Here is a 57,671-nt window from a genome sequence, read left to right as displayed (position 1 = left end):
TAACGGAAAGAGATATTGCAGAAGTAGTCTCCTTATGGACCAATATTCCTGTGCAACAAATGGAACAAAAAGAATCGGATCGTTTAATGAATTTGGAAAATATACTGCATAAAAGAGTTATTGGACAAGAGCAAGCTGTCGGATCAGTTTCTAGAGCGATTAGACGGTCTAGAAGCGGGCTGAAAGATCCTAACCGCCCTATTGGTTCATTTATGTTCTTAGGTCCTACAGGTGTAGGGAAAACAGAACTAGCTAAAGCACTTGCTTCAGCCATGTTTGGTAGTGAAGAAGCATTAGTACGAGTAGACATGTCTGAGTTCATGGAAAAATATAGTACCAGTCGTTTGATTGGTTCGCCTCCTGGTTATGTTGGGTATGATGAAGGTGGCCAATTAACTGAAAAAATCCGTCAAAAACCATACTCTGTTATTCTTTTTGATGAAGTTGAAAAAGCACATCCAGATGTATTTAATATCTTACTACAAGTTCTTGATGATGGTCATTTAACTGATGCCAAAGGAAGAAAAGTGGACTTCAAAAATACAGTCATGATTATGACTTCTAACTTAGGTGCAACAGCTCTAAGAGATGAAAAATCTGTAGGATTTGGTACAGCAAACAATAAAAAAGATCATAAAGCAATGGAAAAACGAATAATGGAAGAATTGAAAAAAACGTTTAAACCAGAATTTATAAATCGTATTGATGACTCTATTGTTTTCCATTCTTTAGAAAAAGAAGAATTGACTCAAATCGTAAAACTAATGGCTCAAACTATTGTTAAACGTCTAAAAGAAATGGACATTGAAGTAAAAATTACTCAAGCAGCAATTGATGTAATTGCAAAAGCAGGTTATGATCCTGAATATGGAGCACGTCCGATTCGTCGTGCACTTCAAAAGGAAGTAGAAGATCGATTGAGTGAAGAGTTGCTAAGTGGTCGAGTTAAAATCGGCGATCAAGTAACAATCGGTGCTTCAAAAGGAACGATTCGTATTACTGTAAAAGATTCAATAAAAAGAAACAACAAAACAGTAACTTCAAGTGAAAATAGTTAAGTTGTTTTTTTAAAGTAAAGTTAGAGAAACGTCTGCTATCGTATAAGATGGTAGACGTTTTTATTCGTATTTTATATTTCTTTCTGCTATGATAAATTTAAAGAAATAACGAAAGGAAAGTGACTAAATATGAAAAATTCGACAAAAGCATTATTGATAGGATTCGGAACACTTTTTACAGTTGGGGCTATTGTTGTTTCTTCTTCAAATATGGCAATGGAAAAAATTGAGTCTAAAATGAATCGTAAAAGAGCTAGATATTTCGTAAAAGATAAATTAAAAGGCAACGAAAATGCTATGAGCGTAATTGATGATTTATCTGATATGGAAGTTGCTAATTTATTGGGTGTGGTAGATAAAGTGTCTGATTTAAGAGGCAGTATGAGCTCTTATGGAGAACACCTAAAAGATACTACACACGACTTTAAAGAAACACTTATGGATAAAAAATCAGATTTACAACATGAGTTTAAACACCAAAAAAAAGGGCTAAAACATAAATTTAAAAAATAATACTATTGTTATAAAAAAAATAATCTACCGCTAACTTTTTTCATTAGCAGTAGATTATTTTTTTTAGATTGTTAATAAATAACAAAGCAGCAAATCATCTCTGTTTTTTAATGAAAGACCAGACTCTTCATAGAAACGATCTAGTCGATATTGTAAAGTATTGCGATGGATGTAAAGATATTTAGCTGCTAAGCTGATATTTCCTTGGTTTAGCCATATAGCGGTAATGAGTTCTTTTATTTCGGAATGAGAAATGAGTTCTTCTTTTAATTGTTGTATAATCGGACTTTTAAATAGAGCTTCAGAAGCATAATAACTTAGTGCTATATCAGGTAATGAAAATACTTGCTTGCTTTTATCCAGCTGATTGAAAAAAATAGTTTGCTCTTCGTTAAAAATATCCTTGATTTCTAATGAAATAGACCAGTATTGACCAATATAACCTTTTGTTTTTATCGAAAAATCATCATCTAAAGTTTGTAAAATACCTATCGTCTCATCTTGGTTTAGTGAATAACCTGAATAGTGCTGAATCAAAAGACCATAATGGTCATTGATAAAAAAGGCAGCTTCTACATTTTCAAAAAAACTTTTAAATGCATTTAGCCATAATTTCTTATTAAAATTAGTATCCTTTTTTTTTATATTAAATTGGATAATTCGATGATTTCCAGATTCAGCAGGTAGAATAGAATTATTTTCTATTAAAAAATCATACCATTTTGACTGAGGATTTTCTGGATTTTTTATGTCTGTTTCTTTATTTAAAATAAGGTGAAGCAGCTTTGATTCTGAAGAGGTCAATTGTTTTTTATCAAAATGGATCCATTGATTTTGATAAGGGAAGGTCAAGTAATTCTGATCATTATTCGAATCATCTGTCAAAAAAGCAGATGGGTAAATAGACTTAAGTTGATTAAAATTCATAAAAGCACTCCTTTGAATGAAAACAGTTACAAATGTTCTATACGTTCATTCTATCATTTTTTTAATAAATTTGTAGATGAATTATGCTATGATAAAGAAAAGAATAAACGAGGGAACAAGAAATGTTAACTGCAGAAGAAAAAACGTACTTTATGCAAGAAGCGATCAAAGAAGCTCAAAAAGCAAAAGAGAAATTAGAAGTTCCTATTGGTGCAATAGTTGTGTTGGATGGAAAAATCATTGGCAGAGGTCATAATATAAGAGAAGAATCGAACGATGCAACAACTCATGCAGAAATTTTGGCCATTAAAGAAGCTAATCGCCACTTAGGAAATTGGCGTTTAGAAGAGGCTCAATTATTTGTGACACTAGAACCTTGTCCTATGTGTAGTGGTGCAATGATCTTATCACGCATCAAAGAACTCTATTATGGAGCTAGTGATCCTAAAGGCGGTACTGCTGGAACATTGATGAATTTATTAGATGATAAGCGTTTTAATCACCAAGTACAAATTGAGAAAGGTCTTTTAGAGGAAGAATGCAGTGAATTATTAAGCGATTTTTTTAGAGAATTAAGAAGACGAAAAAAAGAAGAAAAAGCACAAAGAAAAGCAAATAAACTACAACAAGACGACAGCCAATTATAAAAAAATAATGATGAGGCTAAGACAAAAATCCCAGCCACTTCTTTATATACGACTGTTTATTCTAAAACATGCTCCAAAAAAGCAGACCGACGTCCACTTCGCGAACAATGCTCGATGGTCGATGACCATACTGCGCTTATTCGTTCCAGTGATTCGGGTCTAAACGCTTATTGTCCCACTCTCATATTCTGTAAAGGTCTAATGTGAAAAAACTAAATTAACTTTTCTATTCTTATTTTGGAAGGTGGTTTTGGTTAATACAGATTATATCAACTTGAAAATAATATAAATATCGGGTTATGATAGAAGAGTTCTAAAAAAGGAGGTATTCTTTTGTTTAATAAGAAAAGAAAAAAATTAGTGATGTATATGTTTTTAGGAATTATGTTGATATTCTTAACTGGGTGTAAAGGTTCAAAAGACATACAAGGTAAATGGTATGCAGAAAATTCCGATGGGAAACAAATGATTATAAATGTAATGGATGAATCTATCACCTTTAGTTCTGAGGGAACTGATGATTGGACTGTATCTTATAAGCAAACGGGTACTGGGTTTAAAAACAATATTAGTTATAAGAAAATAGAATTCGATGATAAAATTTACTCGTTTGTTTTCCCAGACAAGAAAGATATAGACAATGCCATTATTTTGATTCCTTATGATGAAGATGAAGCAACAGAGGGAACTATTTACTGGGTTCTATCTAAAAATGATTTTCCAGATTATAACAAATATAAGTAGTTAGCATAATCCAAAAAGACTATTAGACTGAAAGGACCTTACCTGCATTAAGGAGAAAATAAACTTATTAAATGGACCTATCACGATTAGAAAACGTACTTTTGAATAAATAAAGTTAAATTCTCTAATTTTTGAAAAGTTGAACTTATACATTTATAAAACAAGAAAGGTAACACGTAGTATCTATACTAAAAAACTTCAATGACACAAACGTCGTTGAAGTTTTTTAGTGTTTTTTTAAGATGGAACAGTTAGTGGTGTTTCATCATTTCTTGATCTTTATCAATCACTGCTTGTGCTGCTTTTGTAATTGAAGAGATAAAACCAGCATCTTCCAGAGCTAGGATTCCTTCAACAGTTGTTCCACCTGGAGAAGAGACTTGATCAATCAAATTCCATGGCGTTTCTTCACTGTCCAAGACTAATTTTCCGCTTCCAAGAACAGCTTGAGCAGCAATTTTTGTAGCTACTTCTTTAGACATACCATTTCTAACAGCAGCTCTGGCTAATGAATCGATAAATAAAAAGACAAAAGCAGGTGAACTGCCGGCAATTGCTGTGAAAGTACTAAAATCTTTTTCAGGTAATTCAACAACTTCACCAATAGCTTTAAACATATTGAAGATAAATTCTTTTTGTTGAGAAGTAGTGTAGTCATTTCCACATATGGCAGTCATTCCTTCTCCGATTTGTGAATTTAGATTAGGCATTACTCGAATAATAGCTGTTTCATTGCCGTCATTTAATAGTTCTGATAGTTTTTGAAGGGATGTTCCAGCAGCAATAGATACAACTAAAGGTTGATGAGCAGCAATTTCATCTTTAATTTCTGCCAAAATAGTTGGGAAAACATTTGGTTTAGCTGCAAGTACTAAAACATCGACTTTTCCAGCTAATTCTTTATTAGAAGAACAAGCTTGAGTACCAGTTTCTGAAGTGAAAAGGGCTAATGTTTCTTTGGTTGTATTGTGAACGTAAATATCTTGATGAGAGGTATGCCCATTTTGGATCATACCTTTTATAATGGCACTAGCCATATTTCCAATTCCAATGAATCCTACTTTCATGATGAACACTCCCAGTTTTTCTTTTTATATGTTTATTTTACCATAACTTACAAGACAAAATTAAAAAGCATTAGTTATAACTAAGATGAACATAGAGAAAATAGCTTCTTAATAAAACTTATTGTGGGAAGTTCTATAAGAAAAAATGCTTGTGATAAAACGTAACCATTACGATTTAATCGGTGCTTTAATAATTTACCATGCTTAATTTTAGAAGTCAATCAAATATTATAACTAAATCGATAGTAAAAATAAAGGTTGCATCGATAAATATAATCCTGTATTATACAAAACGTAACCATTACGATTTGTGGCGTAATAATTAAATTCATTGAATACATACGAGTTTAAGTAACAGTGCACTATTTTTTTTACAGGAGGATTATTGATGATGAAAACAAGTAAATTATTAACTATAGGGTTATCTATAATAGGAGTAGGAGTATTCATGAGTGGATGTGGAGCAGCAGAGCAAGCTGATACATCATCAGATAATAGTCATACAGAAGAGACAATAAAAGTAGTAACGACGTTTTATCCTATGTATGATTTCACAAAAAATGTGGCACAAGATTTGGCTGAAGTATCTTTACTTTTACCTGCTGGAACTGAAGTGCATGATTTTGAACCTAGTGCTAAAGATGTTGCCGAGATCCAAGAAGCAGATGTGTTTATTTATAACAGTGAAGAGATGGAAACATGGGTTCCTTCCGTATTAGATACTATTGATTCAACCGAAGTTCTCGTTATTGATGCTAGTGAAGGCATTACCCTTATTGAGAATGAAGCAGTTGAAGAACACAATGATTCAGATCATGAGCACGCAGAGCATACCCATGATCATGATGAAGAAGGGCAAGAAGAGCACAGTCATGCAATTGATCCACATATTTGGCTAGATCCTGTCCTTGCTCAAGAAGAAGTGAACACCATAAAAGAAGGCCTAATTGAAGCTGATCCTGAAAATGAAGAAGGTTACGAAGTTAATGCTGATGCCTATAATCAAAAGTTGGAAGCATTAGATCAAGAATACAGAGGAGCTTTTCAAGAGGCAGAGAACCGAACGTTCGTCACACAACATGCAGCTTTTGCTTACTTAGCTCAACAATATGATTTGAATCAAGTATCAATAGCAGGCTTGTCATCCGAAGAAGAGCCTAGTCCGGCTAAATTAGCTGAATTATCCGAATTAGTCGATCAAGAAGGGATGGAGTATATCTACTTTGAAGATAATAGTTCTTCTAAAATCGCCGAAACGTTGGCAAGTGAAGTTGGTGTTGAGTTAGCTCTATTAAGCCCTTTAGAAGGAGTCAGCCAAGCAGATCAAGATGCTGGAGTAGATTATATCGAAGTTATGAAAAATAATTTAGAATCATTAAAGAAAAGTATCCGTTAAGATCACCATGGAAACTATAAAGCAAAACATCAATTTATTAGCTATCTTTTATCGAATAAAGTAAGATAAAGACACGTCTTACACCATTGAAAGAACAAAATAAATGGTGGCAGGGAGGATAGCTAAATGTTTGATAAGATAAAAAATCCGATTCTTTTTCAAGGAGATTTAACTAAAAACAATTATTTTGAAGGATGGTACTACAAGCACGTTTCATTTGATGAAAAGACCAGCATTAGTTTAATTCCTGGTGTGAATTTGTTTAAAGGAGACGAACATAGTTTTATCCAATACATTTATGTAACGCTAAATGAGCAAAACGAAAAAACGACAAACACAGGGTATATTCGTTATCGTTTAGATGAGTTTAGTTACCAAAATAATCCGTTTTTAGTTCAAATTGGACAAACTATTTTTACGGAATCGTTTGTTTCTATCCATCTGAAAGATGAGCAGTTTACGGTTCAAGGAAAATTAGGGTTAGGTACTTTTCAAAATATAAAAACTTCCATTCTGTCTCCTTCAATTATGGGAGGATTTGCATATATTCCTAAGGTGGAATGTTACCATGGTGTCATTAGTATGAATCATCGCTTACAAGGAACTTTAACGATCAATAATGAAGAAGTTGAATTCACGAATGGCAAAGGTTATATTGAAAAAGATTGGGGCACTTCTTTTCCAAAAGAATACATTTGGATCCACTCTAATCATTTTAAAAATGAAAGTACAAGTCTCTTTTTTTCAATTGCACATATCCCGTTTTACCTGACCACTTTTAAAGGCTTTATTTGCAATATAATAGTGAACGATAAAGAGTATCGTTTTGCGACTTATAATGGGAGTACGGCCAAGATAGTGAGTCAAACGAAAGATACAGCACTGATCGTACTTGAAAATAAAGAAGCAGAATTGACTATTCAGGGAATGATTACAAGTTCTGGTAAACTCATCGCTCCTAAAAATGGGAGTATGAATAAGGCGATCAAAGAAGGGTTATCAGGAGAAATCAGTATTCTTTTAAAAGACAAGAAACAAAATACAATATATCAAGATGAAAGTAAGCTGGCAGGTATTGAAATAGTAGAAGCTTAGGTTAATGAGGTGAGGAAATGGAAAATCTTGAACAGAACATAATTTATGGCTCTTTTGATTATGATTTAGGCAGCCTTTATTTAGCAGCAACCGAGAATGGTCTCTGTTTTGTAGGCTCTCTAAACGAGTCACTGAGAGAACTTGAGGATGGTGTAACAAAATTATTTCCAAAAGCAACTTTAGTAGAAAATACGGTTGGATTACAGCTCTACCATCAACAATTTTTAGACTATTTTAACGGTTCTAGAACTACGTTTATGCTGCCTTTAGATGTGAACGGGACGTTATTTCAACAAAAGGTTTGGAAAGCTTTGACCACTATTCCTTATGGACAAACAAAATCGTATGGTGAAATTGCAGCTGAAATCGGTCAGTCTGGAGCTTTTCGAGCAGTGGGCACAGCAATTGGAAAAAATCCGTTATTGATTGTCGTACCTTGCCACCGGGTCATCCATAAAAATGGGAAGTTAGCAGGTTATCGAGGAAAGTTAGACATGAAAGAAACACTATTAAGTTTAGAGAAAAGACAAGGGAAAGTATGCTAAGAAAGAAAATGAAATAGGATAGATATAAATAGATCATGCCTTGATCCAGGCATGATCTATTTATATTTCTTTTAATAATAATTAAAATGATGGACGAAATGTAGGATTGCGTTTATACTATATATAGTCTCAGAATTATTTTTATAGCTATATATAGTGTTTTAAAGGAATGGATAGGGTGGCGATAGGAAATGATAATGGATAATGATATTTTTTGTGAATCTTCGAACAAACTTAAGCTGAAAGTAATGAAAAGAGATGGACGAGAAGTTGAATTTAGAGAAGAAAAAATCTTTGAAGCTTTATTGAAAGCCCATCATTCATTAACAAAAGAAACGGATGAAAAAAGTATTCAGGAACTAAAAGAGATCGTTGAAGTAGTAAAAAAAGAAATAGCACAACGATTCGTCAACAATATTAAAATTTATGAAATTCAGAGTATTGTTGAACATATTTTAATAGATGCCCATAAACATGAATTAGCAGAAGCCTATTTAGTTTATAGAACCCGACGCGATCTGGAAAGAAGCCAATCAACGGATATAAACTATGCTATCCATGATCTTTTGCGTAAAGAACAGACCGTGGTAAATGAAAATGCGAATAAGGATAGCAATGTATTCAATACTCAAAGAGATTTAACTGCAGGAGTAGTTGCGAAATCTATGGGACTTAAATTGTTGCCGAAGCATGTTGCTAATGCGCACCAAAAAGGAGATATCCATTATCATGACCTGGACTATCAACCTTACGCTCCAATGACAAATTGTTGTTTGATCGATTTTCAAAGTATGTTTAGGGAAGGCTTTAAAATAGGGAATGCAGAGGTAGAAAGTCCGCGTTCCATTCAAACAGCTGCTGCTCAAATGGCACAAATTATTGCCAATGTGGCTTCTAGTCAGTATGGAGGATGCAGCGCAGATCGAATTGATGAAGTATTAGCTCCTTATAGTCGTTTAAACTATCAAAAACATTTGCAGACTGCAAGAGAATGGGTCACAGGAGAAGAAAAGCAAAAGCAATATGCCCGTGAAAAAACAAAAAAAGACATTTATGATGCTATGCAGAGCTTGGAATACGAGATCAATACCCTTTATTCTTCTCAAGGACAAACGCCTTTTACAACGTTAGGATTTGGATTGGGAACGGATTGGTTTGAACAAGAAATTCAGCGTTCCATCTTATTAGTTCGCATCAATGGATTGGGAAAAGAAAAGAGAACAGCCATTTTTCCAAAACTTGTCTTCACTCTTAAACGAGGCGTTAATTTGGATCCCGAAGATCAAAATTATGATATAAAAAAATTAGCCCTTACTTGTTCAACCAAAAGAATGTATCCTGATGTCTTAATGTACGATAAAGTCGTTGCGTTAACGGGAAGTTTTAAAGCGCCAATGGGGTGTCGTTCATTTTTACAAGGATGGAAAGATGAACATGGTCAAGAAGTAAACTCAGGAAGAATGAATTTAGGTGTGGTCACACTTAATTTGCCTCGTGTGGCTATCGAATCTAAAGGAAACCAATCAATGTTTTGGGAGCTATTTGAAGAACGATTAAAGGTTTGTCACGATGCTTTAGTTTATCGTGTTCAAAGGACAAAAGATGCATTACCTGAAAATGCTCCTATTTTATACGAATATGGCGCTTTTGGGAAACGATTGAAAAAAGGAGACAGTGTAAATGATCTCTTTAAAAATAAACGTGCGACAGTATCTTTAGGTTATATTGGACTATACGAAGCTGCAACAGTCTTTTTTGGGCCAGAGTGGGAAAAAAATGAAACTGCCAAGGCCTTTACAGTGGATATTTTGAGAAAAATGAAACAGCACACAGATCAATGGGGAGAAAAGTATGGCTATCATTTTAGTGTGTATTCAACACCCAGTGAAAGTCTAACGGACCGGTTTTGTCGCTTAGATACAAAGAAATTTGGCGTACTGACAGATATTACTGATAAAGAGTATTACACAAACAGTTTCCATTACGATGTACGAAAAAAACCAACACCGTTTGAGAAGATTGAATTTGAGAAAGATTATCCTGAATACACATCTGGCGGTTTCATCCATTATTGTGAGTACCCGAATATGCAACAAAATCCAAAAGCGTTAGAAGCTGTGTGGGATTTCTCTTATGATCGTATTGGATATCTTGGGACCAATACGCCTATTGATCATTGTTACAAATGTGGATTTGAAGGAGATTTTGATCCGACTGAGCGAGGATTTAAATGTCCACAATGCGGAAATACCGATCCCGACAGCTGTGATGTCGTAAAAAGAACGTGCGGTTATCTCGGTAATCCTCAAGCTAGACCGATGGTAAACGGAAGACACAAAGAGATTTCAGCTCGGGTCAAACATATGCCAGTTAACGGGGAGGAAATACTACATGAGGAATCCTAAACCGAAAGAATGGCTGGCTAAAGATTACAGTCAATGCCGGATAGCGGATTATAAACCGTTTAATTTTGTTGATGGAGAAGGTGTCAGATGCAGTCTCTATATGAGCGGATGTCTGTTTGCCTGCAAAGGCTGTTACAATAAGATCGCACAAAATTTTGCTTATGGAGTGGAGTATACTACAGAACTAGAAGACACGATCATTGCTGATCTAAAGCATTCTTATGTTCAAGGCTTAACTCTTTTAGGAGGAGAACCTTTTCTCAATACACAAGTTGCAATTCCTTTAGCTAAACGCATTCGTTCGGAATATCGTGAGACAAAAGATATTTGGTCTTGGACTGGCTATACATGGGAAGAATTGATGCAAGAATCGGAGGATAAACTGGAATTGCTGTCACTAATCGATGTCGTTGTGGATGGACGATTTGAATTAGCTAAAAAAGATTTGACGCTTCAGTTTAGAGGGAGTTCAAATCAACGTATTATTGATGTTCAAGCGTCATTGAGACATGAAAAAGTTGTATTATGGCAAAATCAATTTAATTAGAAGCAAAGTAGGAAAGCCTTACTTTTTAGACGTAAGTAGTATGAAGAGAATAAAATATGCTACACTACAGATAAATAAAGGAGCGGATATTATGGATGGAAAGTCAAGAGCAGCGATTAAAATTGATGCATTAGTAGATATTGTTTTAAAAAAAGATCAACGTACAGGTAAATTAACAAGAGGTCACGTAAAGCGTATTTTAACCAACAGCAGTCAACATCCACATGGGATCAAAGTTATGTTAAAAGAAGGAGACCAAGTTGGTCGTGTCCAAAAGATCTTAACAGATGACGATAAATAAGTTACCTAACTGATAATAACAAAAGAGATCTAAACTGGTTTTTACATCAGCTCGATCTCTTTTTGCGTTTTTAGTTAATAAGCGATTAAATTTAATTTTGGATGCGTTTAAGATGTCGTTGCAAGCGGGAGCTGATCAAAAAAGCGAAAACAGCTTTAACGACATCACCTGGAACAAATAATAAGAAACCCGTTTTGAAGATGAGACTGTTACTCATAGTCAAATCAAGATAGCCTCTTAGGATGAAAATCATATAAGGCAAACCAATGATGTAAAAAATACTGGATCCAATAAGAATGGCCCCTAAAGCAGATTTAAATGTGAAAGATCTGCTTTCTAAGAACCATGCCATTACATAAGCTCCTAGAATGAAACCAAGTACAAAACCAAAACTTGGACTTAAAAAAGATTGAAATCCTTTAAAGATAAGGATGAGCAATAAGTGCAGGCTTTGTGCAAGAAAAGCAGCATTTTTTTGCAAGATAAGGCCAGTTAGTAAAACAAACAACGTTTGCAAGGTGAAAGGGACTGGACCAAGAGGAATACTGATAAAACTGCTAATATAAGACAAAGCTGCCATTAAACTACAGAGTGTTATTTCTCGCGTGGTTAAGGTTGACATAATAAGCTCCTTTGAAATTCATTCATCAATCGAATGGCTTTTTCATAATGATCTCTCCGTAAGACAACGTTCGTTGTTGGCCATCAGCCAGTTGCACAACAAGACCTCCTTGAGGATCAATATCTATGGGAATAGCTTCGAATTCTTGCTTACGTTCTTTAAAAGTAATTTTTCTACCAATCACAAAACAACGTTTTTTATATTCTTCTAAAAAAGTACGTTCCTCAATTGTTTGGTAAATCATGTAAAATTGATTCATGATTTCAGCTATTAGAAGATTACGATCACTAATTTCCTTTTCTGTATCAGTAGTAAGAGAGCCTGCGATAGTGCTGATTTCAGTTGGAAAACCTGTTAAAGGCTCTTTAACATTTAAGCCTACTCCGACAATCAGAGTCTCTATTTTCCCGCTTTCAAAGTCTGATACAGCTTCAGTTAAAATACCGCATATTTTTGTATCGTTGAGATAAATATCATTTACCCATTTGATACTAGGTCGTTTAGTAGTTAATTTTTCAATAGCCAAACAAACGGCTACAGCAGTAGCTGTAGTGACTAAAGTAGCATCCGCCATAGATAAGTTGGGCTTTAAAAAGAAACTCATGTAAATGCCTGTTTGACTAGGAGAATAAAAAGACTTGCCTAATCGTCCTCGTCCTTTAGTTTGTTCTTCAGCTAGGACAACGCCTTGATTTTGTGAACTTTTCATTGCAAAAGATCGAGCTTCATTATTTGTAGAGTCAATGGTTTTAAATGTATGGATAGGAAGAGTTTTTAGATCTGTATGTAGGAATGATCTAATGCCTTCAATCGAAATGACATCTGACTTTTCAGAAAGTCGGTAACCTTTATTGGTTACTGCTTCAATGATGTAGCCTTCTTCTTGTAGAGTTTTTATTCCTTTCCAGATAGATGTTCTTGAAAGTCCTAGTGTATCTGCCAATGCTTGACCAGAAATATTGGACCCTTTTTGTTGTTTTAATAAAGAAAGAATGCGTAATTTTGTAGACATAAGTTCACCTCGTTTTTTAGTATAAAAGCTTCTATTCTTATTGTCAACTAAATTATATTTAGTTAGGTAACAATTAGAAAATAAGAGTAACCATTGTTAAATAAATCAAAAAGTAGTAATATGAGAACATTCTACAAAAAAGTTAAAATTATAAAAGAATTGAAGGAGAATAAAGATGCCTGTAATGGAACTAAAGCAAGTGAATAAATCATATAAGATCAATGGCGGAGAAACATTTCAAGCTTTGAAAGACATTAATCTGTCTTTTGAAAAAGGTGAATTGGTGTCTATTATTGGAGAATCTGGTAGTGGGAAATCCACACTAATGAATTTGATTGGTGGGTTAGATTCAGATTTTCAAGGCGAAATTCTTGTCGATGGTGAAAATATTGGAGATTATTCTGAAAAGAACTTGGTACAGTATCATAAAGAAAAAGTGGGATTTGTCTTCCAAAGTTTTAATCTTATCTCTCATTTATCGGTTTTAGACAATGTAACATTAGCAATGACCTTATCAAACGTTTCAAAGGCAGACCGAGAAAAAAGAGCCAAAGAAATTTTAGGTGTAGTAGGTTTACAAGATCATTTGTATAAGAAACCGGATGCTATTTCAGGTGGTCAAAAGCAACGGGTAGCTATTGCACGTGCACTAGTAAATGATCCGGATATTATTATCGCAGATGAACCTACAGGAGCATTGGATTCAGAAACAACAGATCAAGTTTTAGAGATGATCAAAGAAATTGCTGAAAATGGCAAACTGGTTATTATGGTTACCCATTCTGAAAAAGTAGCGGGTTATTCTAGCAGAGTTGTGACGATTGATGACGGACGAGTAATAGATGATCAAAAAGGCAGTGCATTAACGGTTACAGACAATAAATACAAAACAGAGAAACCTAATCGCAATAAAAATTTGAGTTTATTGGGTGCAACAAAGTTAGCCCTTTTAAATATGAAAGAAAAATTAGCTCGTAATATATTGATTGCTTTAGGTGGTAGTGTAGGAATCATGAGCGTCATTTTAATGTTGTCTTTAGGAAGTGGTGTGAATTCTTATTTAACAGATACGATGAACAGTCAGGTAAATCCGTTAGTTAGTGAAGTTCATATGCCGGACGAAGAGCCGGAAAACCAAACTGAACTGAATGAAATGCGGGACCAAAATCCTTTAATGGGATTATCTAGCTCAGCTCCATTTGGGACGGAAAATATTGATGAGTTGTCTAATATTGAGCATGTAGAAGCAGTTGAAGAAGGTTTTACTAATTTCTCAATTGGAACAAATAAAGCTTCTTTTGATGGAAAAGCTACTCAGTTTATGAGTGTGACGACTGTTTCTTCTATGATTACTAGCGCAGACATAGTAGAAGGAGGACTTCCTGAAGAAGGAGAAGTCATGATTACTAAAAATATGGCGGATACTTTAGGCGAAGACCTTGTAGGACAGGACATTCAAGTTGATACAATCGTTAATGAACAACAACTTAATTTGACAATGACTGTCAGTGGAATATATGGTGCTGAAGCATCAGCTGCGATAGATACAGTTTACTTGAATTATGAAGATTTAAAAAATGCAATGGAAGAAGCAGGGGGAGGATTAAATCCTAATATCGTTTACCTTATTTCTGATGATGCAGCTGCAACAGACTCTATCAAATCTAAGGTTGAAGACTTAGGATACAAAGGATCATCTACGGAAGCTATAGCAGAGACATTTAGTCAAATGCTGGATGTCTTTACGTATGTGTTAGCCGGAGTTGCTGGGATTTCATTAGTGGTTTCAGCTATTATGATATTGACTGTCTTGTATATCAGTGTGGTTGAAAGAACAAAAGAAATTGGTGTGATCAAAGCCATTGGGGGACGTAAAAAAGATATTCGCCGTATTTTTGTATCTGAATCCTTCTTGATTGGTTTATTCAGCGGAATGTTTGGTGTCGGAATTGCATGGGGATTATCATTAATCGCTAATGCTGCAAGTACGCACTATTTTGATGTTGCTATCATTGATTTAACGCCAATGTATGCTATTTCCGGAATAGTTTTAAGTATCATCATTAGTATGGTAGCTGGCTTAATGCCTGCGTCTAAAGCTGCGAAATTAGACCCTGTTGAATCATTAAGAAGAGACTAACCTATATTTCGGCCAAATTTGATTTGGTAAAAGAAATAGATCAATTGGTTTTAAAGTGGTATAAAGAAATAAAGTAAAACCTAATGTATAACTGTTTGTTTGCAGTTATACATTAGGTTTTTTTAGTGCAATTTCTAATGAAAGTCTATTAATCCTGTAGTGGCGACGATCTGATTATTTTGGATATAGACTCTGGGAACTCGTTTTCCAATCAAACAAGCGACCTCATAATGGATCGTGTTCATTTGGACAGCTATTTCGCTAAGAGAAATACAATTATCTAGTGGATCTCCAAAAAGAATGATTTCTTCATTAAAATCAGCTGGATTTATTCCAGAAAGGTCTACCATTGTTTGGTCCATACAGACTCGTCCAACAATAGGTGCTTTATGCCCATTTAGGGTAACGTGTCCTTTGTTTGATAAGGACCGTGAAAGACCATCTGCATAGCCTACTGGAATCGTCGCAATAATAGAATCTTTTGTCGTGGTATATGTTCGACCATAGCTGATTGTTTGCCCAGCAGGAACATCTTTAATCAAAATCGGTTTCGTTTTAAAAGACATTACCGGCTTTAAGGTGATATTATTTCGCAAATGTTCTTCTGGGTATAAACCGTACAAACCAATACCGACCCGTATCATGTCTAAATGCATTTCTGGAAAAGCAATTGTGGCGGCAGTATTGCAACAATGCTTAACGGGGATATCATACCCTTTTTGTTGAAGATAAGAAACAATATCCATAAAGTGATGAAATTGATCATGAACAAAAGAAGAATCGATCACATCAGCATCAGCAAAATGAGTAAAAATGCCTTCTAGAATCAAGTAATCTGAAGTAATGGACGAAACAACCTGCAAGGCTTCAGAAGTAGAACGTACTCCAATTCGGTTCATTCCGCTATCTATTTTTAAATGAATTCGACAGACCAATTTCTTTTTAGTTGCTAGTTCTTGAATGCGTTCAACAGCTTCTTTTGAATAAATAGTTAAAGTAATATTATGATCGATGGCTTGTTCAATTGTCTCAGTATCTAAGCTAGTGTAGCCTAATACTAAAATTGGAATAGAAAAACCGGCCTTACGTAAGATAATCGCCTCATCTAAAAATGCAACGGCTAAATAATTTGCACCAGCATGAATAGCAGCTTTAGCCACTTCTATCGAACCATGACCGTACGCATCAGCTTTAACGACAGCCATTAAGTTTGTTTCAGGCTGAATTGTTTCCTTAAAAGCGTTTATATTGTACACTAAATTATTAAGAGATATCTCTACCCATGTTTCTCTATAACTTCCTTTTTCCATTAGTCCACTTCCTAAATTTACCTACATTATTTTTTATAATCATACCACTTAATAGTAGAAAATGTATACCATTCTAAATAGAGATAAGTATCATATAGTGAAACTTAATGTATATAAGAATAACATAGGATGGTATACTAATAGAGGATAGAAAAGGAATTGTTAGAAAGTAAATAAGGTACTTCTACAATAATAATGATTGACTATCTTTGGTTAAAAAGCAGGAGGTTTATATGAACGATATTCAAGATTTTCGAAAAAATTATTTAGCCATTCTTAAATCCAGTAAATTGAAACAAACGAAGAAAAACGAATTGTTTCAGACGATCTTATGTCAAATGGATGAGATTTTTAAAATTCGCACAAGTGAAATGGAAAAATACAATACAGATAATTATGATGCAATTACACTCTACTTAGAAATTTCTGCAACTTTAAAAGCTCAGCAAGAAAATAATTGATTACATAAATTCGGAATCGTTAAAAAAATAATGAGATCGCTATTTTTAAAGTTCTATCTTACACAATGATAGTGTTTATTGTTACGCGTAGAGATGGTGTGAAAGAAATAAAAAAATGAATTCATGGACGATCTTATAAATAAACAGCTGAAGAGTCTCTTGAGAAAGATAGAGATTTTCAGCTGTTTATTGGATTTTTTTGTAGAAATGGGTTATTTTAAGTTAGAAAAATGATATAATTATTGTAGAAAAGAGATAGATATTTTTTTACTAATAAAAGTGAATGTTTTCACAAAAAAGAGGGGTTTTAATGAGCTTTAATGTTTTGATGTATCATGAGTTTCGCGAACGGGGTACTTTTGATAGTACCAAGCCATCAACAATTTCAGTTGAACAAAACTATCAAGATGCTTTACCGCCAGTCCTTTTTAGTTATGTAGAGGATTTTAAAGAACAAATGAACTATTTAAAAAGTGAGGGATATCATACTTTAACGCTACAAGAAATAAAAAACTTTTATGAAAATGAAACAGAGCTTCCAGAAAAATCAGTTTTAATAACAATTGATGATGCATTTCAATCTGTACATAAGTATGCATACCCGGTTTTAAAAAGCTTACAATTTCATGCGGTTAGTTTTGTGGTATTAGGGTGGCTATCACAAGAAATGAAAAAATTTGATCCAACTATCTCAATGGTTATGAGCAAAAAAGAACTTGAAGAAATGAAGGACGTAGTTGAATTGGCTAATCATACAACTAACCTTCATATCCGTCATTCGAACGGAACAGCTGCTATGCAAATGGTCTCTTTTGAAGGTTTAAAAAAAGACTTAGCAGCATGTGGAGAGTATGTAAATTTTCCTGATGTGTTTGCTTATCCATTTGGAATTTATGACTCTAAAGATATTGAACGGTTAATTAAAGCCGATGTGAAGTATGCTTTTTCAACTACTCCGGGTACCAATACAATTGAGACTCCGCTATTAGAGCTGCGTCGCGATACGGTAACGTTGGGATGTACAATAGAAGAATTTAAAGCAATTGTAGAAAGAGGAGAGAAAAAATGAAAAAATTAGGAATGTTGTTAATGACAGTTGCAATTGGTTTAGCAGCTTGTTCAAACGGTAATGAAAGCAGCCAAGCGACACAAACAAGTGAACCAGACCTTACAAATGAACCCCTTCGATTCGGAACATTGCCAGCAGAATCAGCAATACCGATTATATTAGCAGAAGAAAACGGCTATTTTGATAAGGAAAACGTCGAAGTAGATATCACGTCTTTTAGTTCGCCAAACGACCGTAACGCTGCTGCTCAGTCTGGTGAACTTGATGGAATGATCGGTGACGTGATGACGGCTCTTTCTTTTAAGGAAGGCGGAATCGATTTAACGATTACATCTGATATCAATGAAGAATTTAAATTGCTCTCTTCACCCGATTCTGGAATCACAGGTATAAAACAATTGGATGGAAAAGATGTATCTTTAATACCCAAGCTGTTATTAGAATATATTATGGATGAAATAGCTGCTAAAAATAATATTGCCTATGAAGTTGTTTCCATCCCGTCGATTCCTGCAAGATATGAAGCTTTATTAGAAAATCAAATTGATTCGGTTATTTTTACTGAACCTCAAGCAACAGCACTTCAGCTAAACGGAGCCCATGTGTTAGCAAGTTCGTCAGAGTACGGTATCAAAGGCGGAACTATACTCTTTAGTGACGATAGTGTAGCGGAAAGATCTAGTGATATTGCTGCTTTTTATAGAGCATATAACCAAGCAGTTGATTATATGAATACAACAGATGCAGCAGAATATAGTACTGTTTTAACAGAATATAATTTCCCGGAAACTATGGGAGACTATTTAAAAAATAGAAAGGAAGATTACAGCAAAGCAACGATCGTCACTGAAGAACAATATGAAAGCATTGAACAATGGACAAAGGAAAAAGAGATGATTAGTAAAGATTATAGGTATGAAGAATTAACAGACTTTTCTATGCTAGAAGATTAATAAAATACTTCGATTTTGATGTACTCATTTATAACCTGAGTCATTTTAATCGAGGTATTTTTTCTCTATCTATCAAGTGGGTTTATTCCAAGGTGCTAGGAAACGCTCTAAGATATCAATTAACTTGAATAATAAAAATCCAAGCAAGCAAAGGGCTAATATACCACAAAACATTGCCGAATAATCAATAACAGACCAAGCATTCATGATGTAATAACCAAGACCGTATTTAGTGGCATAATTTTCTGCGAAGAAAAGAGAGGCCACCGCAATGCCGATGCAAACACGTAGTCCGCTGATGATTTGTGGAATAATAGCAGGACAAAGCAAATAAATAAAGATCTGCCACTTACTGGCATGCATCATGAGCATAACTTGGTAATAAGACTGATCAATTTGAGTTATACCATCTCGCACAGATAGAATGAGTTGAAAAACAATGATCCAGACAATTAAGCTTATTTTTGAAGCATCACCTAATCCATACAGCAACATAAAGACCGGTAAAAAGGCTACTTTTGGGATGGGGTAGATCAAATACAGTAATGGAGACAATAAGCGGTCTGCCCATTTACTCGCCCCAATCCATATTCCTAAAGGGACTCCGATCAAGAATGAAATAAGTATAGCGGCTAAGATGCGAAGTAAGCTGCTGAAAATATGTGGCAGCAGGATAGGGAACAGCTGAATAAATAAACGTATTGTTTTAATTGGTTCTGGAATGACAGGGTGATCAATAAAGTAGTAAAGGAATTGCCAAATCAAAAATAAGCCAATTAAACCAATTAACGTATCAAAAGGAATTTTTAATTTTCGCTTCATTCTGGCGTACCTCTTTCTAAACTTTCTCTAACGTTTAGACACATGTCATAAAAAACGGTTTTTTTTCGAATATTTTCTATTCCAACTAAAGGATTTTGAATGATATCATGGATACCGCCTTTATTCATAACGATGATTTGTTCTCCTAAAAAAACCGCTTCTTCGATAGAATGAGTGACTTGGAAAAGAGTTGTGTGTTTTATTTGGTGAATCGCTAAAATCATATCTTGTAAATACTCTTTTGTCATTGCATCTAAAGCCGAGGTAGCTTCATCCAACAGAAGAAGTTCAGGTTCTAGATTCAGACTTCTAGCAATAGCAACACGCTGTTTTTGTCCGCCACTAATTTGAGTAGGGTAGTAATGAGCAATATCTAAAAGATTTAATTCTTTTAAAAGTTTAGTTGTCTTTTTCTTTATGATTTCTGGAGTCTGATGGCTTACTTTAAGCCCCATAGCGACATTGTCGAAAACAGTACACCAAGGAAATAAGGCATAGTCCTGTAAAATAATCCCAGTATTTTTAGGGAAGGCGGTTACTGGAATGTCGTTTATGCTTAATTCTCCACTGTCGGGTTGAATAAAACCAGCCAAAGCATGTAGAAGGGTCGTTTTTCCACAACCCGATGGTCCAATTACTACACAAGTAGAGCGGGGTGGGATAGTAAATGAAATTGAATCTAATACGATACGGTCATCGAAAGAACAAGTTAGTTTTTTCACAAATATAGCGTTTTTAATCATTCGTTTAGCTCCTTATCATTCGTCTACTCTATTATAAAATTTTTAACCTTAAGATACAATTGACTTTTTAGAGGTAAGTGGATTAGTTTTTATTGGGTCAACTTAGTATAGGTAATTAGAAGTAGTTTGTTAATCGTTCGTTTATTTCGTTTTTTTAATTATAATTTTATGATTAATAATTGATAAAATGATATTTAGGCGTATAATTGTAATTAATAACATGAATTTCGTTCGTTAAAAAGCGAGTGAATTACTTGGAATGAAAATAGTTTAAGCTAAAGGAGTGTACACAGTGCCAACTAGATATCCAACGAGAGAATTTATTAAACAGTTACCAAAAGCAGAGTTGCATCTTCACTTAGAGGGAACATTAGAACCTGAATTAAAGTTGAAATTAGCAAAAAGAAACAATATTGCTATCGGGCAAGAAACAATTGAAGAAGTTCAAGAAAGTTATCAATTTGATTCCTTATCTTCTTTCTTAAATGTTTATTACCCAGCGATGAATGTCTTGCAAACAGAAGAAGACTTTTATGAATTAGCCTGGGAGTATTTGAAAAGAGCTAAAGAACACAATGTAAAACGTGCCGAAGTATTTTTTGATCCTCAAGCACATACCTCAAGAGGAATAAAATTCGAAACAGTTTTCAATGGTTATTATCGTGCTACTCAAGATAGTTTAAAATTAGGAATAAGTGCGGAACTTATCCTGTGTTTTTTAAGGGACATGTCTGCAGAATCAGCAATGGAAACATTCGAACAAGCTCTTCCCTATAAAGATAAAATAGCTGGGATCGGGCTGGATTCTGATGAAAGAAGCAACCCGCCCAGTAAATTTTTTGATGTATTTAAAAAAGCAAAAGAAGAAGGATTTCGCATCACAATGCATTGTGATATCGATCAAGAAAATTCGATTGAACACATCCGTCAAGCCCTTTTTGATGCAAAGGTTGAAAGACTTGATCACGGAACAAATATCGTGGAAAATCCTGAATTTGTAGCATATGTAAAAGAAAATAACATCGGTTTAACTTGTTGTCCAGTGTCGAATAGTTTTGTGGTGGAAGATATGAAGGGAAAAGAAATCATCGAGTTATTGGAACAAGGAGTAAAAGTAACGGTCAATTCAGATGACCCAGCTTATTTTCAAAGTTACATTTCAGATGACCTATATGCGTTAGCTGAAAATTATTCATTAACAACAGAGCAAATTATCCAATTAGCGAAGAATTCTTTTGAGATTGCTTGGATTCCTGAAGCAGAAAAAGAGAACTATATCCAATTGATAGATGCATATGTTGAGAATTTCAATAAAATAAAGACGATATAAAAGCTTTCTTCTATGAATTAAAAAAATTATGAAAACATTTTTTGACAATTAGATTTATTTAATTGGAAAAAACACTGGATTTTCACATAGTATTCCTATATAATAAGAAATGCCGCAAGGCCGTACGGCAATGGTGGACTTTCGAATCGTGTCAGATCCGGAAGGAAGCAGCACTAAGGATGTTCTGTCATGTGCCGTTCGTACATAGAATAAAAAAGGAAACCGTTGATTTTAAAATCAACGGTTTCTTTTTTTAGGATAGATCAGAATAATAACAGGTAACTAAAACGAAAAGAGTCTTGGTCTAGCTGTTTAAATTTCTAGCCAAATAACGTATAATAAAAGGTAATGACGAACGGTTCAAGAAAGGGAGAAATGCATGAGTTATCAAGCACTTTATCGAGTATGGCGTCCACAACGATTTCAGGATATCGCTGGACAAAAAGCTATCACGCAAACGTTAAGAAACGCTTTAGTACAAGAAAAAACAAGTCATGCGTATCTCTTTACTGGGCCTCGTGGAACAGGGAAAACGAGTGCAGCAAAGATATTTGCTAAAGCCATTAATTGCCCTAATCTAAAAGATGGAGAACCTTGTAATGAGTGTGAAACATGTCGTTCCATCACGCAAGGTCAATTAAATGATGTGATAGAAATTGATGCGGCCAGTAATAATGGGGTAGAAGAGATTCGTGATATTCGGGATAAAGCGAAGTATGCTCCCACTAGTGCAGATTATAAAGTCTACATTATTGATGAAGTCCACATGTTAACCACTGGAGCTTTTAATGCATTATTAAAAACATTAGAAGAACCTCCCAAGAATGTGGTTTTTATTTTAGCTACGACAGAGCCACATAAAATTCCTTTAACAATTATTTCTAGAACTCAACGATTTGATTTTAAACGGATCGGTATTCGGGATAGCTGTGAACGTATGAAATATATCCTAGATCAAGAAAAAATGGCTTATCAAGAAGAAGCTTTAACAGTTATAGCAAGAGCTGCAGAAGGCGGTATGCGTGATGCGTTAAGTATACTGGATCAGGCTATTTCATACGGTGACGATACAGTAACTGTTGAAAACGCCATGAGTGTTACTGGAAGTTTGACACAAGAGCTGGTTTTAGATTATTTTGATGCCATTATTCAGCACAATACTGAAAAAGGGCTGTCTCTTTTACAAAATATTTTAGCAGAAGGAAAAGACTCTAGTCGTTTTGTAGAAGATCTGATTCTGTTCAGTCGAGATATATTAGTTTATCAACAAGCTCCTCAGATGACGGATCTATTGGAAGGTGCTAATGTTGACGAAGGATTTAAACAGCTTAGTCAAACGATATCGGCTAACCAATTATATGAAATAATTGCAATTTTAAATGATACTCAACAAGAAATAAGATTTACCAATCATGCAGAAGTGTATTTAGAAGTTGCTACGGTGAAATTGACTCAGCTAACCATTGCTCAGATAAACAATGCAGCAGCTGAAACATCAAGTGTGAATGAAAATACACAAATCGAACGACAAAAAATTGCTGATCTTGAAAAAGAACTGATTCAAATGAAAAAGCAGCTACAAGAGATAGCTAAAAACGGAGGAACTCCTCAGCCGGCTAAGAAAGCACCTAAATCTGTCAATAAACCAGGCAATAACCAATTTAAAGCTAATACAACCATTATTTACAAAGTGTTAAGCGAAGCAACTAAAGAAAACTTAGCGCAATTAATTGATATTTGGCCTGACTTATTAAATATGCTTTCTGTAACTCAACGAGCGATCATGAAAGCCTCAACCCCCGTTGCTGCAAGTCCAGATGGCTTGATTGTTTCTTTTGAATATGATATTTTGTGTCAAAAGGCCACTAATGATACGGAATTACTGGAAGCGGTCAGTGAAGATTTGCGTCGTTTAGTCGGTTATTCACCTAATATGGTTTGTGTACCTTCAGAACAATGGCCAACAATTCGTGAACAGTTTTTAAAACAAAATAAAGATTTGTTAAAAAAACGTCCAGTGAAAAAAAGTTCGTCAACGTCTATTGAACAGCAGGAGACAGCAACAGCAAATGATTATGAACAAGAAAATTTGGCTAGTTTAGAATCGGTTCTGCCTGAATCTGAGGAAGAAGAGACAATTGTTACAGAAGCTATGGAATTGTTTGGCAAAGAAATGGTTGAAGTAAAAGAAGATTAAAAATCAAACGAATTGAGAGGAAGAATAAATTATGCGTGGAATGGGAAATATGCAAGGTATGATGAAACAAATGCAAAAAATGCAAAAAGAAATGGCAACATCTCAAGAGGATTTGAATGCAAGAGAATTTGTGGGAGTAGCTAATGGAAACATGGTAACTGTTACCTTAACAGGAGACAAGAAAATGAAGGATATTGCTATTAAACCAGAAGCAGTTGATCCAGAAGATGTTGAAATGTTACAAGATTTAATTATATTAGCAACAAATGATGCTTTAGAAAAAGTAGAAATTGAAACACAAGCAGTAATGGGAAAATACACTAAAGGAATTCCAGGCCTTTAAAAAGCCGCAATTAAAAATAATGATTAAAAATGGGATTCCTTGCGGGTCCCGTTTTTTGAATTCTATGAATCCTCTATAAAGGATAAGAAAGGAAATGACTATGCAGTATCCAGAACCGATATCAAAATTAATGGACAGTTACATGAAACTACCTGGAATTGGCGCTAAGACAGCCGCTCGATTAGCTTTTTTTACAATTGATATGCGTGAAGATGATGTAACAGACTTTGCTAAATCGTTAATCAGTGCGAAAAGAGATCTGCATTATTGCTCAAATTGCGGACAGATTACAGAAGCTGACCCTTGCCAGATCTGCCAAGATAAATCGCGTGATAGAAGCATCGTCTTAGTAGTAGAGGATCCAAAAGACGTGATGGCACTAGAAAAAATGCGTGAATATCATGGATTATACCATGTTCTGCATGGTGTTCTTTCTCCTATAGAAGGAACTGGTCCAGAAGATATCAATATACCAAGTTTGATTAAACGGTTGCAGTCAGATGAAATAAACGAAGTGATCATTGCAACAAATGCAACTGCTGAAGGTGAAGCAACAGCGATGTATTTATCGAGGTTAATTAAACCCGCAGGTATCAAAGTGACCCGTTTAGCTCATGGTCTTTCAGTCGGAAGCGATATTGAATATGCCGATGAGATTACGTTACTCAAAGCAGTTGAAGGACGTCGAGAACTTTAAGAGGAGGCTGAAGGAAATTGCTGTTTAAGAAAAAACAGGTATTACGAAAAGAATATGATGCAGCCTTGTTAAAATTGATGACGGAAACTAAAAGTAAATGGGAGTATGCTAAAAGAATTGAACATTCTGTTATTGAAAAAGACAGTTTGTTATTTGCTCAGACAAAATTAGCAGAAGCTAAGTATTTTTACCTATTTAAAGAAGCAAAAAAGCGTCATATTAAAGGTGACACTTCAACTCTAGAGTCATTTAAGTAGCAAAAATAAGGAGGGACGAGGATGGATAGAAAAAAAGTTGATTCAGAACAACATCGTCGTCCTCTTTTTGATGGTTTAAATCAACATAAAAAGAAAGAAAAGGTTTCTTTCCATGTACCCGGGCATAAGAATGGAATGAACTGGGATGAGACATGGTCATCCTTTCAATCGGCTCTATCATTTGACCAGACTGAAGTTACTGGATTGGACTATTTACATGATCCAGAAGGGATTTTGAAAGAAAGTCAAGAATTGCTCAGCAAATTTTATGGCAGTAAAAAAAGTTATTATTTGATCAATGGGTCAACGGTTGGAAATTTAGCGATGATCATGGGAGCAACGAATAAAGGCGATCAAGTATTTGTTGATCGAGGATGCCATCAATCAGTGATCCATGCATTAGAATTAGCAGAGTTGCAGCCTGTATTTTTAACACCAGACTGGGCTGAGATGGATCAAGCGCCTCTAGGGGTAAATATAAAAAATTTAAAAGAAGCATTTGAACATTATCCAGCTGTTAAGGCCTTGATTGTAACGTATCCTACATATGATGGGATGGTTTATCCAATCGAAGAGTTAATAGAGTATGCAAGAGAAAGAAAATGTTTAGTATTAGTAGATGAAGCTCATGGGCCGCATCTTACATTAGGTGATCCTTTTCCGTCTTCAGCATTAGACTTAGGGGCAGACGTAGTTGTCCAGTCAGCACACAAGATGCTGCCATCTCTTACTCAAACAGCGTATTTGCATATTGGGAATCAGTCTTCGGATGCATTAAAAAATAAGATTGAACACTACTTGCACATATTCCAGTCAAGCAGTCCTTCTTATCCTTTAATGGTTTCGTTAGAATATGCGCGTTATTTTTTAGCTGATTTTACAAAACAAGATTTAATAGCTACGTTAAAGTATCGAGACTTGTGGAAGAAACAATTTAAAAAAGCCGGTCTAACTATTTTTCAAAGTGATGACCCCTTAAAAGTAAAAGTATCTTTGATTAATCAGAGTGGGGAAGAGTTAGCTGGACAGCTGGAAGAGCAAGGTGTCTTTGGTGAAAAAACAGATGGTACTTCAGTGTTACTGACATTTCCGCTTCTGAAAAAAGAAACAAAAATTACAGAACTGTTCTCCATCCACATTACACAATCTGTAAAAAATGAAGTGCCTAAAAAAATGAAAACTCCTTTATTAATAGCACCTTTTGTAGAACTAGACTTAAGTTATGAGAGACAAACAAGTAGTAACAATAAACAAATAAGCCTAGCAGAAGCAGAAGGTAAAATTGCAGCTCGAAATATTACACCATATCCACCAGGAATTCCACTAGTTTTAAAGGGTGAAAGAATAAAAGTTGAACAGATAAAACAAATAAATCATTACTTAGACCAAAATATGAGAGTAACTGGATTAGAAAATCAAAAAGAAGTTGTTTTTTTTTCTGAAAACGATTGATTCTATCGTTAGGAATAGAGAAAAGGCATTAGACTGTCAGGCGTAGATACAGTATAATGAAGTTAGCTATTAGGCTATATTAAGAAGTTAGGGGCTTAGAGTAGTGAAAGGAATATTTATTACAATTGAAGGTCCTGATGGTGCGGGGAAAACTAGTGTTATAAAACAACTTCTTCCAATGTTGGGAGAAACAATCCAGCAAGAAATTGTTGCAACTAGAGAACCTGGCGGTAGCCGGATCGCTGAAGAAATTCGTGAGCTTATTTTAAACCCGGAAAATACTGAAATGGATGCGCGAACTGAGGCATTATTATATGCTGCAGGCAGAAGACAGCATTTGGTAGAAAAGATTCTTCCAGCCTTAGAAGCAGAGAAATTAGTGATCTGTGATCGTTTCGTGGATAGCTCATTGGCTTATCAAGGTGCAGCTCGCGGACTTGGAGTTCATGAAGTCGCTGAAATCAATCAATTTGCAACGGATAATCTTTCTCCGGATCTAACGCTTTATTTAGATATTGAAGCTCACTTGGGATTAGAACGCATCAATCAAAATAAAAAAACACGTCAATTTGATCGATTGGATCAAGAAACACTAGAATTTCATGAAAAAGTTCGTTCAGCATATTTAGAGATTGCAAAAAATCATGTTGAGAGAATTGTTCAAATCGATGCTAGTCAAGAATTAGGAACAGTGGTTGAACAATGCTATCAGACGATTATTAAAAGGTTGAAAAAATAAAAGTTGAGAGGATGTTCTAAGATGAAATTAATATTAGCTATCGTTCAAGATAAAGACGGAGGACGTTTGTCTAACGAATTTGTAGATGCAGGTATACGGGCAACTAAATTATCTACAACAGGAGGTTTTCTAAAAGCTGGAAATACTACGTTTATTATCGGGATTGAAGAAGAACGAGTAGATGAAGTATTAGATCTTATTCGTAGAAACTGTCAATCTAGAGAACAATTTATGACTCCTCCGGTTAGCTTAGACGTTTCTATGGAAACAAATATGCCTTATCCAGTAGAAGTACAAGTTGGTGGAGCTACTGTATTTGTTATGCCAGTTGATCAGTTTCAACAATTTTAAATTTGGGTTGTGATGAGAATCGAAGAGAAATTAAATTGGTTACAGCCTGTATTAGTCAAACAATTCAAAAAAACGGTACAACAAAAGCAATTGGCACATGCCTATTTATTTGAAGGAGTTTCTGGAACGGGTAAAAAAGAAATGAGTTTGTGGTTGGCCGCTAGTTTACTTTGCCAAGAAAGCTTCGATGGTCTTCCTTGCGGGAAATGTCAAAACTGCAGACGTGTCTTTGATCACCAACACCCCGATGTCATTGAGATTGTTCCAGATGGACTATCCATAAAAGTAGAACAGGTACGCAATTTAAAAGCAGAATTTTCCAAAAGTGGTGTAGAAAGTTCTCAAAAGATTTTTATTGTTGAAGATATTGAAAAAATGACTACAGGAGCTTCAAATAGTTTACTCAAATTTTTAGAAGAACCTGAAGGCAGTGCCGTAGCATTTTTATTGACTACTGCTAAAAATCGAGTTCTTCCTACCATTTTATCTAGGTGTCAATTAGTTCATTTTCAATCTCTAACGAAAAAAAAATTGATGACTGAACTTGAAACTAAAGGACTTTCTGTTAATCAAGCTTCTTTGTTGGTACAGTTGACCAATAGTTTAGAAGAAGCCCTCGAAATGAATGGAAATGAATGGTTCCAAGAAGCTAAAACAATTGCTTGGAAATGGTTTTCGTTGATTACAAGTAGAGATAATCAAAGTTTCATTTATGTACAAACAACTATTATGCCTCATTTTAAAGATCGTGATGCACATAGAATGTTGATAGAGTTAATCTTATTAGCCTATCGTGATGTGATGATGTTGCAGTACAATGCATTTGATGTATTGGCATATAAGCGCTATGAGAAAGAACTGAACCAAATTAAAATAGCATATACAGGCAGTAAAATGATACAATCTATTGAAGCTATTTTACTCAGTCGTAAGAAATTAGAGAGTAATGTCAATGCTCAGGGAGTTTTTGAACAGCTTGTATTACAATTAATGAAGTAAAGGCATGAAAAGATGACTAAAACGATGATCATAGCAAAGAGTGGGTGAAAATGGATGGACAAAAAAACTTTATATGATAGTTTTACTCAAATAGAACTTGATACGGATGCTACTCTACATCAAATTTCTGAGATAAAAAAAGAGGTTGAAACATTAGTTGAAGAAAATGCGACTCTTCGCATTGAAAATCAACATTTAAGAGACCGTTTGAGTGATCTTGAAAAGCAACAACGGTCAGATGAAGAAGTCGTGGAACCAGAAATGAGTAAATCACGCTTAAATCTTGAAAAGTTATATGAAGATGGATTTCATGTTTGCAATGTGTTTTATGGTTCAAGAAGAGTGAATGATGAGCCTTGTGCGTTTTGCTTGGATGTTATTTATGGCGAAAGAAGATAATAATGAATTAAATAAGAAAACTTGTAACCTTATGGAACAAAATGGCTACAAGTTTTTTGCTATGTAAAGTATTTTTGTTTGAAAATCAATTGGCGTTCTTCACTAATGTCAAATTTGATGTCTGTGTATGAAGCCTCACTGTTACTTGTTAAGACTTACGTGTAGTTCATTATTTTTTGATTTTATTGGTGATCAATTTGAGTTGAAAAATTGATTTCAACTAGATTAAACCATTGGGAAAGATAGTAGTCAAATGGTATAGTAACATTAAACAAACACGAGGAGTTGGTATCGATAATGAAAGCAATATCAATAAAAAAACCGGGTGGTTCTGAACAATTAGAAATCCAAGAACGTCCCGTACCTAGTCTTGAAGAAGGAGAACTCCTTATAAAGGTTCAAGCAAGTGCTATAAATAGAACAGATACATTGACAAGAGAAAACAAACAATTGTCAAAACCATACCCTATATTAGGCGTAGAAGTAGCTGGAATAGTTGTTGATAGTAATTTAGCTGATGAGAAAATAGCAATTGGAACACGAGTAGCTGGTTTAGTAAATCATGGAGGATATGCTGAATATGTGGCAATGCCAGCAGACCGTGTTTTTCATATGCCAGATACCATGAGTTTTGAGGAAGCTGCGGCTATTCCAGAAGTATTTTTAACAGCGTACCAAACACTTTACTGGTTAGGAAAGTTGAAACAGGGGGAGACGGTTCTGATTCATGCAGGAGCTAGCGGAGTTGGGACAGCTGCTATCCAGTTAGCAAAAAAAATGACAAAAGCAAACGTAATTGTTACGGCTGGATCAGAAGAAAAATTAGAATTTTGTAAAGAACTTGGTGCAGATAAAGGAATCAATTATAAAAAAGAAGATTTTGCCAAAGAAGTCTTGGATTACACTCAAAATAAAGGTGTGGACTTGATTTTAGACTTTATAGGAGCTTCTTATTGGGATCAAAATGTTGCAAGTATTAAAACAGACGGCCGATGGATTTTGATTGGAACTCTTGGGGGTACAATCGTTGAGAAGGTTAATTTAGGAGTTTTCTTACAAAAAAGAATTGCCATTCAAGGTACTCTTTTGACTCCTAGAAGTGATCAATATAAAGCGGAATTAACGAATGAATTTGTAAAAAAAGTTATGCCGTATTTTGAAAACAACTCTATTAAACCAATAATTGACACGACGTTCTCATTTGGCGATGTTACAAGTGCTCATCTTCATATGGAAGAAAATAAAAATACAGGAAAGATTATTTTAAGTATTCAAGAATAAAGCCAATAAAAATAAATAAGAGTTCACTTCATTTATATGGAAAGAGAACTCCTATATGATATAGTGAAAATGAGTATAATTGAAGGAAGTGTCAATAATGAACCAGTGGTTACAGGGCGATGAACGGATGGATCAGCTACTTAGTCATAATTTATCTATTATCCAAAGCCCATCCGTTTTTTCTTTTTCATTAGATGCTGTATTGTTAGCAGATTTCGCTCAACCTGCTAAACACGATCGGGCAAAAATTGTTGATTTATGTGCAGGTAATGGTGTAGTCGGTTTATTGCTTAGTCAAAAAACAGCTAGTCCCATTGTTGGAATTGAAATACAAGAAAGATTGGTCGGTATGGCCAACAGAAGTATCCAAATCAATGGTTTAGAAGACCAAATTTCCATTATCCAAGGCAATTTGAGTGATGCAAGCCAATGGATCCCAAAAGATACCGTAGATACATTAACGTGTAACCCGCCTTATTTTGCTGTGGGAGAAAAAAGTATAAAAAATCCTAATTCCCATTTAGCTATTGCAAGACACGAATTGCATACAAATTTGGATGAGGTCATGAAAGTTTCAAGTGGTTTATTAAAAATGAATGGAAAAGCGTATTTTGTTCATCGTCCCGATCGATTAATTGAAATCTTAGAGACCATGAAAAAGCATCGGATTGCGCCGAAAAAAATGCGTTTGGTCTATCCAAAAGTGGGTAAAGAAGCCAATACATTATTAATTGAAGGTATAAAAGATGGAAAAGAGACAGGCTTTCGCGTTTTGCCGCCACTATTTGTGTACAGTGACGATAATGAGTACTTGCCAGAAGTGAGCGCAATGCTGCATGGAATCCGTTAGTTATTTTTATGTGTTGTACTGTCACGATGGAAGTTTTTACGGTGGGTATACTACAGATCTGGCTAGACGAGAAGAAGAACATAATCAAGGTGTTGGGGCTAAGTACACTAAACCCCAAACAAGAAGGCCAGTAAAAATGATTTATGCAGAAGGATATCCTTCTAGAAGTGCAGCTACTAAAGCTGAGTATGCTTTTAAAAAGCAAACGCGTAAAAAGAAATTGGATTATTTAACAAAACAAGGAGTTCAGTTTCCTGTGCTACCAACGGAATCTTGTTTAGTAAATATGCAGCAAATTGAAGCAAAGGAATGTGAAAAACATGCAGAGTCAAAAGAGTTTTGAACAATCCATAGGCGGAAGTTTATACCTAATTCCTACGCCCATTGGAAATTTAGAAGACATGACTTTTAGAGGGGTAAGGCTATTAAAAGAAGTAGATTTAATTGCTTCTGAAGATACGCGTAACACACAAAAGCTTTTAAATCATTATGAAATAAAAACACCTCAAATTAGTTTTCATGAACACAATACACAAGAACGGATCGGACAGTTGATTGAAAAGTTAGAAGCAGGAATGACCATTGCACAAGTAAGCGATGCTGGGATGCCTTCTATCAGCGATCCCGGACACGAATTAGTTGTAGCATGTATACAAGCTGGTATTCCAGTGATTCCTTTGCCAGGAGCGAATGCTGGACTGACAGCTTTGATCGCATCTGGAATCAGTCCACAGCCTTTTTATTTTTTTGGTTTCTTACCACGCAAAAAAAAGGAGCAGCTGCTTAGTTTAGAGGAATTGAATCATCGACCAGAAACGATTATTTTATATGAATCGCCGCACCGTTTAAAAGAAGTACTGAAAAATATGTCTACCGTTTTTGGAATGGAGCGACGCATTGTATGCTGCCGTGAATTAACAAAACGGTACGAAGAGTTTATAAGAGGAACGATCGAAGAAGCGATTGAATGGTCAATGACGAATGAAATCAGAGGGGAATTCTGTTTGATCGTTGAAGGAAATAGTGCAGGATCTCTTTTAATGGAAGAAGATACAAGCTGGGAGGCTTTGTCGTTAAAAGAACATGTAGATTTAATGATCAATGAAATGGAATTCACCAGTAAAGATGCGATTAAAGAAGTTGCTAAATTACGAGGACTAAAGAAGCAAGAAGTTTATGCAGCTTTTCATGAATTCTAATTGGATAACTTACTTAAAATGTAAATAAAAATACACGTACCTTATTTACAGGATAGGTACGTGTATTTTTTCTATAAAGGGTACTGAAAAGAAAAATAAATTAATTTTTTAAATTTAAAGATTCGTTTTATTTTTATCTTCTGCTAATAAATCGCGAATCTCTTTAAGATATTGTTCTGCCGCAGGAATCTCAACCTCTTTTGTAACTTCTTCTGTTTTTTTGAATTTATTGGCAGCATTATTAATAATCTTAATAAAAATAAAGATCACGAGTGCAATTAAAATGAAGTCTACAACAGCTTGCAAAAAAGCGCCGTATTCTAGTTTAGCACCGCCAACATCTATGGATAAGTTTTTGATATTTGTTCCACCAGTAAGAATACCAACGAGAGGCATAATAATATAATTAACAAGAGCAGTAACAATAGCTGTAAAAGCAGAACCGATAACAACACCGACGGCTAAATCAAGTACATTTCCTCTAAAAGCAAAATCTTTAAACTCATCTATAAATTTCTTCATGATTTCACCTCCCTATATGTTTACATACCATTAAGAAATGATTGTATTATCATAACTATAACAGAAGGGCATTTTTACTGTCTAGTGTTATGTTAAATTTCTGATATAGGAGAGGAAATTACGTTTGAAAAATAAGAAATCTTTAAAATTTTGTAAATTAATGAGGAGTATGGATAAATAAGGTATAATAAAGAAAAGGTTTTACAAGGAGGAAAAGAAATGAAAAAAAATTGGAGTCGTTTATTGATCATCTCTTTAGGAATGGTAGCATTAAGTGCTTGTGGAACGAATAATGAAAATGAGGGAGCTACTTCTGAAGCAACAAACTCTGAGTCTATGGTATCTGAGTCAGCTGTTTCTGAAACAACATCTTCTCAAGAGGTAGATTCAACAATAGAAGAGCCAGAAGAAGTTTCATTACAAGAAAAATATAACAAAATGTATACAGACGGGTCAGCTCAGTATGATGCTGGTAAGTATGATGAAGCTGCGGGTACGATTGGTGTATTGCTTCAAAATGATTTATCAGAGTACAATGAAATTGAAACCAAAGCTACAACTTTGAAAGAACAAATTACTCTTGCTCAGGCTGAAGAAGCTAAGGCAAGTGAAGCTACAGCTCTTATAGAAAATTCAGCTTATAAAACAGAACGCACTTCAGATTTAGCAGCAGCTGAATTCGCAGAAGCAACAGGTAAAGACATTAAAACGGTCTCTGATGATGAGATCAGCAGCTGGTTAAGCGATAAAGAAGCTGCAACAGCTGAATCTAGCAATGCAACAACAGAGGCAACTCCTGAAGAAGAAATGACTACAGTATTGGATGCAGTTGTTTCGATTACTGGAATATCTCCAGAAGATAATCAATTTTATGCAACTAAAACAAATGAACAAACCTATACAGTTGAGATCCGCCATTCTCACGAAGTAGATGGAGTTGGAATTTCTAATATGGTGGGCATGTTTGAATACAATTTAGCAACAAAAGAACTGAAAAAAATGGATCCGCTAACTGGTGAATATTCAGTAGTTACAGAATAGTTGTAAAAGTAAAATATTCTAAACAAGGCTAAAAAACGAGTTCAATTAAGAACTCGTTTTTTAGTCTTGTTTTTTAATGTAGCGTTCAACTGGGTAATCAGTTAAAGGCAAATCAGTGGGCTCATCTGAGATAAGCTGGCTTAACATTTTTCCAATCAACGGACCCGAAGTTAGTCCGGATGAACCTAAGCCACTTGCTGCAAAAAGATTAGGATAATTCGGAACAGCTCCAAAAAAAGGAGTAAAGTCAGAAGTATACGCTCTTGTACCAACGCGGATTCCTGTAATAGTTGCGTTTTTTAATTCGGGAGCAAGTTCTTTAGCTTCTTCTAACATAAGCGCTAGTTTTTCTTTAGTAGGGGTTAAATCATAGCCACCATCATTTTCATGTGTAGCTCCTACAATAATTTTACCATTTGCAAAAGGAATAATGTCTTTTTCGCCATCTGGCATAACTACAGGCCAATTGGACATATCTTTTTGTAAGTGAAGTTGAACCAACTGCCCTTTTTGAGGACGAATATCAACATCTAAACCAAGTGGATTTAATAATTCTGGTAACCATGCGCCTACTGCTAAGATAACTATGTCATAAGTTTTGGTTTGTGTCTTAGAACGAATAATATAATCAGCTGAGTTAGGTTGAGATAATACAACTTTTTCAGCATAATGACTGGCTCCGTTAACTATAGCTTGATCAATTAATTTTTTTGTCAATAAAGAACCATCAACACGTGCACCGCCAGTAGCAAATAAAGCTGATTCTTCTGAGTCATATATAGGAAATTTAGCTTTGATTTCTTTTGGAGATAAGAGAGAGAGCGTGCCAATTTCTGGGGCAGTTTCCAGGCGTTTAAGAGCAGTTTTTTCTAACTTTTTCAGTAAGTTAGGATTTTTTTTGAAGACAAGAGTTCCTACTTGTTTGTAAATATCAGAATCAGTAAGCGATTCATTTAGATCATGCATGAGTTGTGGATAAAAAGCTGCTCCTTTAGAGGCTAGTTGGTACCATTCTTTATTTCGGCGTTGAGATAGCCATGGACAGATGATTCCAGCAGCAGCAGAGGTTGCTTGGCCTACTCCATCATCATAGATATCTACTTCATAGTTTTTTTGACTAAGATAAAATGCAGCAGTAGCTCCTACAATACCGCCACCGATTACTGCGATCCGTTTTATTTGTGTCATCAAGTATCATCCTCTTCATTTGCAACTATCTGTATTGCATTCGTACAAATTAAAGTACTAATAGTGCATAAATAGTGTGTTCCATAAAACCGACATTCTTATTATTATGAAATAGAATCACAACATCTTTCATTATAAAACAAATGCAGTTTTTAATAAATGGGCATCACATCTAAACGTAAGAGAGTGTTTTTTGCTTAAGAGCATGTAGCAATCAATCATCTTTATTAATGTATTTCAGTCACTGCTCCAACAGCTGCATCATTTGAAGGAACATTTCCTTCAGCTAATTTTCTTAAATCAAGAATGTCATCGATTTTTTCTTTAGTCAGCCAGTTCCTTTTAAGTAAAATTTGTCGAATTGAAAGCCCAGTTTTCAAAGCTTCTTTTGCTACTTCGCTTGCTTTTTTATAACCGATAAAAGGACAAAGAGCAGTAGCGATCCCAACACTTTTCTCAACTTGATCTCGGCAATGTTCCTCATTAACAGTGATTCCGACAATGCAGTTGTCTGCTAAGGTCATTACGGCATTTGTAAGCAGTTCAATAGAGCTGAAAAGATTACGAAAAATAATTGGTTCAAAAGGATTCAATTCAAGTTGTCCCGATTCTGCGGCCATTGTAATGGTAACATCATTCCCAACAATTTGAAAAGCAACCTGAGAAACAACTTCTGGAATGACGGGATTGACTTTTCCAGGCATAATGGAAGAACCATTTTGCCTAGCGGGTAAATTAATTTCACCAAAACCAGTTTTTGGACCGCTGGACAATAAGCGAAGATCGTTGCTCATTTTTGAGAGAGAGATAGCAGCTGTTTTTATAACTCCTGAAACCCGAACAAAGCTATCAACATTTTGAGTGGCGTCATACAGATTATCAGCTTGTTTTAAGGGCAACTGCAGTTCACGGGCAAGATTTTCGGCAATAGTTGAGGAATACTCAACAGAAGCATTGATTCCATTTCCAATAGCGGTAGCACCAATATTAAGAGTGTACATTTCAGCTGTTATGGCGATTAAATGTTTGATATCACGGTGAACAACAGATTGATAGGCTTTGAAAGAATGTCCTAAAGTTGTGGGAACTGCATCTTGTAATTGCGTTCTGCCCATCTTGATCACGTCTGAAAATTCTATTGCTTTTTGTTCCAGTAACCTCTCTAAGTAAGAAAGATTTGAAATAAGCTGTGGCATGAGTTCCAAGACTGTTAGTTTTCCAGCGCTCGGAAAAACATCATTTGTCGATTGAGAACAGTTAACGTGATCATTTGGGTGTACCAGATCATACTTTTCTTTTGTTCCACCCAGAATTTCACTAGCTCTGTGTGCAATGACCTCATTCATGTTCATATTTGCAGAAGTACCAGCGCCTCCTTGGATGGTATCCACGATAAATTCTGTTTGAAATTCTCCTGCAATAATTCCGTTACATGCCTCGCAGATTGCATTTGCAACCGTACCAGATAAATTGTTTGCTTGATAATTGGTAATAGCTGCTATTTTTTTTATAATGGCTAAGTTTTTTATAAAAATAGGATGCAGTTTTTCTCCCGATATCGAAAAATTATTTTTTGCCCGCAGAGATTGTATGCCATAGTAAGCTTCACCTGGAATGGGTAAGCTGCCAATTGAATCAAATTCTATTCGTGTATGCATAATCATCCTAATCCTCCAATTCAATGTAAAAAGCTGTTGTTGAAATATAAATAAGAAGATACCATGATTGAAACACAGAGTAAATAGATGAAAAAAAGAAAAAACAATTGATTGGTATAGTCGTGTTTCAACTTATAAAACACTGGATTTCCCTTTATAAACTTCATTTTATTAAGCTGTAATAAAATGAATCCTTGAAATGTCTACATCTAAATGTATAATCTTAATAGAAAGAGAATCTGTGAAAAGGATGGGATAAAATGGATAACATTGATAGACATATTATTCAATTATTAGAAAGTAATGCACGAGCGTCATTGAAAGAAATTGCAGCTGAAACATTTTTATCTTCACCTGCTGTGTCTGCACGGATTTCACGTTTAGAGAGAGAAGAAATTATTACAGGCTATACTGCTCAATTAAATTTACACAAATTAGGTTACTATATCACTGCATTTATAAATCTTGAACTGAGCCCTAAACAAAAGCCGACATTTTATCCTTTTGTCAAAAAATGTCCAAATATATTAGAATGTAATTGTGTAACCGGAGAATATTCGATGCTTTTAAAGGTGGCTTTCCCAAGTACAGTTGAGCTGGACGGATTTATCGGAGAACTGCAGCAATTTGGTAAAACATATACGCAGATTGTTTTTTCGACTAGTGTCGAACCTAGAGGGATTCAATTAGGAGAACAGGGAGAATAAAATCAATAAGATCAAGTGAAAGTGTTAGTTAAAACTTATTCCCATTTGTGTTAGCCATTTTCAGCAAAGTGGGAATGAGTTTTCTTTGAAGGGTCTACTTTTTCTAACCCTTCTGATTGTCTGGAGGAGTGACTCTTCCATGTAATGACCTTTCACGAAAAAGTGGAGCGAGAAATTAGTGTCACTCATCTATGGAATGGCTCTCCACGTAAGAGTAGCATCTAAAAATGATAGTCACTTTTATGTCAAAGTTAGTTTCACGAAAAAGTGACTACAAAAAAAGACTTCACTTTTCCGTAGAAAAGTGAAAGTCTTTTTTAATCAGAAGTTAAGGTATATCCCAAATTTTTATCCTGTAGTTTATTAATAAAAGATAGGTTTAACGAATTTGACCTTCACCGAAAATGATGTATTTAGATGAAGTTAATTCAGTAAGTCCCATTGGACCTCGAGCATGTAATTTTTGAGTGCTTATACCGATCTCTGCACCGAATCCAAATTCAAATCCATCTGTAAAACGTGTAGAGGCGTTAATGTAAACAGCAGCAGAGTCTACCTCACGATGGAACTGCATACCTGCAGCGTAATTATCTGTCACAATAACTTCAGAATGGCCAGTACTATACCGATCAATGTGTTCAATTGCTTCGTCTAAAGAAGATACTACTTTGACAGCTAAAATAAAATCTAAGAATTCTGTTTCCCAATCTTCTTGAGTAGCAGGAATCGCATGTTGCAGATAAGAGAGAGCTTTTTCATCTGCTCTTAATTCAACATGCCAAGGTGCCAATGCTTTTTCAATCACAGGTAAGAAAGTTTCTGCTACATCTTCATGAATCAACAATGTTTCAGCAGCATTGCATACAGAAGGTCTAGAACATTTTGCATTTACGATAATATCGGTTGCCATAGTTAATTGAGCATCTTTATCGATATAGACATGGCAGTTACCGGTTCCTGTTTCAATGACAGGAACGGTTGCTGTTTCTAATACTGTTTGAATCAATTTTGCACCACCACGTGGGATCAAAACATCCAAGTAACGATTTAATCGCATCATTTCTTTAGAGCTTTCACGAGTGGTATCTTCAACCAATTGAATCGTTGTTGGAGGAAATACAGTTGGTTGAAGCGCATCTTGTAAGATGTGAATTAAAGCTTTATTTGAATAGATAGCTTCTTTACCACCGCGTAAAATGACCGCATTTCCAGCTTTGAAACACAGAGATCCGGCATCCGTGGTTACGTTTGGTCGAGACTCATAGATGATCCCAATCACACCTAAAGGAACACGTTGTTTGCCAATCGTTAAACCAGCTTCATTTTGCCACATTCCATCAACTTGTCCAATGGGATCTGGCAATTCTGCTATCTCAAGGATTCCATCGGCCATAGCTTTAATGCGTTCTTCAGTTAAGACTAAACGATCAATCATGTTTTCTGATATCCCATTTTCTTTAGCAGCAATTAAATCTAATTTATTTGCTGTAAGAATGGTTTCAGTGTGATCAACTAAAGCTTGGCTCATTAGTTTTAAAGCATCATTTTTTTCTGATGATGTAGCTCTTGCAAGCGAGCGTGCCGCTTTCTTCGCTTTTTCACCTAGTTGGATCAAAGTTTCCATAAAAACTCTCCTTTTAATTTAGTCAGCAGAAAATAATGTTCCTATTTCTTTGCCTTCAATAATATCAAAAATAATCGTGGGGTCTTCACCGTTAGCCAATACCATTTGACTGGAATTTTTTAAAATATGATTAGCAGCGATCAACTTGGTAGACATTCCGCCAGTTCCGTAGCTTGATCCTTTTCCACCAGCAAGAGTGTATAGCTCATCGGTGATGGCATGAACTTCATGAAATAAAACCGCATCAGGTTCATCATTTGGATTCTTATTATAAAAGCCATTAATATCAGATAACATGATCAATAAATCAGCAGCAGTAATCTCTGCAACAATAGCCGATAAGCGATCATTATCACCAAATTTAGTCAGATGATCTAATTCTTCCACGGCAACAGTGTCATTTTCATTTACGATAGGAATAATGCCTTTAATCAGAAGCTGTTCAAATGTGTTAATCGCATTTAGTCGACTAGTTGGAAACTCGATTATATCTCGTGTCATTAAGACTTGTCCGACGATTTGTCCGTAGCTGTGAAAGAATTTACTATACAAATTCATTAATTCCGTTTGTCCTACGGAAGCTACAGCTTGCTGTTCAGGAATCGTTTTTGGTCGTTCAGTCAGTTGCAGGTGAGAAATACCAACTCCAACAGCTCCAGAAGATACTAAAATAACTTCTTTTCCTTGGTTTTTTAAATCGGATAAAACAAAAGCTAATTTTTCTAAGCGTTGTAGATTGATGGTGCCATTAGGATACATAATTGTACTGGTTCCAACTTTTACAACGATACGTTTACAAGAAGATAATAATTGTCGAGAAGTAGTCGTCATTTTTTTTCATCCATTCTATTCTTAATGACCCCTAAAAACTTTGGTTTGATTTAATAGGTCTATTTATAAAATCATTAGCCATTCTATTCCCTTTATTTTACCAGTTTCTGGGATGAAAAACTAATTTTTCTTATTTCTATATCTTCCGATGTAGAAAGAGAAGTCTTCATTTGAGCGTTCTCAATGTATGCAGGAATTTGATAATTTGATGAGATTTGTACTTAAAGGGCACTATATGAACCAAAAATGCCAACTAAAACAAAGTATATGGTACTTAAAGCACTATACGAACCATAATGGTCAACTAAGACGAAGGTTATGGTCCGCAAGAGCATTATACGTATTAAAAGCGGAAAAAAACACCAAGCAGAAAGGCTAATACTAGTCTTTCGCTTGGCGTTTTTTATTTTAATGTCTTCTGTATGAGTTTAGGGACATCAAAATCATTCATTTGCAATAGCTTTAAAAAGGTTTGTTCATCTTATTCATAATAAATTTTTGAAGTTCGCCTACTACAATAATAGCCAACGATAATCCAATAGCAATCATCCAGTGAGTCGTACTTAAAGCAACTAATTCAAAAATACCAGCTAGGAATGGAACTGTAGCTACTAATGTAATCAGTGCAATAGAAAGTAGTGCTAACCAGAATAAACTAGAGTTGGACGTAAGACCAACTTTAAAAATCGACTCTTTACTGCGTGCATTGAAAATATGCAAGACAGAAGACCAACCCAGAATTAAGAAAGCCATTGTTTGACCAACTGCATGACTTGCGGTAATGGAAGAATCAACATCAATAAATGAACCAACATAAAATCCGATGAGTGTCGTAACTGTGAAAGTGAGAGCTGCGATAGCAATGTTACGATATCCGCCTTTAGCGAAGATGCTTTCACCTTTAGCAGTTGGTTCATTAGACATAATAGTTGGATCAGCTTTTTCTCTGCTTAATGCAAAACCAGGAATTCCATCCGCTACTACATTAACAAATAGTAATTGAATCGCAATAACAGGTAATCCCCATCCCATAATGACAGCAATTAACATAATGAAAATTTCTGAAATATTACATGATAATAAGAAGTATACGGTTTTTTTGATGTTTTCATAAACACGTCTGCCTTCTTCAACAGCATGAACAATGGTATCAAATTTGTCATCGGTTAAAATCATGTCAGAAGCACTTTTAGCTACTTCAGTACCAGTAATTCCCATGGCAGTACCAACATCAGCCGCTTTTAAGGCAGGTGCATCATTGACACCGTCTCCGGTCATGGCGACAACATCCCCATGTGATTGCCATGCTTTAACGATTCGAATTTTATCTTCGGGAGAAACACGTGCATAAACGGAATAATCACGAATCGTTTCTTTTAGTTCTTTGTCTGAAAGTTTGCCTAATTCAGCACCTGTGATAGCTTTGTCGCCTTCTTCGAAAATACCGATTTGTTTAGCAATAGCAGAAGCAGTAGCAGCGTGATCTCCTGTGATCATAATCGTCTTGATACCAGCTGATTTGGCTTCTTTAACAGCTTGAATACTTTCTTCTCTTGGTGGATCGATCATTCCTACGATCCCAGCGAACGTAATGCCGCTTTCTAACTCTTCAGGGGATAGATCCTCTGGAAGTTGATCGTATTTTTTATATCCAACAGCTATAACACGTAAAGCATCATTCGCAAATGAATCATGGATAGCTTTCGCTTTTTGACCAACTTCATCTGTAATTGAAGAAAATTCAACTGGCAAACGGTCAAAAGCACCCTTAGTGATTGAAATGTACCCATCTTCTAATTCGTGAACAGTAGTCATCAATTTACGACCAGAGTCAAAAGGAATCTCGTGTACACGTGGATAAGTTTCATCTAGCTCGTTCTTTGGCAATCCTTTTTTCTGTAACAAGCGAATAATGGCTGTTTCAGTAGGGTCACCGCTGATAACTTCTTCGCCATCACGATCTTCAATTGTAGCATTTGAAGCTAGGCTCATCATTTTGAGTACCCATTTTTCATCTTCGCCAAATTCATTTTTAACTTCAATGGGTTTATGTGGAAAAGCCCATAATTTTTGTATCGTCATTTGGTTTTGAGTTAATGTGCCGGTTTTATCTGAAGCGATAACAGAAGCACTGCCTAGTGTTTCGACGGAAGGGATAGTTCGAATAATGGCGTTACGGTCAACCATGTTTTGAACACCGTAAGCTAGTGAGATCGTAACAATAACGGGTAAAGTTTCAGGAACTGCAGCAACAGCAAGAGATACAGCAGTCATTAGACTTGTAATAAAAGCTTCACCTTGAAAGAAACTTAAGGTGAAAATAATAATACCTGCCACTAGAGCTAACACACTTACTTGTTTTCCTAAACGATCCATTCTTGATTGTAAGGGTGTTTTACCTTGTTTAGTACTATTTAATAAGTTAGCAACAGAACCCATTTCGGTATCCATACCTGTAGTGACGACAATTGCTTTTGCTCGTCCATTAGTAACCAAAGTTCCCGAAAAAACAGTATTAAATACATCTCCAACTGGGCTGTCTTCTTCAACTTCTGCATTTTCGTCTTTTTCAACGGGCACACTTTCTCCAGTCAAAGCCGATTCTTCTACTTGTAAATCACTACTAGAAATTAAACGAGCATCTGCAGGAATTTGATCTCCGGCTTCTAATAATAAAATATCTCCAGGGACCAAATCAGCTGCTTCAATAACCTCTTCTTGGTCATTTCGTATCACTCGTGCTTGTGGAGCAGATAAACTTTGTAGCGAAGCTAAAGCTTTTTCGGCTTTGCCTTCTTGTCGGATAGCAATGATGACGTTGATTAAAATAATAGAGAAAATTACGATAGGTTCTGAGAAATCGTCGGGGTGTTCAGTGATGGCAATATAAGTTGAGATAATTCCAGCTAGGATCAAGATAATAACTGTAACATCTTTTAATTGATCAATAACTTTTGAAAATAAAGAAATACTTTCTTCTTCATCAAATTGGTTGGCACCAAATTGTTTTTTATGCTGTTCTACTTCTTTTGAGGTTAACCCTTTTTCTGAGTTACTATTGAACTGGTTTACAATAGATTCTATTTTTTTTGTTCTGAATTCCATAACATTCCTCCTGATAAGTATTTTTTTTATAGGGTCTTTTCAAAGCAAGCAACCACTTGTTTGCTGCTTAAGTATATCAAAAATTTTTAGTTTTTGTCAAGTTGTAAGCTTGATAAAAGACAGCAGTGGCGTGAGAAAAGACAAAATTAAGTAAAATAAAAAGAAAAATTTAAATAAATAATAAAAAAACCACCCATTAGAAAAATGGGTGGTAAAGGAGTCATTACCTTTGCTTGGAGGAGAAAAGGTAATATGAAAATATAAAAAGTTGGTTGTTATTGGTATAGATAAACTATAACGTTAATCTATGAAGAAAATGTGATGATAGTTTTATGATTTTCTTAAAAAGTGTATTTTTAAAGAAGGCTATTTTGATGTTTCTAAAATAAAAAAAGCTATCTCAATTAAGAGATAGCTAGGGGGTAAGACTCTTTTCAATAGGGGGAGAAAAGAGAGTGAAAAATAAATTCAGTTTTAAATAAACAACTTTTATAGTTTACCACAGTCAACTAAGTGTCATATGACAAAAAAGTAAAAGTTTTAGTTGAATTAAATTAGAAACTACTTATTTAAACATTACTTATCTAAAGCGGCTACGATTGCTTTATTGAAAGCTGGAAGATCATCAGGTGTACGGCTGGAGATAATACCACTTTCGTCTTCCACAACTTCACTATCTTCAAATAACGCACCTGCATTTTTCAAATCAACTCCGACTTGTTTGACAGCAGTCATTTTTTTACCCTTGACTACTTCAGCATTAATTAAAAGCTGAGGCCCATGGCAAATCGAAAAAATAGGTTTTTTTGCATCAGCAAAGGCCTTAGTGAAAGCTAAAAAGCGATCATCTGATCTTAATTGATCGGGTGAAAAACCACCAGGAATTAAAAGTGCGTCAAAATCTTCCGGTGAAACTTCATCAATGCCTTTATCAATAGTAATGGTAGCTTCTCCTTTTTTTCCTTTAACGGTATTGCCTGCTTTTTTCTCAATCGTAATAACTTGGTGTCCTGCATTTGTTAAAGCTTCTTTTGGCGATGTGAATTCAACATCTTCAAATAAATTGGTCACTACTGTTGCAATTTTCTTTCCCATGTATAATCCCTCTTTCCTTATAGTTTAACTACAATTAGTGTAACGCAGACCAAAAAGGTCTTCAAGTGAAAGGGCTTCTAAGGCGAGAATGCTTGGAAGTTTAGACTTATCTTTTTTTTCAAGTAAGTGTTATCATTGAATAAAGTTAGGAATGGAGTTGATCATATATGAACATTGCTTTTATTGCACATGATAAGAAAAAAGATGAAATGGTAAAACTAACTACAGCATATAAAGAAATTATCAAAGATCATCAAATATTTGCTACAGGAACGACTGGACAACGAATCATTGATGCAACTGGTTTAGAAGTACATCGCTTTAAATCTGGCCCACTTGGAGGCGATCAACAAATAGGGGCGTATGTATCTGACAACAAAATTGATTTAGTTATTTTTCTGAGAGATCCTTTAACAGCACAGCCTCACGAACCCGATATATCAGCATTGTTAAGACTATGTGATGTTTATGAAATACCCTTGGCAACAAACCTTGGAACGAGTGAAGTGTTACTAAGAGGTTTAGGAAATGGTTTTATTGAATGGCGTAAAACACAACGTGAAGCCCAATTAAAAGAATTTGAATAAAAAAAGATGGAGTTGGGACAAAAGTCTCAACTCCATTTATGTTTATAATCCACATTTAAGTTGGGCATTACAATTGGTACACGTATTGCAGCCACCTAAATCTTCAACCGTTCCTTGTCGACAGATAGGACAAGTATCGCCAACCTCATTGCCATAGTTATTCGCTTCTTTAACAGTACCTGTTTGAAGTGGTTGATGCTCTGAAGACGGTGCTTCTTTTGTTATTTCTTCATCCCAAATCGTTTCTTCAGCTTTTAATGTCAGTACTTGTGTATCACGGCTTCCATCTACATAAACCGTACCGCCTTTTGCCCCACCTCTATAAAGACGCTCATAAATTTTTTGAACTTGTTCAACCGTATAACCTTTAGGAGCATTGACTGTTTTAGAAATAGAACTGTCGACCCAGCGTTGAATGGTACATTGAACATCAACATGAGCTTCAGGTTTTAAACTCATGGCAGATACAAATTGTTTTGGCAATCTTTCAGGATCGGCTTCTGGATGTTGATCAAGGTATTCTTGGACGATATCAGCTTTTACTTCGATAAACTTGCCTAAACGTCCGCTTCTGAAATAACTAAATGAGAAGTAAGGTTCAAGTCCTGTTGAAACGCCCACCATTGTTCCTGTTGACCCAGTTGGAGCAACAGTTAATAAATGTGAATTGCGTATCCCATATTTCAATACGCCTTCGTGAATGTGTTCTGGCATTTGCTTCATATACCCCGATTGAAGGAACTGTTCTCTTAGTTTAGCTGTCTCTGCTTCAGTTTTCCCAATTAAGAAAGGGAAACTGCCTCGTTCTTTTGCTAATTCAATAGAAGCTTCATACGCTGAAACTGCAATTGTTTCGAAGACTTTATCTACTAATTGATTGCCTTCTTGAGAGCCGTATTCTTTACCACAGTAAATGAGTAAGTCGGCGAGACCCATAATGCCTAAACCAACACGGCGTTCTCCTAAAGCTTGTTTTTCGTTTTCTGCTAAGAAGTAAGGTGTGGCATCAATCACGTTATCTTGCATACGTACACCAACTTGCACAGTTTTCTTTAATTTATCAAAATTGACTGTTCCAGATTCTTTATCGGCCATTTCGGCTAAGTTAACGGCTGCTAGATTACAAACAGAATAAGGAGCGAGAGGCTGTTCGCCGCAAGGGTTAGTTGCAACGACTTTTTGCCCATAGGCAGCAGCATTCGTCATCTTATTTGCATTATCAATAAAGAAAATACCCGGCTCAGCAGAGTAGGTAGCACAAATAGTGATGAGTTTCCATAATTCGCGAGCCTTTATTGTTCGGTAAGTATGAATGCCATGTCCTGAAGCTTCCCATTCACGGATGTCTCCAATTTCTGACCAATTAGTGTTGTATTCTTCCATTTCCTCTGGGCTGTATGTTTCTACGGCAGGAAAGCGAAGAGTATAATCAGTGTCCTTTTCAACAGCTTCCATGAAATCAGTCGTCAAACAAACTGAAATATTTGCTCCTGATAAAAAGTCAGGGTCATGAACACTATAGGAGCCGCCTATTTTTAATTTAGCAGCTGCTTCTTTCATTGTCGCTGCATCAAATCCACCACGCCCGGGCATATTTTTATAATTTAAAATAGTTTGATACATAGCAGTTTCGTGTTCTGAAAGAGGAGTGAATTTCAACTTTTCATTAGCTAGCTTCTTTATTTGAGCGTCTGTGGTATTTTCAATTAAATAACGTAAAATACGTGGGTTTTGCATTTTTGAAATAATAAATTCAAGAATATCTGGATGCCAATCTGTTAACATAATCATCTGTGCTCCACGACGGCTGCCACCCTGTTCAACCAAGTGAGTTAATTTCGCAATATCGTCTAGCCAAGAAACAGCTCCTGATGATTTTCCATTAACCCCACGCGCTAAAGTATGACGCGGACGAAGAGTAGAACCATTAGTACCAACACCGCCGCCACGACTCATGATTTCCATCACTTGTTTTCGATGATCCGAAATACCTTCACGAGAGTCAGGGACAAAAGGCATAACGTAACAATTAAAATAAGTGACATCCGTTTTCGAACCTGCACCATACAAAACGCGTCCTGCAGGGATAAAATTCAAGTTTTTTAATTCTTCATAAAAGGCATTATAAGCAGCTTTTCTTTTTTCAGGAGTCGATTCTATAGCGGATAAGCCAGTCGCATTTCGTTTAGCAATTTGTTCATAAAAAATTTCAAGCGGTTTTTCAATCACATCTAAGCTGCAAGTAATGATTCCAGTTTTTTGCTCATACTCATCTTCAATGGATCCTCGGAATTCCTCATCAATCAAAATTGAAGCAGTATGTTGAGAATGGTTGATCTGTGTAACAAATCCAGTTCCTCTTGTAGGGTATTGCGGGTCTGGCTTAACCGTTAAAACAACTAAATCTCCTATAGAAAGAGTAGATTTAGAGAGGTCTTTAAAGGAATACCGATCTAACATAACTAAGCGAGAAACCCCTTTATAGGTTAAGTTCATATCATCAGTTATCGGATAGACTTGAGGAAAAGCTTGAATGTCTTCATTTAACTTGTTAACATCTATTGTTGCTTTTGCGTAGATATTTGCAATCATGGGTACCACTCCTTAATAAAATATGTATGTAAATCAATAGATAACAGTAAAAAAGGGTAGTAAGTGTAACATCCTTTTTTTCTATATGTTGTTACCTGAAATATATTTTACACTACATGTTGTGTTTTTTCATTAACTAAAAATTTTGTGAGAAATAGAAGACAAAAAAAAGAAGCGAAAAACAACTCGCTTCAATCTTTTTCAGAAAATAAGTTCTGAATTTTTTTTATTTACCGTTCATTTAAAAAATCTAGAGCATATCTGACATGTAATTCTGTGGCTATAGCTAATCCGCTTTCGTCAATATCAAAATTTTCATGATGATGCCCGTACCAAGTTTCTGGGTTAGCTGGGTTTTTAGTTCCAACACGAGCATAAACACCTTGCGCAACAGCTAAGAAGTCAGCAAAGTCATCTGCTCCTAAACTTTTGGGATTATCTTGAATAATATTATCTGCTCCTACAATGTCTGTACCAACACGAGCAGCACGACTTGCAGCGGTTTGATTATTGATAAGAGGAGCTGCTGCATCATAATTCTCAAATTCAATTGATGTGCGATGAGCTTTGGCGACATCTCGTGCAACACGTTCAACAGCTGCTAATACAAATTGGCGTGTTTCGTGGCTAAATGTACGAACCGTTCCTTCAAGGGAAGCTTCATTTGCAATAATGTTATAACGAGTTCCGGCGTTTAAGACTCCTACAGCAACAACTACATTATCTAAAGGGCTGACTTCTCGAGCCACAATACTTTGCAATTCGACCGTTATGGCAGCAGCTGTTAAAAGAGCATCTCTTCCTAAATCTGGTCTAGCCGCATGACCGCTTTCGCCTTTGACCCTAATCTTAAAAATATCACAAGAAGCATTTGTTGGACCAGCAGTAGCAACGATTTTTCCAGTCTCGATAGAGGAGTCAACGTGTATACCAAAAACTTGATCGACATCGTTAACAAATCCACCCGCTACAAATTGTCGTGCACCAGCTCCGATTTCTTCAGCTTGTTGAAAAGCTAATTTAATGGTCCCTGAAAAGTCAGCTTCATGGTTTTTTAAAATTTTTGCAGCCCCTAATAAAGCTGATGTGTGAGCATCATGGCCACATGCATGATGTAATCCCTTTTTAGTTGATTTATAAGGTTTGTCTTTAGCATCCTCTAATTCAAGAGCATCAATATCTGCCCGTAAGAGAATCGTTTTTCCTAGTCCTTTTTTACCAACAATCGTCCCGATAGCTCCAGTTTCACCAACAGATTCGTAAGGGATAGATAGCTTGTCTAATTCATTTTTGATAAATTTGATTGTTTCGTATTCTTTTAGACTTGGCTCAGGATGTTGATGAAGATAACGGCGTAAGGCGATGACCTCTTGAGCTCCTTGTTGAACTTCTTCATGTAATGTAGATTGAGTGATTACTGTTGTCATAATTCATCGTCCTCTCTAATTTGTTTACTGTTATTAGTTGTACTCATTTACCACACTGGAATAGAAGAGCCTTTTGATGTTTCTTCGATGACTTCTTTAGTATCTTCTGCTTGGTAAGCTTCTATAATCTTTTTGAAAACTTCATTATCTTTATCTTCTTCTCTTGAAACAATCGCATTGTAGTATGGATCAGAGGAATCAGTAACTGGTTCTAAGAACACAGCATCTTCAGTAGGAATGAATCCGGCGTCTACAGCCATTCCGCTATTAATGACGGAAGCTGTTACATCTTCTAAAGCGCGTGCTGTTTGAGAAGAATCTAGTGTTTCAAATGTTAAATTCAAAGGATTAGAGGTAATATCTTCGACTACAGGAACTTGGCCTTTTGAAGGATCAACTTCAATCAAACCAGCTGTTTGAAGTAAGAGTAAAGCTCGTCCTTCATTTGAAACATCATTTGGAATGGCAATCACATCATTTTCTTTTATCTCAGAAACATCTTGAATCTTTGATGAATAAATACCAAGTGGAGCAATAACCGTATCGGCAATGGCCACTAAGTTTTCACCATGATCTTCATTAAAAGCTTCCATGAAAATTTTCGTTTGAAAAGAATTCAATTCTAATTCGCCTTCAGCAAGAGCTACATTTGGCGTAGCATAGTCTGAGAATTTAACGAGTTCAATCTCAATATCTTCTGAGGCTAATTTTTCTTTAACAAACTCCCAAACTTCATTCACTTCTCCAACAACACCAATTTTAATGGGCTCAGATTCTTCAGCCTCTGAAGTAGTGTTCGTTCCACAAGCGGTTGTTACAAGAAGCCCTAATGCTAAAGTTAATCCTAAAAAACCTTTTTTTATTCTGTTCATCTTTTTTCCTCCAATGTCATCTAGTGACTCGTTTTTTTGATTAAAGCATTTCCAATAAATTGACTAATGAATACAATAATTAAGATAATAGCAGTGGCGACTAACGTTACATCTCCTTGGAAACGATTGTAACCTCTGGCAATGGCTAAGTTACCTAATCCGCCCCCACCAATTGCTCCTGCCATAGCAGTTAAACCAATCAAATTAATAATGGTAACAGAAGAGACACGAATGATAGCTGTCATTCCTTCTTTTAAATAAACACGAAAAATGATTTCTAAAGGACTGGATCCCATTGATTCGGCAGCTTCTATAACGCCAGGATCAACTTCTAAAAGAGCATTTTGAATTTGTCTAGCAAAGAATGGTACGGTTCCGATAACTAAAGGGACGATAGCAGCTGTTGTACCGATAGATGTATGAGCGATCAAGCGAGTTAAGGGAACAACCAATGCCATCATGATGATAAAAGGCAAAGAACGAAAGAGATTGACGATTTGATCAAGTAGGTTGTAGAGGCGTGGTCGTTCTAAAATCCCACCTCTGTCGGTTACAACAAGTATGACTCCTAAAATTAGGCCAAGAATACCAGCAATCAGCCCTGTAATAATGACCATGTAGAGTGTTTGTAAGGTGCTTTCAATAATTTCATCTCTTAATGGAATAACATTTTCGAAATACGTTGTAAGAAATTCAGACATTTTTATTCACTCCTTTAGATAATATTAGTTTTTTTCTTTAATGGGATAATCTGTTGGTGATGGTGAATCAAGGTTACTTTTACATTTTTTGATTTTAAATAAGCAATAGCTTTATCTCTGCGGCTAGGTTCTCCACTTAAGACAACAATTAGATTTCCAACAGGCATTTCTTGTAAGATTTCGACATTTCCAAATAAGATATTAGTTGTAACGTCAAACCGAGTTGTTAGTGTAGCAATTAATGGATCACTTGTACTTTCACCAACATAAGAAATATTTGCTAAGACATCATTAGGCTGTAAATCTAGTAGTGTAGGGTGCTTTAAAATATTTTCTAACGCCTGTTCAACATGGGTTGCGGTATTAATAAATTCTTTTGTGATTTTTTCTTTAGGTTCTGTAAAGATGGAAACTAAATCGCCTTCTTCAACGACATGACCATTTTCCATTACAGCCACTTTGTTGCAAATTTCTTTTACGACTTGCATCTCATGGGTGATTATGACGATCGTCAATGCTAATTTTTGGTTTAACTCTTTCAATAATTCCAGAATGGAAAGAGTTGTTTTCGGATCTAAGGCACTTGTGGCTTCGTCACATAATAAGACTTCAGGGTCGTTGGCTAACGAACGAGCAATAGCTACTCGTTGTTTTTGTCCACCTGACAATTGAGAAGGGTAAGCAGCGCTTTTATCGGTTAAACCTACTAAATCTAATAAATCGGCTACTTTCTCTTTTATTTCTGTTTTAGTCAATCCCGATTTTCTTAAAGGATAAGCTACGTTTTCAGCAATTGTGCGAGACCCCATTAAGTTGAAATGCTGAAAAATCATCCCAATTTTCTTACGAGCGGCTCGCAGTTGTTTTGGTTTTAAACTCAGCAGATCCTGATTGGAGACGATAACTGATCCTTCTGTTGGTCGTTGTAGCAGGTTGATCGTGCGAACTAAGGTGCTTTTTCCAGCTCCACTGTAGCCAACGATTCCAAAAACATCTCCTTTTTCAACGGTTAACTGAACATTTTCTACCGCTTTTATTGTCGTTTCTTTCCCTGCAAATGTGACACTTACATTATTTAATGTAATCATGTGAATTCCTCCTTAAAATAGAAAAAAGCGCTCGTCCATTAACCTACTGCTGTAGATTAAAGGACGAACGCTTTACCGTCGTGTTACCACCTTTATTTGAGTTGTTCTCGCAAACAACTCCTTATCAAGTACGAGAAGATTGCTTCTGATACTCTAGCACTGTAATGGGTGCGCCCATGATAGCCTAATGTTTAAAAACACTCAGTATCCCGCTCGGAGGCCATTTTCTTTTCATTCCTGCAAACCTGTTCTCAGCATTCAGGCTCTCTGTTGTTGCATTCTGTGAAAATACTTTTCTCTTCACTGCGTTTAATTATGTAGTTAATAAAATCAAAAAGTCCTTACAAAAAAGCAAATTCATTTGCTTTTTTGTAAGGACGAAAGTCAGTTGTCTGCTTCGTGTTACCACCTTAATTTATAAGTATATTGCTATACTTACCTTATCCAGTACGTCAGACAATAAGTTGTCTTTTTATACTGCGACACTGTAACGGGTGCTCCCGTAGAAAGCTAACACTTTAATAAGTGATTCGCTAACTCCACTCAAAGACCATCTTCAGTTCAATTTGTCTAACCCATTTTCAGCAATTAACTGGGTTCTCTTTTATAGACGAATATAAACCTACTTTTCTTTTCATAGTGTTTTATCATTTTTTTCTCATTAAACTTAACTTGTTCTTAATATACAGAACTTCAAAATAAATGTCAACATGTAATGTATAAAAAGTTTTTTTGTTTGCTACCAGAAACAGAAGGAATATGCTATAGTGAATTAGCCTAAGGAATGAACAATAAGTTAGGTAATAAATCAGAGTAGGAAATAAAGCGTTAAGTGTTGTTGGGATGGGATGTTGCCCGCGAACGAAAAATTGTTTAGACAATTTGCGGTTTTGTTTCTGCATTCGCTGCATAAGATTTTATGTGTGGAGCTCTTCAAAGGAGATCTTCAAAATGAGTAAGAATAAGTACGATGCACGAAGTGTTTCAAAAATTGGGTTATTAATGGCGTTAGAGATCGTTCTAACTCAGTTTATTTCGATTGAAACACCAATTGTCCGGATTGGTTTTGGCTTTTTGCCCATTGCCATTATCGGTATGCTTTACGGCCCTTGGATAGCTGGGATGGCTTCAGCTATAACAGATTTAATAGGAACGATACTATTTGGCGGGGGAGTGTTTTTCCCGGGATTTACCTTGTCTGCATTTATCGGCGGAATGATTTATGGTCTGGTTCTTTACAAGAAGCCTAAATCATTAAAGAGAATCATTTTAGCCATAATTATGGTTGCCATTTTTGTCAATTTAGGTCTCAATACGATCTGGTTAACGATTATGCTAGATAAAGCAATCTTTGTCATTTTCCCAACGCGACTAGTGCAAAATCTTGTTTTAGCACCAATTAATATAGCAATGTTATACTTTGTTGTACAAAATATAACATTGAGAAAAGCAATAGGAATCAACTAAGATTTAATAGAAAACAAGAACAAAACATCCAATTTTAAGACAGTTCAAATTTGAACTGTCTTTTTTAGTGAGCGCAACTTAATAAGTGAAATAAGAAAAAGTAACGGTACTGATTAAGTTTTTATTGATTCTTAAAAGTATAAAGATTAAAATAATGATAATAAAATGAGAAGGTGGAGGTGCGAAATGGGAACGGAAACTTTTGGTGTGAAAATAGATGACCAAGATTATCAGACACGTGTTGGAGTGCACATTGTAATTTTTGACCAAAAAAGTAAAAAGATTTTGTTGGTTTCACCCCCTAATGGTTCATATTTATTACCGGGTGGTGAAATTGAAGAAAATGAAACCCATGAAGAAACGGCACAACGTGAAGCAATGGAAGAATTGGGATATGTAATAAAAGTAGGTCCTTTTATAGGAAAGGCTGAAGATTATTATTATTCTAAACATCGCCAACGGTACTATTATAATCCCGCTTATTTTTATGTGGCGCAGTCATGGAAAGTCAGATGCAAACCATTAGAGGATTTTAATCAATTGGAATGGGCAACTATTCCTGAAGCTTTAGCTAAATTAAAAAGAGGCAGCCACAAATGGGCTGTCGAACAATATGAAAAAAATATATGATAACGAGTCAACCAATAGACTAATAACTCTGGTTTATTAATCAAATAGCGGTTTAGTTAGTACTTGTTTGATCAATACCATTGGTTTATTAGTCAACCTGCCCTTTATTCGGTACTTATTTCATCAATAAACGTAAAAGAAATCACTTTTCACATTTAATGTGTAGTTAGAAAAGGACAGAATACAAAAAAGAGGCCGGAACAAAAGTCCCAGCCTTGTTTAAAATAGTTTTATTTATCTGCTTCATAAGCAACAGTTGTTACTGTTACATCGATATTGCCGCTTGTAGCTTTTGAGTAAGGACAAAAAGCATGAGCTTTCTCTGCTAATTTTTGTGTAGTTGCTTCATCTTGTCCTTCAATTCCAACATCTAATTTTACTGCGAGCTTAAACCCATTATCAGTTGGGTCTGAATGCAATTCAACAGTTGCGGTAACTTGGCTTTTACCAGTTACTTTTTCTTCTTTCATCATATGTTCTAAAGCTGAATTGAAACAAGCGCTATAGCCTAGTGCGAATAATTGTTCTGGGTTACTTCCTTGTCCAGGGCCGCCCATATCTTTTGGAGTAGAAACCCGAACAGAAAACGAATTGTCTGGTAAATGGCTTTCTCCATTTCGTCCACCAGTATTAATTGCTGTAGTTTGATACATTAATTTTGAATCTGCCATATTTGTAATTCTCCTCTCTAATTATCGTACAAATCAAGTATACTAATATTAAGCCGATAATTCTAATTATCTGTTTGCAGCAAAGAGATAGGCGTTTAGAAGGAAAAAGAAAAACGAGTTGAAAAATAAAAAAGGTATCGTTAGAATTGAAAGAAGAAACTACGAAAGGAGAGGGATTTATGCCATTTGTACATGTTGAATTAGTTGAAGGACGGACAGCAGAACAAAAAGCTGGTTTAGTCAAAGATATTACAGAAGCAGTAGTAAAAAATACTGGAGCAGCCGAAGACCGAGTTCATGTTATTATCGAAGACATGAAAAAAACCAACTACGCTGTTGGTGGAAAATTACTGGGTTAAATTAAAGAGGTAAAAGTTATTGGAATAGATTTATGTTTGTTAAAAAACTTCATAAAAAATCCCATCGTACTTAATTATAAGTAAGATGGGATTTTTTAGTTTAAGAATAGTACATCTTAAATTTTATATCTTGTGGGTGGTTCCCGAAATGTTCTCCAAATAAAGTAGCTCCACCTAAGTTTTCAGCATCTTTCTTTACTTCAATTCGTAAACTCCAAATCTCGCTTTTCGTATTAATATTGTGAATTGTAAAGTCAGATAGAGTTTCACCATCCATATATGTTCCATGAGAAGTAATTCTTATTGTCTTTAGCAATCCATATTGATTTAATTTAGAAGGATACCATTCAGGATTTAATTTACCTCTAGTATCTGAAAAGTCTCCTGGACTAGTCCAAGTCCCTAACTCAACATCATTTAAACTAAAAGTGATATCAGATGGCCATACATCGTTTGAAAACGGAAATTCTGAGGAAATTTCCATACTAATTTCGAGTTGTTCTAGCTGTTCATCCTCGTTTAAGAAATTTGGCGTTTTATATTCTACGTAGCCTTCTGTAAACCAAAGAATTTGTGCATCCATTCTTTTTGAATCCATAAAGAATTTAGGTTCGTCAACTTCTCCAATAAAATCCTTGACCGTAGCTAGACCACAAGTTGGTGAAACAGAATAATCAGTATATTGTCCAACCGGAATAGTTGTTTCTCTTGTTTCAAAAGAATGATAAATTTTTTTGGGGAATAAAATTTCTATATGATCCACTTTTAATATAGAAATTTTTTGTGATCCTGATTTTCCTGGAATTCGTTCTGTTTTAATTAAACCGGACTCTTCTAGTTTTTTAATATGTTTCGTTATTACGGCACTACTTAAACCAATAGCTGCTGCAATTTCTTTTATATTCATTTTATTTTTAGAAAGCAATTGAATAATGTTGAGTCTCACAGGACTGGCTAGAGCTTCGTAAACAGGTAATGAAGCTTTAGATATATCTATTTGCATGTAATCACTCCTAAGTTAATGAAATATGTGATGTGTTAATTTTATATTAGTATAATAGCTAATTAAATTAATGTCAATTCTTTTAAAGTGATAATTGTTAACTTATTAGTTAATTGTATTAAAAATAAAAATAAAACAATTAACTATAAAACTATTGACAGCGATTACATTTTTATTTATATTATGTATATAAACTAATTCTAGAAGATAGTTTTTAGCAAAATAATTGTTTATTAAAAAATAGTAAGGAGTTTAAAAATGAAATCATCCTTAATAATTAATAAAAACAAAATTATTTCTAAGATTGATCCTCGTTTATATGGATCTTTTATTGAACATATGGGAAGGGCTGTTTATGAAGGGATTTATGATCCAAAACATCCTAGTGCTAATGAGAAAGGATTCCGAACAGATATAATTGACTTAATCAAAGAATTAAATGTCCCTCTAATTCGGTATCCAGGTGGTAATTTTGTTTCTGGATACAATTGGGAAGACGGAATTGGACCTGTAGAAGAAAGGCCGCGTAAATTGGATTTAGCATGGCGGACAATAGAAACAAATGAAGTTGGGCTTCACGAGTTTATGGAATGGTCTAAAGAAGCTAATGCAGAAGTAAACATGGCAGTGAACTTAGGAACAAGAGGAATTGATGAAGCGAGAAACTTACTGGAATATTGTAACTTTGAAGGGGGAACCTATTGGAGTGATCTAAGAAAGAAAAATGGAGCTGAAAAACCATTTGGGATTAAGACATGGAGCCTTGGAAATGAAATGGATGGTCCATGGCAAATCGGACATAAAACAGCTGAAGAATATGGACGTTTAGCTGAAGAAACGGCAAAAGCTATGAAGTTAGTAGATGACAGCATTGAATTAGTTGTTTGTGGAAGTTCCACGAGCAAGATGCCTACATTTGGTTCTTGGGAATTGACTGTTCTTGAACATGCTTATGAACACGTAGATTATCTTTCTCTTCATTGCTACTATGGAAACCCAGAAAATGATCTAGAAAACTACTTAGCACAATCTTTAGATATGGATCGTTTCATAAAAGGTGTAGTCGCCATGTGTGATGCAATTAAATCAAAAAATGGAAGTAATAAAAAGATTAATCTTTCTTTTGATGAATGGAATGTTTGGTACCATTCTAATGAACAAGACAAAGAAATCAAACCTTGGCAAGTAGCTCCTCCTTTATTAGAAGATATCTATAATTTTGAAGATGCTTTACTTATCGGATGTTTACTCATTACCTTATTAAAAAATGCTGATAGAGTTAAAATTGCTTGTTTAGCTCAATTAGTTAATGTAATTGCACCAATTATGACAACTGAAGAGGGGGATATTTGGAAACAAACTATTTTTTACCCATTTATGCAAGTGTCAAATTTTGGTAGAGGTGTTGTTTTAGAACCAGAAACAGAGAGTCAGACTTACTCTACTAAAGATTTTGATAAAGTTCCATTTCTTGAAAGTATTGCAACTTACAATGAGAGTAAAAAAGAAATAGTTATTTTTGCTGTAAATCGTTCTAAAAATGACTGTTTAGACTTCTCAATAAGCATTGAAGGATTTGAAGTAGAAGAAGTTATTGAAACTACACAAATGTCTGGATATGATATTAAAGAAACTAATCTAGAGAAAGAAAATGTTACATTAAGTAAAGGAAATTCATTAGAACTAAATGATGACTCTGTATCAGCAGTATTGGAACCGCTATCTTGGAATATGATTAGAATACGCGTAAAATAAAAAATTGGAGGTTTAATAATGAACAAGATAAAAAAATCTTTGTTAACAGGAATTGCTGGTTTGGTATTAGTAAGTCTTTCTGGTTGTGGTAATCCAAATACTATTACTTTTTGGAATCCTTTGACAGGTGATGATGGTGCTTATATGGATAATATGGTAGAAGCTTATAATGAAACTGACCCTGAATTTCCAGTAGAATCTGTTATCTCTCCTGATATGTACACAAAGGTTTATACAGTAATGAATTCAGGTGAAGGAGTTCCAGATTTAACTTTAA

The 57,671-nt window shown here is 35.2% G+C and carries 57 protein-coding genes, 1 other RNA gene, 1 riboswitch and 2 other annotated features (2 of these 61 only partly in view); of the genes, 37 read left to right on the top strand and 21 right to left on the bottom strand.

Annotation, left to right across the window (positions count from 1 at the left end; translation table 11 throughout):
* Window positions 1-1,058: the end of an ATP-dependent Clp protease ATP-binding subunit gene (locus tag NST49_RS02005; RefSeq protein WP_341046764.1), read on the top strand. It extends 1,435 nt beyond the left edge of the window; 1,058 of the gene's 2,493 nt are visible here — the last part of the coding sequence; its start codon lies off the left edge, out of view; the stop codon is at window positions 1,056-1,058.
* Between the two features lie 129 nt (window positions 1,059-1,187).
* Window positions 1,188-1,571, top strand: coding sequence for a hypothetical protein (locus tag NST49_RS02000; RefSeq protein ID WP_034538080.1), 384 nt, complete (start codon window positions 1,188-1,190; stop codon window positions 1,569-1,571).
* 63 nt (window positions 1,572-1,634) lie between these two features.
* On the opposite strand, the gene NST49_RS01995 is transcribed toward NST49_RS02000, so the two are convergent.
* On the bottom strand, window positions 1,635-2,498 hold the full coding sequence (locus tag NST49_RS01995) for a helix-turn-helix domain-containing protein (RefSeq protein ID WP_301426381.1): 864 nt from the start codon (window positions 2,496-2,498) through the stop codon (window positions 1,635-1,637).
* A gap of 122 nt (window positions 2,499-2,620) precedes the next feature.
* Here NST49_RS01995 and tadA point away from each other — a divergent pair, with 122 nt between their 5' ends.
* A complete protein-coding gene (tadA, locus tag NST49_RS01990) occupies window positions 2,621-3,145 on the top strand; it encodes a tRNA adenosine(34) deaminase TadA (protein WP_023176667.1) in 525 nt (174 codons plus the stop codon).
* 333 nt (window positions 3,146-3,478) lie between these two features.
* Complete coding sequence (locus NST49_RS01985) at window positions 3,479-3,889, top strand: hypothetical protein (protein ID WP_023176668.1); 411 nt, start codon at window positions 3,479-3,481, stop codon at window positions 3,887-3,889.
* A 251-nt stretch (window positions 3,890-4,140) separates the two neighbouring features.
* Here the strand turns inward: NST49_RS01985 and proC are convergent, their stop codons facing one another.
* Window positions 4,141-4,956, bottom strand: coding sequence for a pyrroline-5-carboxylate reductase (gene proC / locus NST49_RS01980; RefSeq protein WP_034538084.1), 816 nt, complete (start codon window positions 4,954-4,956; stop codon window positions 4,141-4,143).
* A 388-nt stretch (window positions 4,957-5,344) separates the two neighbouring features.
* Here proC and NST49_RS01975 point away from each other — a divergent pair, with 388 nt between their 5' ends.
* From NST49_RS01975 to NST49_RS01950, 6 genes are all read left to right on the top strand, one after another.
* Entirely contained in the window at window positions 5,345-6,352 is a 1,008-nt protein-coding gene (locus NST49_RS01975) for a metal ABC transporter substrate-binding protein (RefSeq protein WP_023176670.1), read from the top strand.
* Window positions 6,353-6,478: 126 nt separating this feature from the next.
* Window positions 6,479-7,447 (top strand): tocopherol cyclase family protein, encoded by a 969-nt coding sequence (locus NST49_RS01970; protein ID WP_341046756.1) that lies wholly within the window; start codon window positions 6,479-6,481, stop codon window positions 7,445-7,447.
* Window positions 7,448-7,464: 17 nt separating this feature from the next.
* Complete coding sequence (locus NST49_RS01965) at window positions 7,465-7,992, top strand: methylated-DNA--[protein]-cysteine S-methyltransferase (RefSeq protein ID WP_023176672.1); 528 nt, start codon at window positions 7,465-7,467, stop codon at window positions 7,990-7,992.
* 191 nt (window positions 7,993-8,183) lie between these two features.
* Entirely contained in the window at window positions 8,184-10,397 is a 2,214-nt protein-coding gene (gene nrdD / locus NST49_RS01960) for an anaerobic ribonucleoside-triphosphate reductase (RefSeq protein ID WP_341046752.1), read from the top strand.
* Window positions 10,384-10,944: an anaerobic ribonucleoside-triphosphate reductase activating protein gene (nrdG, locus tag NST49_RS01955; protein ID WP_023176674.1), complete on the top strand. Its 561-nt coding sequence runs from the start codon at window positions 10,384-10,386 to the stop codon at window positions 10,942-10,944. The genes nrdD and nrdG overlap by 14 nt, the downstream gene beginning before the upstream one ends.
* A 91-nt stretch (window positions 10,945-11,035) precedes the next feature.
* Window positions 11,036-11,245, top strand: coding sequence for a YwbE family protein (locus NST49_RS01950; RefSeq protein ID WP_023176675.1), 210 nt, complete (start codon window positions 11,036-11,038; stop codon window positions 11,243-11,245).
* A 91-nt stretch (window positions 11,246-11,336) separates the two neighbouring features.
* Here NST49_RS01950 and NST49_RS01945 read toward each other — a convergent pair whose 3' ends face one another.
* Both NST49_RS01945 and NST49_RS01940 read right to left on the bottom strand, forming a co-directional pair.
* Window positions 11,337-11,867: a biotin transporter BioY gene (locus NST49_RS01945; protein WP_238336965.1), complete on the bottom strand. Its 531-nt coding sequence runs from the start codon at window positions 11,865-11,867 to the stop codon at window positions 11,337-11,339.
* Between the two features lie 25 nt (window positions 11,868-11,892).
* The gene (locus NST49_RS01940; RefSeq protein WP_301426391.1) at window positions 11,893-12,879 is read right to left on the bottom strand and encodes a biotin--[acetyl-CoA-carboxylase] ligase; all 987 of its coding nucleotides are present in this window, start codon (window positions 12,877-12,879) and stop codon (window positions 11,893-11,895) included.
* 175 nt (window positions 12,880-13,054) lie between these two features.
* Here NST49_RS01940 and NST49_RS01935 point away from each other — a divergent pair, with 175 nt between their 5' ends.
* Window positions 13,055-15,019, top strand: coding sequence for an ABC transporter ATP-binding protein/permease (locus NST49_RS01935; protein ID WP_341046747.1), 1,965 nt, complete (start codon window positions 13,055-13,057; stop codon window positions 15,017-15,019).
* Between the two features lie 134 nt (window positions 15,020-15,153).
* On the opposite strand, the gene alr is transcribed toward NST49_RS01935, so the two are convergent.
* Window positions 15,154-16,329 carry an alanine racemase gene (gene alr, locus NST49_RS01930; RefSeq protein WP_341046746.1) on the bottom strand — a complete coding sequence of 392 codons (1,176 nt, stop codon included), beginning with the start codon at window positions 16,327-16,329 and terminating at the stop codon, window positions 15,154-15,156.
* A 233-nt stretch (window positions 16,330-16,562) separates the two neighbouring features.
* Between alr and NST49_RS01925 the strand changes: the two genes are divergently transcribed.
* The 3 genes from NST49_RS01925 (at window position 16,563) to NST49_RS01915 (ending at window position 18,812) form a co-directional block, all read left to right on the top strand.
* Entirely contained in the window at window positions 16,563-16,790 is a 228-nt protein-coding gene (locus NST49_RS01925) for a hypothetical protein (protein WP_034538095.1), read from the top strand.
* 310 nt (window positions 16,791-17,100) lie between these two features.
* Window positions 17,101-17,859: a polysaccharide deacetylase family protein gene (locus NST49_RS01920; RefSeq protein WP_251166268.1), complete on the top strand. Its 759-nt coding sequence runs from the start codon at window positions 17,101-17,103 to the stop codon at window positions 17,857-17,859.
* Window positions 17,856-18,812, top strand: a complete 957-nt coding sequence (locus tag NST49_RS01915) for an ABC transporter substrate-binding protein (protein ID WP_341046743.1) — start codon at window positions 17,856-17,858, stop codon at window positions 18,810-18,812. Before NST49_RS01920 ends, NST49_RS01915 begins: the two co-directional genes overlap by 4 nt.
* A gap of 72 nt (window positions 18,813-18,884) precedes the next feature.
* Here the strand turns inward: NST49_RS01915 and NST49_RS01910 are convergent, their stop codons facing one another.
* A complete protein-coding gene (locus tag NST49_RS01910; RefSeq protein WP_341046742.1) occupies window positions 18,885-19,634 on the bottom strand; it encodes an ABC transporter permease in 750 nt (249 codons plus the stop codon).
* Window positions 19,631-20,377, bottom strand: a complete 747-nt coding sequence (locus tag NST49_RS01905) for an ABC transporter ATP-binding protein (RefSeq protein WP_341046741.1) — start codon at window positions 20,375-20,377, stop codon at window positions 19,631-19,633. The genes NST49_RS01910 and NST49_RS01905 overlap by 4 nt, the downstream gene beginning before the upstream one ends.
* 292 nt (window positions 20,378-20,669) lie before the next feature.
* Between NST49_RS01905 and add the strand changes: the two genes are divergently transcribed.
* From add to rsmI, 15 genes are all read left to right on the top strand, one after another.
* Complete coding sequence (add, locus tag NST49_RS01900) at window positions 20,670-21,707, top strand: adenosine deaminase (protein WP_034538103.1); 1,038 nt, start codon at window positions 20,670-20,672, stop codon at window positions 21,705-21,707.
* A gap of 119 nt (window positions 21,708-21,826) precedes the next feature.
* Window positions 21,827-21,913, top strand: an RNA gene (ffs, locus tag NST49_RS01895) — signal recognition particle sRNA small type.
* Window positions 21,914-22,086: 173 nt separating this feature from the next.
* Entirely contained in the window at window positions 22,087-23,904 is a 1,818-nt protein-coding gene (dnaX, locus tag NST49_RS01890; RefSeq protein ID WP_341046740.1) for a DNA polymerase III subunit gamma/tau, read from the top strand.
* 28 nt (window positions 23,905-23,932) lie between these two features.
* Window positions 23,933-24,247: a YbaB/EbfC family nucleoid-associated protein gene (locus tag NST49_RS01885; RefSeq protein ID WP_187949114.1), complete on the top strand. Its 315-nt coding sequence runs from the start codon at window positions 23,933-23,935 to the stop codon at window positions 24,245-24,247.
* Between the two features lie 100 nt (window positions 24,248-24,347).
* Window positions 24,348-24,944 carry a recombination mediator RecR gene (gene recR, locus NST49_RS01880; protein ID WP_034538107.1) on the top strand — a complete coding sequence of 199 codons (597 nt, stop codon included), beginning with the start codon at window positions 24,348-24,350 and terminating at the stop codon, window positions 24,942-24,944.
* Between the two features lie 17 nt (window positions 24,945-24,961).
* Window positions 24,962-25,201, top strand: coding sequence for a YaaL family protein (locus tag NST49_RS01875; RefSeq protein WP_034538110.1), 240 nt, complete (start codon window positions 24,962-24,964; stop codon window positions 25,199-25,201).
* Between the two features lie 21 nt (window positions 25,202-25,222).
* On the top strand, window positions 25,223-26,653 hold the full coding sequence (locus tag NST49_RS01870) for an aminotransferase class I/II-fold pyridoxal phosphate-dependent enzyme (RefSeq protein WP_341046738.1): 1,431 nt from the start codon (window positions 25,223-25,225) through the stop codon (window positions 26,651-26,653).
* A 103-nt stretch (window positions 26,654-26,756) separates the two neighbouring features.
* A complete protein-coding gene (gene tmk, locus NST49_RS01865; RefSeq protein ID WP_251166276.1) occupies window positions 26,757-27,392 on the top strand; it encodes a dTMP kinase in 636 nt (211 codons plus the stop codon).
* Between the two features lie 21 nt (window positions 27,393-27,413).
* Window positions 27,414-27,743, top strand: a complete 330-nt coding sequence (locus tag NST49_RS01860) for a cyclic-di-AMP receptor (protein WP_023176704.1) — start codon at window positions 27,414-27,416, stop codon at window positions 27,741-27,743.
* Window positions 27,744-27,755: 12 nt separating this feature from the next.
* Window positions 27,756-28,742 carry a DNA polymerase III subunit delta' gene (holB, locus tag NST49_RS01855; protein ID WP_251166277.1) on the top strand — a complete coding sequence of 329 codons (987 nt, stop codon included), beginning with the start codon at window positions 27,756-27,758 and terminating at the stop codon, window positions 28,740-28,742.
* Window positions 28,743-28,796: 54 nt separating this feature from the next.
* Window positions 28,797-29,141: an initiation-control protein YabA gene (locus NST49_RS01850; RefSeq protein ID WP_023176708.1), complete on the top strand. Its 345-nt coding sequence runs from the start codon at window positions 28,797-28,799 to the stop codon at window positions 29,139-29,141.
* Between the two features lie 297 nt (window positions 29,142-29,438).
* Complete coding sequence (locus NST49_RS01845; RefSeq protein ID WP_341046736.1) at window positions 29,439-30,422, top strand: NAD(P)H-quinone oxidoreductase; 984 nt, start codon at window positions 29,439-29,441, stop codon at window positions 30,420-30,422.
* Between the two features lie 97 nt (window positions 30,423-30,519).
* Window positions 30,520-31,272 carry a tRNA1(Val) (adenine(37)-N6)-methyltransferase gene (locus tag NST49_RS01840; RefSeq protein WP_023176712.1) on the top strand — a complete coding sequence of 251 codons (753 nt, stop codon included), beginning with the start codon at window positions 30,520-30,522 and terminating at the stop codon, window positions 31,270-31,272.
* Window positions 31,259-31,615: a GIY-YIG nuclease family protein gene (locus NST49_RS01835; RefSeq protein ID WP_023176713.1), complete on the top strand. Its 357-nt coding sequence runs from the start codon at window positions 31,259-31,261 to the stop codon at window positions 31,613-31,615. The genes NST49_RS01840 and NST49_RS01835 overlap by 14 nt, the downstream gene beginning before the upstream one ends.
* Entirely contained in the window at window positions 31,593-32,471 is an 879-nt protein-coding gene (rsmI, locus tag NST49_RS01830) for a 16S rRNA (cytidine(1402)-2'-O)-methyltransferase (RefSeq protein ID WP_023176715.1), read from the top strand. Before NST49_RS01835 ends, rsmI begins: the two co-directional genes overlap by 23 nt.
* Window positions 32,472-32,585: 114 nt before the next feature.
* Here rsmI and mscL read toward each other — a convergent pair whose 3' ends face one another.
* Window positions 32,586-32,993: a large conductance mechanosensitive channel protein MscL gene (gene mscL, locus NST49_RS01825; RefSeq protein ID WP_023176716.1), complete on the bottom strand. Its 408-nt coding sequence runs from the start codon at window positions 32,991-32,993 to the stop codon at window positions 32,586-32,588.
* A gap of 219 nt (window positions 32,994-33,212) precedes the next feature.
* Between mscL and NST49_RS01820 the strand changes: the two genes are divergently transcribed.
* Window positions 33,213-34,034 (top strand): hypothetical protein, encoded by an 822-nt coding sequence (locus NST49_RS01820; protein WP_034538118.1) that lies wholly within the window; start codon window positions 33,213-33,215, stop codon window positions 34,032-34,034.
* Between the two features lie 60 nt (window positions 34,035-34,094).
* On the opposite strand, the gene NST49_RS01815 is transcribed toward NST49_RS01820, so the two are convergent.
* Both NST49_RS01815 and NST49_RS01810 read right to left on the bottom strand, forming a co-directional pair.
* Window positions 34,095-35,222 (bottom strand): NAD(P)/FAD-dependent oxidoreductase, encoded by a 1,128-nt coding sequence (locus NST49_RS01815; protein WP_341046733.1) that lies wholly within the window; start codon window positions 35,220-35,222, stop codon window positions 34,095-34,097.
* A gap of 227 nt (window positions 35,223-35,449) precedes the next feature.
* Window positions 35,450-36,886: an aspartate ammonia-lyase gene (locus tag NST49_RS01810; RefSeq protein WP_202882027.1), complete on the bottom strand. Its 1,437-nt coding sequence runs from the start codon at window positions 36,884-36,886 to the stop codon at window positions 35,450-35,452.
* A 254-nt stretch (window positions 36,887-37,140) separates the two neighbouring features.
* Here NST49_RS01810 and NST49_RS01805 point away from each other — a divergent pair, with 254 nt between their 5' ends.
* The gene (locus NST49_RS01805; RefSeq protein ID WP_187949098.1) at window positions 37,141-37,587 is read left to right on the top strand and encodes an Lrp/AsnC family transcriptional regulator; all 447 of its coding nucleotides are present in this window, start codon (window positions 37,141-37,143) and stop codon (window positions 37,585-37,587) included.
* A 379-nt stretch (window positions 37,588-37,966) separates the two neighbouring features.
* On the opposite strand, the gene NST49_RS01800 is transcribed toward NST49_RS01805, so the two are convergent.
* From NST49_RS01800 to NST49_RS01785, 4 genes are all read right to left on the bottom strand, one after another.
* A complete protein-coding gene (locus NST49_RS01800; protein WP_301426399.1) occupies window positions 37,967-39,211 on the bottom strand; it encodes a glutamate-5-semialdehyde dehydrogenase in 1,245 nt (414 codons plus the stop codon).
* Window positions 39,212-39,229: 18 nt separating this feature from the next.
* Entirely contained in the window at window positions 39,230-40,042 is an 813-nt protein-coding gene (proB, locus tag NST49_RS01795; protein ID WP_023176725.1) for a glutamate 5-kinase, read from the bottom strand.
* Between the two features lie 462 nt (window positions 40,043-40,504).
* Window positions 40,505-43,147: a cation-translocating P-type ATPase gene (locus NST49_RS01790; RefSeq protein WP_341046728.1), complete on the bottom strand. Its 2,643-nt coding sequence runs from the start codon at window positions 43,145-43,147 to the stop codon at window positions 40,505-40,507.
* Window positions 43,148-43,723: 576 nt separating this feature from the next.
* A complete protein-coding gene (locus tag NST49_RS01785) occupies window positions 43,724-44,242 on the bottom strand; it encodes a type 1 glutamine amidotransferase domain-containing protein (protein WP_023176727.1) in 519 nt (172 codons plus the stop codon).
* Between the two features lie 167 nt (window positions 44,243-44,409).
* Here NST49_RS01785 and mgsA point away from each other — a divergent pair, with 167 nt between their 5' ends.
* A complete protein-coding gene (gene mgsA, locus NST49_RS01780) occupies window positions 44,410-44,829 on the top strand; it encodes a methylglyoxal synthase (protein WP_034538125.1) in 420 nt (139 codons plus the stop codon).
* 42 nt (window positions 44,830-44,871) lie between these two features.
* Here the strand turns inward: mgsA and NST49_RS01775 are convergent, their stop codons facing one another.
* The 5 genes from NST49_RS01775 to NST49_RS01755 all read right to left on the bottom strand — a co-directional run bounded on the left by NST49_RS01775 (window position 44,872) and on the right by NST49_RS01755 (window position 51,509).
* A complete protein-coding gene (locus NST49_RS01775; RefSeq protein ID WP_341046726.1) occupies window positions 44,872-47,421 on the bottom strand; it encodes a vitamin B12-dependent ribonucleotide reductase in 2,550 nt (849 codons plus the stop codon).
* Between the two features lie 230 nt (window positions 47,422-47,651).
* Window positions 47,652-48,848 (bottom strand): amidohydrolase, encoded by a 1,197-nt coding sequence (locus NST49_RS01770; protein WP_023176730.1) that lies wholly within the window; start codon window positions 48,846-48,848, stop codon window positions 47,652-47,654.
* Between the two features lie 47 nt (window positions 48,849-48,895).
* Window positions 48,896-49,720, bottom strand: a complete 825-nt coding sequence (locus NST49_RS01765; RefSeq protein WP_341046724.1) for a MetQ/NlpA family ABC transporter substrate-binding protein — start codon at window positions 49,718-49,720, stop codon at window positions 48,896-48,898.
* A gap of 20 nt (window positions 49,721-49,740) precedes the next feature.
* Complete coding sequence (locus NST49_RS01760; protein WP_341046722.1) at window positions 49,741-50,421, bottom strand: methionine ABC transporter permease; 681 nt, start codon at window positions 50,419-50,421, stop codon at window positions 49,741-49,743.
* Between the two features lie 14 nt (window positions 50,422-50,435).
* A complete protein-coding gene (locus tag NST49_RS01755) occupies window positions 50,436-51,509 on the bottom strand; it encodes a methionine ABC transporter ATP-binding protein (RefSeq protein WP_341046721.1) in 1,074 nt (357 codons plus the stop codon).
* Between the two features lie 56 nt (window positions 51,510-51,565).
* Window positions 51,566-51,822, bottom strand: a binding site (T-box leader).
* Between the two features lie 57 nt (window positions 51,823-51,879).
* Window positions 51,880-52,156: a binding site (T-box leader), on the bottom strand.
* Window positions 52,157-52,316: 160 nt separating this feature from the next.
* Window positions 52,317-52,419: riboswitch (THF riboswitch) on the top strand.
* A gap of 41 nt (window positions 52,420-52,460) precedes the next feature.
* On the opposite strand from NST49_RS01755, the gene NST49_RS01750 reads away from it, so the two are divergent.
* A complete protein-coding gene (locus tag NST49_RS01750) occupies window positions 52,461-52,976 on the top strand; it encodes a folate family ECF transporter S component (RefSeq protein ID WP_251166284.1) in 516 nt (171 codons plus the stop codon).
* 186 nt (window positions 52,977-53,162) lie between these two features.
* Complete coding sequence (locus tag NST49_RS01745) at window positions 53,163-53,606, top strand: NUDIX domain-containing protein (RefSeq protein WP_023176735.1); 444 nt, start codon at window positions 53,163-53,165, stop codon at window positions 53,604-53,606.
* Between the two features lie 230 nt (window positions 53,607-53,836).
* Here the strand turns inward: NST49_RS01745 and NST49_RS01740 are convergent, their stop codons facing one another.
* Window positions 53,837-54,277: an organic hydroperoxide resistance protein gene (locus tag NST49_RS01740; protein ID WP_251166285.1), complete on the bottom strand. Its 441-nt coding sequence runs from the start codon at window positions 54,275-54,277 to the stop codon at window positions 53,837-53,839.
* A gap of 179 nt (window positions 54,278-54,456) precedes the next feature.
* Between NST49_RS01740 and NST49_RS01735 the strand changes: the two genes are divergently transcribed.
* A complete protein-coding gene (locus tag NST49_RS01735) occupies window positions 54,457-54,636 on the top strand; it encodes a 2-hydroxymuconate tautomerase (protein ID WP_251166286.1) in 180 nt (59 codons plus the stop codon).
* Window positions 54,637-54,736: 100 nt separating this feature from the next.
* Here the strand turns inward: NST49_RS01735 and NST49_RS01730 are convergent, their stop codons facing one another.
* Entirely contained in the window at window positions 54,737-55,639 is a 903-nt protein-coding gene (locus NST49_RS01730) for an ArsR/SmtB family transcription factor (protein ID WP_341046718.1), read from the bottom strand.
* Between the two features lie 258 nt (window positions 55,640-55,897).
* Here NST49_RS01730 and arfA point away from each other — a divergent pair, with 258 nt between their 5' ends.
* Window positions 55,898-57,394, top strand: a complete 1,497-nt coding sequence (arfA, locus tag NST49_RS01725; RefSeq protein WP_251166288.1) for an arabinosylfuranosidase ArfA — start codon at window positions 55,898-55,900, stop codon at window positions 57,392-57,394.
* Window positions 57,395-57,412: 18 nt separating this feature from the next.
* A protein-coding gene (locus tag NST49_RS01720) for an extracellular solute-binding protein (protein ID WP_251166289.1) crosses the window boundary here: on the top strand, window positions 57,413-57,671 show its 5' portion. 1,013 nt of this gene lie beyond the right edge of the window; only the first 259 of its 1,272 coding nucleotides appear in the window; it begins with the start codon at window positions 57,413-57,415; its stop codon lies beyond the right edge, outside the window.

Origin of the sequence: Carnobacterium sp. FSL W8-0810 (assembly GCF_038007125.1) — a bacterium.
In the GTDB taxonomy this organism is placed as follows: Bacteria; Bacillota; Bacilli; order Lactobacillales; family Carnobacteriaceae; genus Carnobacterium_B; species Carnobacterium_B inhibens.
Note: the sequence above shows the minus strand (reverse complement) of the source record. Positions and strands in the feature narration are given on the sequence as shown.

Excerpts from the sequence above, each read along its gene's own strand:
- NST49_RS02000 (WP_034538080.1), top strand. The coding sequence starts at position 1,188 with ATGAAAAATTCGACAAAAGCATTATTGATAGGATTCGGAACACTTTTT.
- NST49_RS01995 (WP_301426381.1), bottom strand. The coding sequence starts at position 2,498 with ATGAATTTTAATCAACTTAAGTCTATTTACCCATCTGCTTTTTTGACA.
- tadA (WP_023176667.1), top strand. The coding sequence starts at position 2,621 with ATGTTAACTGCAGAAGAAAAAACGTACTTTATGCAAGAAGCGATCAAA.
- proC (WP_034538084.1), bottom strand. The coding sequence starts at position 4,956 with ATGAAAGTAGGATTCATTGGAATTGGAAATATGGCTAGTGCCATTATA.
- NST49_RS01975 (WP_023176670.1), top strand. The coding sequence starts at position 5,345 with ATGATGAAAACAAGTAAATTATTAACTATAGGGTTATCTATAATAGGA.
- NST49_RS01970 (WP_341046756.1), top strand. The coding sequence starts at position 6,479 with ATGTTTGATAAGATAAAAAATCCGATTCTTTTTCAAGGAGATTTAACT.
- NST49_RS01965 (WP_023176672.1), top strand. The coding sequence starts at position 7,465 with ATGGAAAATCTTGAACAGAACATAATTTATGGCTCTTTTGATTATGAT.
- nrdD (WP_341046752.1), top strand. The coding sequence starts at position 8,184 with ATGATAATGGATAATGATATTTTTTGTGAATCTTCGAACAAACTTAAG.
- nrdG (WP_023176674.1), top strand. The coding sequence starts at position 10,384 with ATGAGGAATCCTAAACCGAAAGAATGGCTGGCTAAAGATTACAGTCAA.
- NST49_RS01950 (WP_023176675.1), top strand. The coding sequence starts at position 11,036 with ATGGATGGAAAGTCAAGAGCAGCGATTAAAATTGATGCATTAGTAGAT.
- NST49_RS01945 (WP_238336965.1), bottom strand. The coding sequence starts at position 11,867 with ATGTCAACCTTAACCACGCGAGAAATAACACTCTGTAGTTTAATGGCA.
- NST49_RS01940 (WP_301426391.1), bottom strand. The coding sequence starts at position 12,879 with ATGTCTACAAAATTACGCATTCTTTCTTTATTAAAACAACAAAAAGGG.
- NST49_RS01935 (WP_341046747.1), top strand. The coding sequence starts at position 13,055 with ATGCCTGTAATGGAACTAAAGCAAGTGAATAAATCATATAAGATCAAT.
- alr (WP_341046746.1), bottom strand. The coding sequence starts at position 16,329 with ATGGAAAAAGGAAGTTATAGAGAAACATGGGTAGAGATATCTCTTAAT.
- NST49_RS01925 (WP_034538095.1), top strand. The coding sequence starts at position 16,563 with ATGAACGATATTCAAGATTTTCGAAAAAATTATTTAGCCATTCTTAAA.
- NST49_RS01920 (WP_251166268.1), top strand. The coding sequence starts at position 17,101 with ATGAGCTTTAATGTTTTGATGTATCATGAGTTTCGCGAACGGGGTACT.
- NST49_RS01915 (WP_341046743.1), top strand. The coding sequence starts at position 17,856 with ATGAAAAAATTAGGAATGTTGTTAATGACAGTTGCAATTGGTTTAGCA.
- NST49_RS01910 (WP_341046742.1), bottom strand. The coding sequence starts at position 19,634 with ATGAAGCGAAAATTAAAAATTCCTTTTGATACGTTAATTGGTTTAATT.
- NST49_RS01905 (WP_341046741.1), bottom strand. The coding sequence starts at position 20,377 with ATGATTAAAAACGCTATATTTGTGAAAAAACTAACTTGTTCTTTCGAT.
- dnaX (WP_341046740.1), top strand. The coding sequence starts at position 22,087 with ATGAGTTATCAAGCACTTTATCGAGTATGGCGTCCACAACGATTTCAG.
- recR (WP_034538107.1), top strand. The coding sequence starts at position 24,348 with ATGCAGTATCCAGAACCGATATCAAAATTAATGGACAGTTACATGAAA.
- NST49_RS01870 (WP_341046738.1), top strand. The coding sequence starts at position 25,223 with ATGGATAGAAAAAAAGTTGATTCAGAACAACATCGTCGTCCTCTTTTT.
- NST49_RS01860 (WP_023176704.1), top strand. The coding sequence starts at position 27,414 with ATGAAATTAATATTAGCTATCGTTCAAGATAAAGACGGAGGACGTTTG.
- holB (WP_251166277.1), top strand. The coding sequence starts at position 27,756 with ATGAGAATCGAAGAGAAATTAAATTGGTTACAGCCTGTATTAGTCAAA.
- NST49_RS01850 (WP_023176708.1), top strand. The coding sequence starts at position 28,797 with ATGGACAAAAAAACTTTATATGATAGTTTTACTCAAATAGAACTTGAT.
- NST49_RS01845 (WP_341046736.1), top strand. The coding sequence starts at position 29,439 with ATGAAAGCAATATCAATAAAAAAACCGGGTGGTTCTGAACAATTAGAA.
- NST49_RS01840 (WP_023176712.1), top strand. The coding sequence starts at position 30,520 with ATGAACCAGTGGTTACAGGGCGATGAACGGATGGATCAGCTACTTAGT.
- NST49_RS01835 (WP_023176713.1), top strand. The coding sequence starts at position 31,259 with ATGGAATCCGTTAGTTATTTTTATGTGTTGTACTGTCACGATGGAAGT.
- rsmI (WP_023176715.1), top strand. The coding sequence starts at position 31,593 with ATGCAGAGTCAAAAGAGTTTTGAACAATCCATAGGCGGAAGTTTATAC.
- mscL (WP_023176716.1), bottom strand. The coding sequence starts at position 32,993 with ATGAAGAAATTTATAGATGAGTTTAAAGATTTTGCTTTTAGAGGAAAT.
- NST49_RS01820 (WP_034538118.1), top strand. The coding sequence starts at position 33,213 with ATGAAAAAAAATTGGAGTCGTTTATTGATCATCTCTTTAGGAATGGTA.
- NST49_RS01815 (WP_341046733.1), bottom strand. The coding sequence starts at position 35,222 with ATGACACAAATAAAACGGATCGCAGTAATCGGTGGCGGTATTGTAGGA.
- NST49_RS01810 (WP_202882027.1), bottom strand. The coding sequence starts at position 36,886 with ATGATTATGCATACACGAATAGAATTTGATTCAATTGGCAGCTTACCC.
- NST49_RS01805 (WP_187949098.1), top strand. The coding sequence starts at position 37,141 with ATGGATAACATTGATAGACATATTATTCAATTATTAGAAAGTAATGCA.
- NST49_RS01800 (WP_301426399.1), bottom strand. The coding sequence starts at position 39,211 with ATGGAAACTTTGATCCAACTAGGTGAAAAAGCGAAGAAAGCGGCACGC.
- proB (WP_023176725.1), bottom strand. The coding sequence starts at position 40,042 with ATGACGACTACTTCTCGACAATTATTATCTTCTTGTAAACGTATCGTT.
- NST49_RS01790 (WP_341046728.1), bottom strand. The coding sequence starts at position 43,147 with ATGGAATTCAGAACAAAAAAAATAGAATCTATTGTAAACCAGTTCAAT.
- NST49_RS01785 (WP_023176727.1), bottom strand. The coding sequence starts at position 44,242 with ATGGGAAAGAAAATTGCAACAGTAGTGACCAATTTATTTGAAGATGTT.
- mgsA (WP_034538125.1), top strand. The coding sequence starts at position 44,410 with ATGAACATTGCTTTTATTGCACATGATAAGAAAAAAGATGAAATGGTA.
- NST49_RS01775 (WP_341046726.1), bottom strand. The coding sequence starts at position 47,421 with ATGATTGCAAATATCTACGCAAAAGCAACAATAGATGTTAACAAGTTA.
- NST49_RS01770 (WP_023176730.1), bottom strand. The coding sequence starts at position 48,848 with ATGACAACAGTAATCACTCAATCTACATTACATGAAGAAGTTCAACAA.
- NST49_RS01765 (WP_341046724.1), bottom strand. The coding sequence starts at position 49,720 with ATGAACAGAATAAAAAAAGGTTTTTTAGGATTAACTTTAGCATTAGGG.
- NST49_RS01760 (WP_341046722.1), bottom strand. The coding sequence starts at position 50,421 with ATGTCTGAATTTCTTACAACGTATTTCGAAAATGTTATTCCATTAAGA.
- NST49_RS01755 (WP_341046721.1), bottom strand. The coding sequence starts at position 51,509 with ATGATTACATTAAATAATGTAAGTGTCACATTTGCAGGGAAAGAAACG.
- NST49_RS01750 (WP_251166284.1), top strand. The coding sequence starts at position 52,461 with ATGAGTAAGAATAAGTACGATGCACGAAGTGTTTCAAAAATTGGGTTA.
- NST49_RS01745 (WP_023176735.1), top strand. The coding sequence starts at position 53,163 with ATGGGAACGGAAACTTTTGGTGTGAAAATAGATGACCAAGATTATCAG.
- NST49_RS01740 (WP_251166285.1), bottom strand. The coding sequence starts at position 54,277 with ATGGCAGATTCAAAATTAATGTATCAAACTACAGCAATTAATACTGGT.
- NST49_RS01735 (WP_251166286.1), top strand. The coding sequence starts at position 54,457 with ATGCCATTTGTACATGTTGAATTAGTTGAAGGACGGACAGCAGAACAA.
- NST49_RS01730 (WP_341046718.1), bottom strand. The coding sequence starts at position 55,639 with ATGCAAATAGATATATCTAAAGCTTCATTACCTGTTTACGAAGCTCTA.
- arfA (WP_251166288.1), top strand. The coding sequence starts at position 55,898 with ATGAAATCATCCTTAATAATTAATAAAAACAAAATTATTTCTAAGATT.